The 44,456-nt window shown below is 38.1% G+C and carries 38 protein-coding genes and 3 pseudogenes; 22 read left to right on the top strand and 19 right to left on the bottom strand.

All coding sequences use genetic code 11. From position 1 onward, the window contains the following. The 7 genes and pseudogenes from ABN236_RS03825 to ABN236_RS03795 all read left to right on the top strand — a co-directional run. Positions 1-851: pseudogene (locus ABN236_RS03825) on the top strand (electron transport complex subunit RsxC); the annotation flags it as partial. Between the two features lie 6 nt (positions 852-857). Continuing rightward, positions 858-1,934 carry an electron transport complex subunit RsxD gene (gene rsxD, locus ABN236_RS03820; RefSeq protein WP_165124009.1) on the top strand — a complete coding sequence of 359 codons (1,077 nt, stop codon included), beginning with the start codon at positions 858-860 and terminating at the stop codon, positions 1,932-1,934. 16 nt (positions 1,935-1,950) lie between these two features. After that, on the top strand, positions 1,951-2,577 hold the full coding sequence (rsxG, locus tag ABN236_RS03815) for an electron transport complex subunit RsxG (RefSeq protein ID WP_088495678.1): 627 nt from the start codon (positions 1,951-1,953) through the stop codon (positions 2,575-2,577). Between the two features lies 1 nt (position 2,578). After that, positions 2,579-3,283: an electron transport complex subunit E gene (locus ABN236_RS03810; RefSeq protein ID WP_023582263.1), complete on the top strand. Its 705-nt coding sequence runs from the start codon at positions 2,579-2,581 to the stop codon at positions 3,281-3,283. Between the two features lie 12 nt (positions 3,284-3,295). Further along, the gene (nth, locus tag ABN236_RS03805; protein ID WP_075672064.1) at positions 3,296-3,934 is read left to right on the top strand and encodes an endonuclease III; all 639 of its coding nucleotides are present in this window, start codon (positions 3,296-3,298) and stop codon (positions 3,932-3,934) included. A gap of 114 nt (positions 3,935-4,048) precedes the next feature. Continuing rightward, positions 4,049-5,995 (top strand): exoribonuclease II, encoded by a 1,947-nt coding sequence (locus tag ABN236_RS03800; RefSeq protein WP_349473402.1) that lies wholly within the window; start codon positions 4,049-4,051, stop codon positions 5,993-5,995. Positions 5,996-6,180: 185 nt separating this feature from the next. Continuing rightward, positions 6,181-6,729 (top strand): RNA 2'-phosphotransferase, encoded by a 549-nt coding sequence (locus ABN236_RS03795; protein ID WP_349473401.1) that lies wholly within the window; start codon positions 6,181-6,183, stop codon positions 6,727-6,729. Positions 6,730-6,801: 72 nt separating this feature from the next. Here the strand turns inward: ABN236_RS03795 and ABN236_RS03790 are convergent, their stop codons facing one another. The 6 genes from ABN236_RS03790 to pgpB all read right to left on the bottom strand — a co-directional run bounded on the left by ABN236_RS03790 (position 6,802) and on the right by pgpB (position 10,834). Next, on the bottom strand, positions 6,802-7,224 hold the full coding sequence (locus tag ABN236_RS03790; protein ID WP_194952410.1) for a hypothetical protein: 423 nt from the start codon (positions 7,222-7,224) through the stop codon (positions 6,802-6,804). Between the two features lie 121 nt (positions 7,225-7,345). Beyond that, complete coding sequence (gene yciH, locus ABN236_RS03785) at positions 7,346-7,669, bottom strand: stress response translation initiation inhibitor YciH (protein WP_088495683.1); 324 nt, start codon at positions 7,667-7,669, stop codon at positions 7,346-7,348. A 6-nt stretch (positions 7,670-7,675) separates the two neighbouring features. Further along, complete coding sequence (gene pyrF, locus ABN236_RS03780; RefSeq protein WP_088495684.1) at positions 7,676-8,410, bottom strand: orotidine-5'-phosphate decarboxylase; 735 nt, start codon at positions 8,408-8,410, stop codon at positions 7,676-7,678. Positions 8,411-8,455: 45 nt separating this feature from the next. Continuing rightward, complete coding sequence (gene lapB, locus ABN236_RS03775; RefSeq protein WP_088495685.1) at positions 8,456-9,625, bottom strand: lipopolysaccharide assembly protein LapB; 1,170 nt, start codon at positions 9,623-9,625, stop codon at positions 8,456-8,458. Positions 9,626-9,637: 12 nt separating this feature from the next. Then, a complete protein-coding gene (locus tag ABN236_RS03770) occupies positions 9,638-9,955 on the bottom strand; it encodes a LapA family protein (protein WP_088495686.1) in 318 nt (105 codons plus the stop codon). A 159-nt stretch (positions 9,956-10,114) separates the two neighbouring features. Further along, a complete protein-coding gene (pgpB, locus tag ABN236_RS03765) occupies positions 10,115-10,834 on the bottom strand; it encodes a phosphatidylglycerophosphatase B (RefSeq protein WP_194952409.1) in 720 nt (239 codons plus the stop codon). A gap of 266 nt (positions 10,835-11,100) precedes the next feature. Between pgpB and ribA the strand changes: the two genes are divergently transcribed. From ribA to ABN236_RS03750, 3 genes are all read left to right on the top strand, one after another. After that, a complete protein-coding gene (gene ribA, locus ABN236_RS03760) occupies positions 11,101-11,700 on the top strand; it encodes a GTP cyclohydrolase II (protein ID WP_088495688.1) in 600 nt (199 codons plus the stop codon). A 249-nt stretch (positions 11,701-11,949) separates the two neighbouring features. Beyond that, entirely contained in the window at positions 11,950-12,765 is an 816-nt protein-coding gene (locus ABN236_RS03755; RefSeq protein WP_349473400.1) for a MetQ/NlpA family lipoprotein, read from the top strand. A 176-nt stretch (positions 12,766-12,941) separates the two neighbouring features. Further along, positions 12,942-13,745, top strand: coding sequence for a sce7726 family protein (locus tag ABN236_RS03750; RefSeq protein WP_349473399.1), 804 nt, complete (start codon positions 12,942-12,944; stop codon positions 13,743-13,745). A gap of 11 nt (positions 13,746-13,756) precedes the next feature. Here ABN236_RS03750 and ABN236_RS03745 read toward each other — a convergent pair whose 3' ends face one another. From ABN236_RS03745 to acnA, 3 genes are all read right to left on the bottom strand, one after another. Continuing rightward, entirely contained in the window at positions 13,757-14,824 is a 1,068-nt protein-coding gene (locus tag ABN236_RS03745) for a beta family protein (protein ID WP_349473398.1), read from the bottom strand. Positions 14,825-14,845: 21 nt separating this feature from the next. After that, a complete protein-coding gene (locus tag ABN236_RS03740; RefSeq protein ID WP_318621668.1) occupies positions 14,846-15,181 on the bottom strand; it encodes a hypothetical protein in 336 nt (111 codons plus the stop codon). Between the two features lie 235 nt (positions 15,182-15,416). Continuing rightward, positions 15,417-18,089: an aconitate hydratase AcnA gene (gene acnA / locus ABN236_RS03735; RefSeq protein ID WP_349473397.1), complete on the bottom strand. Its 2,673-nt coding sequence runs from the start codon at positions 18,087-18,089 to the stop codon at positions 15,417-15,419. Between the two features lie 219 nt (positions 18,090-18,308). On the opposite strand from acnA, the gene ABN236_RS03730 reads away from it, so the two are divergent. Beyond that, on the top strand, positions 18,309-19,139 hold the full coding sequence (locus ABN236_RS03730) for an Evf family palmitoylated virulence factor (protein ID WP_088495694.1): 831 nt from the start codon (positions 18,309-18,311) through the stop codon (positions 19,137-19,139). Positions 19,140-19,200: 61 nt separating this feature from the next. Here the strand turns inward: ABN236_RS03730 and cysB are convergent, their stop codons facing one another. The 3 genes from cysB to topA all read right to left on the bottom strand — a co-directional run bounded on the left by cysB (position 19,201) and on the right by topA (position 23,690). Beyond that, positions 19,201-20,175 (bottom strand): HTH-type transcriptional regulator CysB, encoded by a 975-nt coding sequence (gene cysB, locus ABN236_RS03725; protein ID WP_075672088.1) that lies wholly within the window; start codon positions 20,173-20,175, stop codon positions 19,201-19,203. A 237-nt stretch (positions 20,176-20,412) separates the two neighbouring features. Continuing rightward, positions 20,413-20,937, bottom strand: a complete 525-nt coding sequence (gene sodC / locus ABN236_RS03720) for a superoxide dismutase family protein (protein WP_088495695.1) — start codon at positions 20,935-20,937, stop codon at positions 20,413-20,415. A 155-nt stretch (positions 20,938-21,092) separates the two neighbouring features. Then, positions 21,093-23,690 (bottom strand): type I DNA topoisomerase, encoded by a 2,598-nt coding sequence (gene topA, locus ABN236_RS03715; RefSeq protein WP_194952407.1) that lies wholly within the window; start codon positions 23,688-23,690, stop codon positions 21,093-21,095. A 307-nt stretch (positions 23,691-23,997) separates the two neighbouring features. Between topA and ABN236_RS03710 the strand changes: the two genes are divergently transcribed. Further along, complete coding sequence (locus ABN236_RS03710; RefSeq protein WP_088495697.1) at positions 23,998-24,246, top strand: YciN family protein; 249 nt, start codon at positions 23,998-24,000, stop codon at positions 24,244-24,246. A 491-nt stretch (positions 24,247-24,737) separates the two neighbouring features. On the opposite strand, the gene sohB is transcribed toward ABN236_RS03710, so the two are convergent. Next, a complete protein-coding gene (gene sohB / locus ABN236_RS03705) occupies positions 24,738-25,784 on the bottom strand; it encodes a protease SohB (RefSeq protein WP_349473396.1) in 1,047 nt (348 codons plus the stop codon). A gap of 213 nt (positions 25,785-25,997) precedes the next feature. Between sohB and ABN236_RS03700 the strand changes: the two genes are divergently transcribed. Beyond that, a complete protein-coding gene (locus tag ABN236_RS03700; protein WP_171455364.1) occupies positions 25,998-26,759 on the top strand; it encodes a YciK family oxidoreductase in 762 nt (253 codons plus the stop codon). Between the two features lie 25 nt (positions 26,760-26,784). Beyond that, on the top strand, positions 26,785-27,375 hold the full coding sequence (gene cobO / locus ABN236_RS03695; protein ID WP_098943002.1) for a cob(I)yrinic acid a,c-diamide adenosyltransferase: 591 nt from the start codon (positions 26,785-26,787) through the stop codon (positions 27,373-27,375). 44 nt (positions 27,376-27,419) lie between these two features. On the opposite strand, the gene ABN236_RS03690 is transcribed toward cobO, so the two are convergent. The 4 genes from ABN236_RS03690 to rnm form a co-directional block, all read right to left on the bottom strand. After that, positions 27,420-28,367: a hypothetical protein gene (locus tag ABN236_RS03690; RefSeq protein ID WP_349473395.1), complete on the bottom strand. Its 948-nt coding sequence runs from the start codon at positions 28,365-28,367 to the stop codon at positions 27,420-27,422. Positions 28,368-28,566: 199 nt separating this feature from the next. Continuing rightward, on the bottom strand, positions 28,567-29,490 hold the full coding sequence (rluB, locus tag ABN236_RS03685; protein WP_088495702.1) for a 23S rRNA pseudouridine(2605) synthase RluB: 924 nt from the start codon (positions 29,488-29,490) through the stop codon (positions 28,567-28,569). 420 nt (positions 29,491-29,910) lie between these two features. After that, positions 29,911-30,531: an L-threonylcarbamoyladenylate synthase gene (locus ABN236_RS03680; protein ID WP_023582284.1), complete on the bottom strand. Its 621-nt coding sequence runs from the start codon at positions 30,529-30,531 to the stop codon at positions 29,911-29,913. 24 nt (positions 30,532-30,555) lie between these two features. Further along, positions 30,556-31,416, bottom strand: coding sequence for an RNase RNM (gene rnm / locus ABN236_RS03675; protein ID WP_349473394.1), 861 nt, complete (start codon positions 31,414-31,416; stop codon positions 30,556-30,558). Between the two features lie 306 nt (positions 31,417-31,722). On the opposite strand from rnm, the gene ABN236_RS03670 reads away from it, so the two are divergent. The 6 genes and pseudogenes from ABN236_RS03670 (at position 31,723) to ABN236_RS03640 (ending at position 38,880) form a co-directional block, all read left to right on the top strand. After that, positions 31,723-33,300, top strand: a complete 1,578-nt coding sequence (locus tag ABN236_RS03670) for an anthranilate synthase component 1 (protein WP_349473393.1) — start codon at positions 31,723-31,725, stop codon at positions 33,298-33,300. Beyond that, a pseudogene (trpD, locus tag ABN236_RS19330) lies at positions 33,300-34,893 on the top strand (bifunctional anthranilate synthase glutamate amidotransferase component TrpG/anthranilate phosphoribosyltransferase TrpD). The gene ABN236_RS03670 and the pseudogene trpD overlap by 1 nt, the downstream one beginning before the upstream one ends. A gap of 4 nt (positions 34,894-34,897) precedes the next feature. Further along, entirely contained in the window at positions 34,898-36,253 is a 1,356-nt protein-coding gene (trpCF, locus tag ABN236_RS03655) for a bifunctional indole-3-glycerol-phosphate synthase TrpC/phosphoribosylanthranilate isomerase TrpF (RefSeq protein WP_349473392.1), read from the top strand. A gap of 39 nt (positions 36,254-36,292) precedes the next feature. Continuing rightward, on the top strand, positions 36,293-37,483 hold the full coding sequence (gene trpB / locus ABN236_RS03650; protein ID WP_036937130.1) for a tryptophan synthase subunit beta: 1,191 nt from the start codon (positions 36,293-36,295) through the stop codon (positions 37,481-37,483). After that, complete coding sequence (gene trpA, locus ABN236_RS03645; protein ID WP_194952400.1) at positions 37,483-38,289, top strand: tryptophan synthase subunit alpha; 807 nt, start codon at positions 37,483-37,485, stop codon at positions 38,287-38,289. Before trpB ends, trpA begins: the two co-directional genes overlap by 1 nt. A gap of 276 nt (positions 38,290-38,565) precedes the next feature. Further along, positions 38,566-38,880, top strand: coding sequence for a BON domain-containing protein (locus tag ABN236_RS03640; RefSeq protein WP_088495709.1), 315 nt, complete (start codon positions 38,566-38,568; stop codon positions 38,878-38,880). Between the two features lie 677 nt (positions 38,881-39,557). Here the strand turns inward: ABN236_RS03640 and ompW are convergent. Continuing rightward, positions 39,558-40,205 carry an outer membrane protein OmpW gene (gene ompW, locus ABN236_RS03635; RefSeq protein WP_349473391.1) on the bottom strand — a complete coding sequence of 216 codons (648 nt, stop codon included), beginning with the start codon at positions 40,203-40,205 and terminating at the stop codon, positions 39,558-39,560. 433 nt (positions 40,206-40,638) lie between these two features. On the opposite strand from ompW, the gene ABN236_RS03630 reads away from it, so the two are divergent. Beyond that, positions 40,639-41,412: a YciC family protein gene (locus ABN236_RS03630; protein WP_349473390.1), complete on the top strand. Its 774-nt coding sequence runs from the start codon at positions 40,639-40,641 to the stop codon at positions 41,410-41,412. 120 nt (positions 41,413-41,532) lie between these two features. On the opposite strand, the gene ABN236_RS03625 is transcribed toward ABN236_RS03630, so the two are convergent. Continuing rightward, entirely contained in the window at positions 41,533-43,353 is a 1,821-nt protein-coding gene (locus ABN236_RS03625; protein ID WP_088495712.1) for a SulP family inorganic anion transporter, read from the bottom strand. A 309-nt stretch (positions 43,354-43,662) separates the two neighbouring features. Between ABN236_RS03625 and ABN236_RS03620 the strand changes: the two are divergent. Then, a pseudogene (locus ABN236_RS03620) lies at positions 43,663-44,211 on the top strand (septation protein A); the annotation flags it as partial. Positions 44,212-44,456: the final 245 nt, after the last annotated feature.

Raw genomic sequence — 44,456 nt, 5'->3', positions numbered from 1 at the left:
AAGTCGATCCACGCAAAGCTGCCGTTGCAGCTGCATTAGCACGTGTTAAAGCTAAAAAAGCACAGCAAGCTTCTGAAACATCTTCAACTGTAGAAACGCCGGCTCAAAACGCTGAAGCAGAAGAAGTCGATCCACGCAAAGCTGCCGTTGCAGCTGCATTAGCACGTGTTAAAGCTAAAAAAGCACAGCAAGCTTCTGAAGCATCATCAACTGTAGAAACGCCGGCTCAAAATGCTGAAGCAGAAGATGTCGATCCACGCAAAGCTGCCGTTGCCGCCGCATTAGCACGTGTTAAAGCTAAAAAAGCACAGCAAGCTTCTGAAACATCATCAACTGTAGAAGCGCCTGTTCAAAATACTGAAGCGGAAGAAGTCGATCTGCGCAAAGCTGCCGTTGCTGCTGCCATTGCCAGAGTAAAAGCAAAGAAAGAGGCTCAACAAGCTCCAGCAGAAACAACCATCGATGAAGCTCCTACTCAAAACGCTGAAGTGGAAGAAGTCGATCCGCGCAAAGCTGCCGTTGCTGCTGCCATTGCCAGAGTAAAAGCAAAGAAAGAGGCTCAACAAGCTCAAGCAGAAACAACAATCGATGAAGCCCCTACTCAAAATGATGAAGCGGAAGAAGTCGATCCACGCAAGGCTGCTGTCGCTGCTGCTATTGCCAGAGTAAAAGCGAAAAAAGAAGCTCAACAAGCTCAAGCAGAAACAACGACTGATGAAGTGCCTGCTCAAAACGCTGAAGCGGAAGAAGTCGATCCACGCAAAGCTGCCGTTGCAGCTGCCATTGCTAGAGTAAAAGCCAAAAAAGAAGCCGAACAACGTCGAGCTAAAGAAGAAGTTACCTTGGATTAATCACAGATGAAATTCAGACCAATACAAAATAACAATAGTAAATTAAAAATTGCGAGTTCACCTTTTACGCATAATCAACAGTCCACCAGCCAAGTTATGCTATGGGTAACATTAGCAGCACTGCCGGGGATCTTAAGCCAGATCTATTTTTTTGGCCTAGGAACTATTTACCAAATTGTGTTAGCTATTATCGTAGCACTTGTCACTGAAACACTCTGCGTAAAACTCAAAAAAGAAGATCCTTTACTGTATCTGAAAGACAACTCTGCACTGCTGACTGGCGTATTACTCGCTATTAGTATTCCACCTCTAGCGCCGTGGTGGATCATTGTGTTAGGTACTTTTGTAGCCATTGTTATCGCAAAACATATTTATGGCGGCTTAGGACAAAATCCATTTAATCCAGCAATGGTAGGTTATGTGGTTTTACTGATCTCATTCCCAGTACAAATGACATCATGGATGCCCCCTGTTGAATTACAAGCTGTCTCTTACAATGTAATGGATAGTTTAAGTATCTTCTTTACGGGACATACATCATCTGGCTTAACGCTTGAAGATTTAAGACGCTCTGTTGATGGCATTACACAAGCAACACCTCTTGATAGTTTTAAAACGGGCTTACTCACTCACTCTATTGATGAAGTGTTAGCGACACCTATTTTGCAAGGTGAATTTGCAGGTATTGGCTGGCAATGGGTGAATGTAGCTTATTTAGTGGGTGGATTAATTCTGCTTTATAAACGCATTATTAGTTGGCATATTCCTGTTGCGATGATTTCTGTATTAGCACTATGCTCGGTTATTAGCTGGGGCATTGATCCTACACGTTACTCACAACCGCTATTACAAATTTTCTCTGGAGCAACCATGTTAGGGGCATTTTTTATTGCCACTGATCCAGTTAGCGCCTCAACAACGCCTAAAGGTCGTTTAATTTATGCAGGGATGATTGGTTTATTAGTTTGGGTTATCCGTGTTTATGGCGGATATCCAGATGCCGTTGCTTTCTCTGTATTACTTGCCAATATCGCTGTACCTCTTATTGATAGCTATACACGCCCTCGTGTTTACGGACATTAATGCAAAGGAGAAAATGATGATCGAAATCTTAAAACGCCATGGACTCACATTAGCTATCTTTGCTGCTTGTACTACGGGCTTAACCGCCGTGGTCTATCACCTCACAGCAGATACTATTGCAGAGCAAGTTGCCTTAGAGAAACAAAAATTATTGGATCAAGTGATCCCTAAAGCAATGTATAACAATTCGCTTTCTAAAGATTGCTATCTTCTTACCGCACCAGAGTTAGGTAATACCAAGCCTCATAAACTTTATGTTGCCCGTTTAGACGGTAAACCCGTCGCTGCTGCATTGGAATCTACGGCACCCGATGGATATTCAGGTGCCATTGAACTTCTTGTGGGTGCCGACTTTAAAGGAAATGTCCTTGGTGTGCGTGTTACTGCTCATAATGAAACACCGGGGCTGGGTGATAAAATTGAAACACGTATTTCGGATTGGATCACGACACTGAGTAATAGATTCATTTCCAGTGAAAACGATCCGCACTGGGCAGTAAAAAAAGATGGCGGAGATTTTGATCAATTTACGGGTGCGACGATCACCCCTCGTGCTGTCGTCAACTCATCAAAGCGTACTGCATGGTTAATACAATCTTTACCAGAGAAACTGGATACACTCTCTGTCTGTGAGGCAAATTAATATGAACTCAATTAAAGAGCTCTTTTCTCAAGGGTTATGGAAAAACAACTCGGCTTTAGTGCAATTACTTGGGTTGTGCCCTTTACTTGCGGTTTCCTCAACCGCAACAAATGCCTTGGGTCTCGGTATTGCGACAACATTAGTCCTATTTTGCACAAATGTTGCCGTTTCTAGCTTACGTCGTTGGGTTCCCTCTGAAATTCGTATCCCAATTTATGTTATGATAATTGCGTCAGTCGTCAGTGCTGTGCAATTACTGATCAACGCATACGCCTATGGCTTATACCAATCTTTAGGGATCTTCATTCCATTGATCGTCACTAACTGTATTGTTATTGGTCGTGCTGAAGCTTTTGCGGCTAAGAATGAAGTTTTTCCTTCTGCTATTGATGGTCTAGCGATGGGATTAGGTGCAACTGCGGCGCTCTTTGTTTTAGGTGCTATACGTGAAGTATTAGGTAACGGTACATTATTTGACGGGGCTGATTTACTATTAGGTGAATGGGCACAAGTATTAAGAGTTGAGATAGTACATTTAGACTCACCCTTCTTACTTGCTATTTTGCCACCGGGTGCTTTTATCGGCTTAGGCTTTATGTTAGCAGCAAAATACCTAATTGATGAAAGACAGAAAAAGCGCAGCGCTTCGACAACTAAAACTTACGAAAAAGAACAAGGCTGTGGTAGTCATATCGTTAAAAATTAATTTGTGAGCATAATGAATCAAGCAAAACGTATTGAAATTCTAACTCGGTTGCGCGATGACAATCCGCAACCAACGACAGAGCTAAAATTTGACTCTCCGTTTGAACTATTGATCTCCGTATTACTCTCTGCACAAGCCACTGATGTGAGTGTTAATAAGGCAACAGCTAAGCTTTACCCTGTTGCCAATACGCCACAGGCGATACTAACTTTAGGTGTCGATGGTCTTAAGAAATACATTAAAACCATTGGTCTATATAATACTAAAGCTGAAAATGTGATTAAGACGTGTCAAATCTTAGTCGATAAACATAACAGCGAAGTTCCTGAAAACAGAGAAGCCCTAGAAGCCTTACCTGGCGTCGGTCGCAAAACAGCAAATGTCGTGTTAAACACCGCATTTGGCTGGCCAACAATCGCTGTCGATACGCATATCTTTAGAGTGAGTAATCGCACAGGTTTCGCCCCAGGTAAAAATGTCAATGAAGTTGAACAGAAACTATTAAAGGTTGTTCCGGCAGAATTTAAAGTTGATTGTCACCATTGGCTTATTCTTCATGGTCGTTATACCTGTATTGCACGAAAACCACGGTGTGGCTCTTGTATTATTGAAGATCTTTGTGAATTTAAAGAAAAAACAGATCCTGAATAATTTTTTGCCGATTTGTCTGTTTTTATGATGCAATATTGCTTGCGTCACTACACACAATCGAATAAAACTATTGCCCACTTTTTATTATTAAAACTGCCGACTTTCCGGAAAAATATGTTTCAAGACAATCCGCTGCTTGCACAGCTAAAACAGCAACTCCATGCCCAGACACCGCGCGTGGAAGGCCTTGTAAAGGGAACAGATAAAGGCTTTGGCTTCCTTGAAGTTGATGGTCAGAAAAGCTATTTTATCCCCCCTCCGCAAATGAAAAAAGTGATGCACGGCGACCGAGTTATTGCTGCCGTTCATACAAACGGCGATAAAGAGTCGGTTGAACCCGAAGAATTAGTCGAACCTTTCTTAACACGTTTTGTCGGGCGTATTCAGAAAAAAGATGGTGATAACCGTCTGTGGATAATTCCAGACCATCCTCTTTTAAAAGACGCTATTCCTTGCCGTCCTGCTCAAGGCTTAACACATAGCTTTGTTGATCAAGATTGGGCTGTTGCTGTAATGCGTCGTCACCCACTTAATAAAGGTGATAAAGGTTTTCAGGCAGAAATAACCGATTATATTACTGATAAAGATGATCACTTTGCGCCTTGGTGGGTGACCTTAATGCGTCATCAGCTTGAGCGTGATGCGCCTGAAATGGGTAACGAAGCGCTGACATTACATGATACTTTGCCTCGTGAAGATCTGACTTCTCTATCCTTTGTCACTATTGATAGTGCATCAACAGAAGATATGGATGACGCGCTCTTTATTCGTAAAGAAGAGAACGGTCAATTGACGCTGTTTATCGCAATCGCCGATCCAACGGCTTATATTCTGCCAAATAGTGAATTAGATAAAATTGCGGCACAACGCGCGCTGACTAATTATCTACCGGGCTTCAATATCCCAATGTTGCCTCGTGAGCTGTCAGATAACATCTGTTCATTACGTCCTAATGAAAAACGCCCTGCATTAGTTTGCCAAGTCAGCATCACTGAAGATGGCGCTCTGCTTGAAGATATTCACTTCTACTCTGCATGGGTAGAATCAAAAGCTAAGCTGGTTTATGACAACATTTCAGATTGGTTAGAAGGTGAAAACTCACAATGGCAACCTGAAAATGAAATGGTTCATGAGCAAGTAATGTTATTAAAAGAGATGAGTGAAAAACGTCATGAATGGCGTGAAAAACATGCTCTGGTCTTTAAAGAACGCCCTGATTATCGTTTTATTCTTGATGAAGGCGGTAATGTTTTAGATATCGTGGCAGAAAAACGCCGTATCGCAAACCGTATTGTTGAAGAAGCGATGATCACTGCCAATATCTGTGCAGCAAAAGTGCTGGCGAAAAACTTAGGTTTTGGCGTTTACAACGTTCATACAGGCTTTGATCCACTTTATATCGATCAAGTTGTACAAACTTTAAAAGATAACGGTATTGAAACAACATCTGAAAGTTTGTTAACCCTTGAAGGTTTCTGCCAATTACGTCGCGAACTTGATAACCAGCCAAATCAATTCCTTGATAGCCGTATTCGTCGCTTCCAGAACTTTGCTGAAATCAAAGCCGAGCCAGGTCCTCACTTTGGCTTAGGGTTAGAAGCTTACGCGACATGGACTTCACCAATTCGTAAATACAGTGATATTTTAAATCACCGTTTGCTAAAAGCGATTATTAGCAAAGAAAGCGCTGAAAAACCGCAAGAAGAAGATGGCATTCGTATTGCTGAGCGTCGCCGTGCTAACCGTATGGCTGAACGTGACGTGGGTGATTGGTTATATGCACGTTTCTTAAAACCTTTTGCTGGTACTGAAACACCATTTAATGCAGAAATTATCGATATTACCCGTGGTGGTGTTCGTGTTCGTCTAGTTGAAAATGGTGCTGTTGCCTTTATTCCTGCACCATTCTTACATGCTGTACGTGACGAAATCCAATGTAGCCAAGAGACAGGCACTGTTATTGTGAAAGGCGAAACCGCGTATAAACTCAATGATGTTATTCCTGTTCGTATTGAAGATGTAAAACTGGAAACTCGTAATATCGTCGCTCGTCCTATCTAATAGGACTTAAATCGGTATACAATAAGGCTGATAGTTCATTTTGAGCTATCAGCTTTTTTTATGTCTTTAATTTCTAGTCAAACTAGTGATAAAAATGAACATTAAAAAGAAAGGAAATGTTTTTATGTTGCATAGGTATTTTCTCTTGCATCATAAATTTAATAATTAATAAATGGATTAAATCAATGAAAGACAAAGTACAAGTTAGTCGTTTTTTAAGTTATATCTTACGTCACGCCCCTGAAAGTATCGGTTTAACGTTAGATGACCAAGGATGGGGAGAAATATCAAAATTGATCCCATTAGCACAGAAAAATGGAACAGTGCTAACTCTTGAATTAATTAAAGACGTTGTAGAAACCAATGATAAAAAGCGTTTTGCTATCTCAGAAGACGGACTTTTTATTCGTGCAGTTCAAGGTCACTCGCTTAAAACCACAATTGATTACCAAGCAATTACTCCCCCTAAAATACTTTTTCACGGTACAGCAACTCGCTTTATCGACAGTATTTTTAAGCAAGGTTTAATTCCTAATGGTCGTCAATATGTTCATCTTTCACAAGATCATAAAACAGCCGTGAATGTCGGTGATCGTCATGGAAAAGCCATTGTTTTAACGGTGGATAGTGAAAAAATGTTTAGTGAAGGCTTTGAGTTTTATCAGGCTGATAATGGTGTTTGGCTAACACTTTCAGTACCAGTGAAATATCTAAAAATAGATGAGAAAGAATAGAATGAAATGCAAAAAAATAGGTGACATTGTCACCTATCATCTTACTTATGAACTTCGCTGTTTTACTAACAATTAATCGGGATGTCCCGTGATCGTGATTTTAGTGCCTTTCTTATCTTCTTCTAATAAAAATTCCGTAAAGCCACCTGAAAACTGTTGTTCTATCATCAATTTCTTTGGACTTTCCCATTTATAATCAACAGAAACATCATCTTTCGTATACTCTTTTTGGATGTTATTGTTCACCTTAATGGTTTTTACAAGATAATCTTCATCATGTTCACTGACATATTTTTTATAAGCATCTGCAATTGAAAGACCTGAATAAACACAATAGGTTAGTGCCCCACTTTCAAAGACCTCATCCATTGTTTGCTCTGGCGAAGAGCAGTATTTATCATGAACAACCATGTTCTCAGTCTTATTTTCTGCCTTAGTTTCTGCAAAAAGCGCAGAAGAATATAACAGTGCAACAACCATCCAATACGCTTTCATAAAATACCTTTAAAAAGACATCTCTTATGTGAAAATAAAAAATGTGACAATAAAAAATGCGCTAATCTCAATGGAAAATCAGCGCACTATGATTAATTTTGTTGCTATCTAGCTAAATAAATCAGCCACCAGCGAGTTTAACTTTCATTCCTTTGGCTTCTAACAGCGATTTAATTAAATCACGTTTATCACCTTGGATCTCAATTAAGCCGTCTTTTACACTACCACCACAACCACATTTTTTCTTCAATTCAGCCGCCAGTTTGGCTAACTCTGCATCATCCAGATCGATACCTGAAACAACGCAAACACCTTTGCCTTTGCGTCCACTAGTTTGGCGCTGAATACGCACAATACCATCACCGGCAGGACGCACAGGCTTTTGTTCTTCTTCTTTAATGCGACCCGCATCTGTGGAATAAACCAAGCGAGAGTTATTATCCATGTTAAATTACATACCTTGTATAGAACGATTAATTTGTTGCAGTGTTTCTAGAGGATTATCACTACGTGTGATAGGACGACCAATCACCATATAATCAACACCTGCGGTAATGGCTTGCTCTGGTGTCATTACGCGACGCTGATCGCCAACATCACTTCCTGCCGGGCGAATACCCGGAGTGACTAATAGGAAATCATCACCACAAACTTGTTTAAAACGCGTTGCTTCATGTGCAGAGCAGACAACACCATCAAGACCACAAGATTTTGTCAGTAACGCTAAACGTTCAGCTTGTTCTGCTGGTGTCAATGTTATTCCCAATTCAATTAAATCGGATTGATCCATACTGGTAAGTACAGTCACTGCCGTTAAAAGTGGCGCATCTTTACCAAAGGCTGTAAGGCTCTCTTTGGCAGCACGCATCATGCGACTTCCGCCACTTGCATGTACATTAACCATCCATACACCTAAATCAGCGGCAGCGGCAACAGCTCTTGCAACAGTATTGGGAATATCATGGAATTTCAAATCTAAGAAAATATCAAACCCTTCTTTTTGTAACTGAGTGACAAATTGAGGTCCAAAACGGGTAAACATCTCTTTACCAATTTTTAAACGACAAGATGAGGGATCGATACGCTGTGCAAAATCTAATGCACTTTTTTGGTCTTCATAGTCTAGTGCCACAATAACGGGCGCGCAGGTAAGCTCGGGCGATTTTTTATCACAATGAAATGACATTTTAGGGCCTTTATTTATAAAGAGACTATTAAAAAAGTGACATCGTCACTGACCATCTAAACCGCGAATAGGTTTAACGGTATCCCATGAACGACAGGATGGACAATGCCAATATAATGCATGAGAGGTAAAACCACATTTATGGCAACGATAATCTGGTTTTGTGCGAATTTGTTCACCAACCATATAGCGCAATAAGATAAGGCTCTCTTTGGCACGTCCTTCTTCCGCTTCTGCTAAATGGTAACGCATTAAACGATAGAACAAACGCATGGTTGGATGACGCTCTAATTGACGATTAATGTATAACTGCGCCGCTTCAATACCTTCTTTCGTTTCAATAATGTCAGCAAGGTAAAGCTCAGCAATTGCACCACAATTACTATCCACACATTGACGTAAATAAGTTTCCCAACGAGAAGTATCACCTTGAGATTGGAAACACTCAAAAAGCATAGGTAAGGTTTCACTGACCATCTCTTTATCTTGCTCAATCACTTTCATTAAAACATCAATGGCTTTTTGTTTATCATCACGAGCAATATAAATACGACCATACATAATTGAAACACGGGCACAGAGAGGGTCCATTTGCCCTGCTTTTTGTAACAAATTCAGCGCACTATCAAGGTTATCACTGCTCATTTCTTGGAGAGCTAATTCACAATAAAAATGTGAAATTTGTTCTTTTAATTCATGCTGACCTAATTTCACCAATTTTTCAGCCGTTTCTATGGCTTTTCCCCAATCACTGGTTAACTGGTAAATAGCAAGCAAAGATTGTAGCGCACTTTGGCGAAATTCTTGTTCATCAATAAGTTGCTGAAACATATTTTCAGCACGATCGTAAACACCTGCCGCCACATAGTCACGACCTAGCTGTTGAACAGCAAGTAGGCGTTGATCAAAAGAAAGTGCAGCACTCTCCATTAACGATTGGTGGATACGAATAGCTCGTTCGACTTCGCCACGAGAGCGGAAAAGATTACCTAAAGTAAGATGGGCTTCAAAAGCAGAGCTATCTTCTTTAAGCATTTCGAGGAAAAGATCAACCGCTTTATCTTGTTGATCAGAAAGTAAGAAGTTAACACCCGCCACATACTCACGTGACAGGCGATCGGCGTTCTGCTGTTTGTCCTGTTGAGCGCCACGACGCCCCATATACCAGCCGTAAGCCGCAGCGACAGGTAATAACAGAAACAGCAATTCTAGCATCAGCTATCGTCCTTATTTCGTAGCAGAAGCAACCGTTGGGCGACTTTCTTGGTTTTCTTGTTTTGTTTGGGCGCTTTCAAGACGTTTAATCTTACGTTTTGCTCGACCTAGTGATAAGCGTGCACGTAGATAAAAAACACCACTTACAATCCAGCCAAGTACAAAGCCCACACCAAACAGAGCCGCTAACAAGGTAGAAATACGATATTCACCTTGAGCAATAAGGTAATTAAATGTGACTACCTGATCGTTATTTGTGCCTAAAGTCATGGCTATCACCACGATGGCAAGAACAAGAATAACCAAAATAAAAAGTAGGACTTTTTTCACATTATTTCCTTTTTTATTCTCTTTTCTTTAGTAGACAGATAAAGGTAGCATTTTCACTGCGCACAAAGAAAGTCATTTCTTAGAATCATCTGATTTTCGTATATTTTTTCACATAAATATCGAAAAAGACATTCTGTATCTCAAAAATAAGGGCTATCGTCAGGATTTGAGCAATAAACGTCGCTCAATCACCTTAAATGCACACCAAACCAGCACTGTGCTGATAAGAATACCGACAATCACATCAGATGCCCAGTGCATTCCTAATACAATACGCCCTACCGTGACATCAATTCCCCATAATAACCCGAATGACGCTAAAAAATAATGACGACGCAACATAAAAAGGACAAAAACAAATAATGCGAGTGTGGCAGAGAATAAGCTATGACCCGATGGAAAAGCATAACCCGTTTCTGCTTTCCAATGTTTAAGTTGCCATTCAGGGATCACTGGTGAGTTGGCTAATCCATTTTGAAGTAATTGTTCTCGCTCTGGTCTTGAAACTTGATAAAAAGCTTCAGAGCTAATGTGCAGATTTTTACTAACCCAAACAACATAAGGACGAGGCTCTTTTACTGTGTTTTTAACCGCGACCTTAATTAATTGCCCAATAGATAATGTAGCAATAATTATCACTGCTAATTGAATAAAATGGTTACGCTTCAATTTTAAAACCATAAAGAGCAATGCTAACAAAACAATAATCGTCACAGCGCCCCAAGGTTTTGCTGCACTATCTGCTATCCATAATGTACTTATACCGCCTAAAGGGTGGTCGGTAGGTTGCCATTTCCAACCCAATATCAACACAACACTCGGTATGATTAAGAGCAACACACAGCCCAATAGAATCAACTTTGTTATTTGCTTATTCAATATATTGCCTCTTCTTTAATACGAATGTTGTCTTTCGTTCATGCTTAAAGGTAATTAGTATAATCGATGATAGTTTAGCAATAAATCATTATGCAATAAGGCTTAAAATCTGATAATTTGTAGTGGTGTGAATTTATAAGTGTGTGTTACCCAATTTCCTTGCCTATCAGACATGGAAATATTTCAGTGTTTTATTTCTCTTTGTTCTCGTTATAAAGTGTATAATCTTGAACGAGAGTTTCACCTGAAATTATGAGTCAAAAATAATGAAATTAAGACGTATCGCAGAAGCAAAACTACCAACTCCTTTTGGTGAGTTTTTAATGGTTGGTTTTGAAGAAATCGCAACAGGAAAAGATCATGTCGCCCTTGTCTATGGCGATATTTCAGGCTCAGAGCCCGTATTATCTCGTATTCATTCAGAATGCTTAACGGGTGATGCTTTATTTAGTTTGCGTTGTGATTGTGGTTTCCAACTTGAAGCTGCGCTTTCACAAATCAGCAAAGCCGGTCGTGGCGTATTACTTTATCATCGCCAAGAAGGCCGCAATATTGGATTACTAAATAAAATACGCGCTTATGCATTACAAGATAAAGGATTAGATACCGTTGAAGCGAACCTCGAGTTAGGTTTTAAAGCAGACGAACGTGATTTTACCCTTTGTGCTGATATGTATAACTTATTAGGTGTTCATGAAGTTCGATTATTAACCAATAATCCGAAAAAAATTGAAATCATGAAAGCCGCAGGCATTAATGTTCTCGAGCGAGTGCCATTGATCGTCGGACGTAATCCAAGCAATGCGCATTATCTTGATACTAAAGCCGATAAAATGGGCCATCTTTTATTTAAGAAAGCGCAATAATAAGTAACAGCACAGCATTAATTATTTTCAAATCCGAGCCTAAGTTGCTCGGATTTTTTATTTATGGTTTTTACTCTATTACCTTGTAAATTCATTCTTTATCTATTTTCTTTGTTTATATCTTGTTCTTTTTTATCGCTCTTTCATCATTCAATTATATCATGTGAAAATTTGTCATATGCGATTTCATTGACTATCCATCTGATTCTAAGTTATTTATTAATAAATAAATTTTGATAGGAATGCATTATGCCATTACATTTTTCTGGTAGGATTTTCAGCGCGCTATTATTAGCAGGAACGTTATTAACTGGCTGTGATAATAGCGATAAAAACAGCTATTCAATCAAGGTTGGTGTGATTAATGGTGCTGAACAAGATGTGGCTGAAGTTGCCAAAAAAGTCGCCAAAGAAAAATATGGCTTAGAGGTTGAATTGGTAAGTTTCAGTGGTTCTTTATTACCTAACGATCCCACTGCAAATAAAGAACTTGATGCCAATGTTTTTCAACATCGCCCTTTTCTCGCCCAAGATAATCAATCTCGTGGTTACAATTTAGTGGCTGTTGGTAATACCTTTGTTTTTCCTATGGCGGGCTATTCAACAAAAATTAAGCATCCTTCGGAGTTAAAATTAGGCGATACCATCGCAGTTCCTAACGATCCCACCAATTTAGGTCGAGCATTACTGTTATTAGATAAAGAAAAGCTGATTACGTTAAAACCAAACAGTGGTTTATTGCCTACAGCTATCGACATTATTGATAATCCACTTAAGCTTAAAATTATGGAGCTAGAAGGCGCACAATTACCACGGGTTTTAAACGATCCTAAAGTGACTGTCGCTATTATCAGTACAACTTATATCCAGCAAATTAATTTATCTCCTACCAAGGACAGTATTTTTATTGAAGATAAAAACTCTCCTTACACCAATATTATTGTGACAAGAGAAGATAACAAAAACGCTGATAATGTGCAGGATTTTATTAAGGCTTACCAATCACCAGAAGTTGCAACAGCCGCCGAAACCATTTTTAATGGTGGTGCAATTCAGGGCTGGTGATAGAAGTTCTAATTTTTAAAGAGGGGTGTTTTTAATAACCTCTCTTTTTTAATACTTAACTTACTATTATTAATTAAAAAATAATTTTTTGTAGAAAATACATTTATAAAATAATAAGTTACACCTTTATCTTAAATTGTTATAATACTTAAAATTTACGTTTTTATGAGTTTCAAATGTCTATTCCATTGAGAGAACAAGAAGTTAAGATAGCCCTCATTAATTGGTTATATATAAATGGGCACCTAAACGATGCAACCATTATCAATGAGATGGTTGTTGCTAACTGGACAAGACGCGCTGATTTAGCCGTCGCCAATGGAAATTTACATGCCTTTGAAATAAAGAGTGACTTTGACTCATTAAAAAGACTTGAAGGACAGTTATCAACTTTTTCTTCCCGCTTTGAAAAAGTCACGGTGGTATGTTCACCTCGTTTCACAATAGAAATCCAAGAAATGGAAAACTCTGATATTGAAATCATAGAGTTTATATCTACTGAACAACATATTGATTTTAAAATTATTCAAAAAGGTAACCAACGAATAATTCAAGATAAATTAGTCTATTGTGATTTCTTATTAAAAGAAGAAATAAAAAATTTATTAAAAGAACACGATATTGCTATTCCACCAGCATGTTCTCGTCAACAATTAGAAATTATTATTGAAACACTTCCACTTAATATTATTAGAAGTCATGCTATCAATTCCGTAAAAAAACGTTATTTATCAACATCAAATAAATATTTAGCTTTACTCAATAAAGACAAAAAAATAACAACAAAACATTTAGATTTATTAAGTAGAAAAAAACAAAATCAACCTAAAAAAAACAAACTCGCTTTAAAGCAAGTTGATACGGAACCAACCATTGATTTTCATTTTATAGATACAAAAAAAATATCAGAAAAATTTGGCTGTTCGAAAAAAGATATTCCATCTAAGGTAATAAAAAGATATGTTATAAAGGAGGACTAGTCCTCCTTTCTTTAAATTATATCAAGATCATAAGCATCATAATTATCCATTTCACAACGCTCTATCTGTTTAGATAAATGTAGATTTACTCTTACCGCAATCCATTTAGCAGGACTTCCCATTCCAGTTACATTACCACTTGCAGCATTTCGTATCATTTCAGCACCCCAAGATGGATCACTTTCATACGAAGGGTACTCTTTTAATATAGATTTTGCAGCATCTATATAGCCATTCGCATCTTTAGCATCAGGTCTTCTTTCAAAATACCAAGCATCATCTAAAGCGATATCTATACGAGGAATATAGCGCCCCATTACATCATCATAAACAACAGAATGAATCGAGCCATGATCACCATAAATAGCAACAGACTGTCCTCCAATGGATTGATGAAAGTCGCGTTCCATTACATCTATAAAACCACTTTGCTTATTTTCATGACAAAAACGTATAACTGAACTTGGAAAACTAGTTGTCAAAATACTAATAATCGCCTCAGGTATTTCAGTTCTAATTTGATTAATCGCATTGATAGTCGCTATAACAGCCGCAGGAAAACTTTCTCTGATATAGCCTAAATCAATAAATATTATTGCATTTTGAGGCTTATCTAATGCGACAAGCGAACTAATCACACGGTTAACATCCATATGTATATTCTTGATCCTAAAAGCGATATAACCATATTGTGATTCTAGGATCTTTGCTTGCATTACAATATCACGAAGTTTGGCTAACTCGGTTATTTGAACTGTTGGAATGATTTTTTCATATTGAGAACAAAAATCTATCCATTTCTTAAAGTTTTGCTGATGAGATAATAAATCTAGACTTGATTCACAATGATGTTTTACTTCTTGTGTTACATCAACAATAAATTGATTACCATTAACTGATTCTATTGTTTTATTCATTGATGTTTTAATATCATCAGAACGAGGCCATTTCCCTAATGTTATTATTGGTAATATTTTCTTCTTATTTTCATCACTTAACTTTTCCAAACCTAATATTTCGGCTCCTCTTGTTCTTAGTGTAGGGTAATAATTGTAGTTTTCGAATTGTATTTTAGACAAGATTGACTCCTAAATTTATTATTAATTATCTCGAGGTATTGCTGTGGTTCGCATAGGATTATTTTGTGATGCTAAATATGTAGCAATACTTTCTATATTTTTCCTTTGATACTCAACATTAGTTAATTCATTTGATATTGTATTATTTTTTTCAATAAGATTAGTGAGTTGTAAGCTTAACCTTTTAAAAAAAATATAATTAAAATATCCAACAAACAATGCAGCCAACCATCCAGAACAAACAAAAATCCATTGAGCAAGCTCTTTGTCTTGCATAAAGCTTGTTATTAATGCAACTAAAGTACCACAAATACCGACAATTCCATATATATGATTAAACATAGTTAAATATTCCATTTCTAATTATTCTATATTTAAAGTTAAGTTCAAAATAAATAATAACAATAAAATAAAAGCAAAGTCATTTTATTTAAAATTTATTTTCAATTAGCTATAAATTAAATAATAGAAATATTAAATTATTTTCACATTGAATTATAAAAATAAATTCATTCAACCTGATAAATAATATTCCATAAAAACAAAAACGCCCCATTTTTATAATGAGGCGTTTGATTACAGCTAAACCTAATTAAAGCATATTACGAATAACATAATGCAATATGCCACCGTGTTGAAAATAGGCTAATTCAGTTTGAGTATCAATACGACAACGCGCCATAATAGTTTCAGTGTGATTATCTGCGAAAGTAATATTAACTGCGACATCTTGGCTCGGTGTTAATGCATTAAGCCCTGTGATCTCAATTTTCTCATCACCTTTTAAGCCTAATGTTTGACGAGTTACTCCTTTAGGAAACTCTAAAGGTAAAACCCCCATACCAATCAAATTAGAACGGTGAATACGCTCAAAAGAGCCTGCAATAACGACTCGCACACCTAATAAACGTGTTCCTTTTGCCGCCCAATCTCGGCTAGAGCCTGAACCATATTCACTACCAGCAATAATCGCCAATGGCGTATTTTCTTGTTGGTAACGCATTGAGGCATCGTAAATAGCCAGTGTTTCTCCCGTTGGAATATGCTTGGTAAAACCACCTTCTACTCCCTGCACCATTTCGTTACGAATACGAATATTGGCAAATGTGCCTCGCATCATAACTTCATGATTACCGCGTCTTGAGCCATAAGAGTTAAAATCTTTCGGCTCAACACCGTGCTCACGCAAATAACGCCCCGCTGGACTATCCGCCTTAATATTACCCGCAGGCGAGATATGATCAGTTGTCACTGAATCACCTAAAATAGCCAAAATGCTGGCTTGATGAATATCTTTAATTGGAGCAGGCGTTTTTGACATTCCTTCAAAGAAAGGCGGATGTCGAATATAGGTAGAATCTGGTTGCCAATCATAGACAGGTGTATCTTGTGTTTTCAGTGATTTCCATGTCGCATCACCTTCAAACACAGCGGAGTACTCTTTATGGAACATTTCTGTTTTAACTTTCTCAACAGCATCAGCAATCGCTTTACTATCAGGCCAAATATCTTTTAAATAGACGGGATTGCCCTGTTTATCTTTACCTAATGGCTCTTTAGTGAGATCGATATTCATATTGCCTGATAAAGCATAAGCAACCACTAAAGGCGGTGATGCTAACCAGTTGGTTTTCACTAAGGGGTGTATTCGACCTTCAAAGTTACGGTTACCGGATAACACAGCCGCAATAGTTAAGTCATTATCCTTAATTGCACTTTCAATCGGTGCTAATAAAGGCCCAGAGTTACCAATACATGTTGTGCAACCATATCCCACAAGATTAAACCCTAACTCATCAAGATAAGGGGTTAATCCTGCTAGATTAAGATAATCTGTGACCACTTTAGAGCCCGGAGCCAAAGAAGACTTAACCCAAGGTTTACGTTGTAATCCTTTTTCTACCGCATTTTTAGCCAATAATCCGGCTGCCATTAAAACATTAGGGTTTGATGTGTTGGTACATGATGTGATCGCCGCAATAACGACAGCACCATCAGTTAATTCAAACGCAGGATAATCATCAATTTTTACTTGAGGGAAGTGTGACAGTGGTTTCTTATTAGTTTCAAGCTCTACTGCTGCTTTAAATGCTTTTGGTACACTCGGTAGATTAACTCTATCTTGAGGACGTTTAGGCCCAGCGAGGCTTGCTTCAACGGTTCCCATATCTAACGATAAAGTTGACGTAAAGATAGGCTCATCACCTGTATGTCGCCATAAACCTTGCTCTTTGCTGTAAGCTTCAACTAGTGCTATTTCCTGCTCTTCACGTCCTGTTAAACGCAAATAATCAAGAGTGATATCATCTATTGGGAAGAATCCACAGGTCGCACCATACTCTGGTGACATATTGGCTATTGTTGCACGATCAGCTAAAGGTAATGACGCTAAACCATCTCCGTAGAATTCTACAAATTTACCCACCACACCGTGAGCGCGTAACATCTGTGTGACGGTTAAAACTAGATCAGTTGCGGTGATCCCTTCGCGTAATTTTCCTGTCAGTTTAAAGCCAACAACATCAGGAATTAACATGGAGATAGGTTGACCTAACATTGCGGCTTCTGCTTCAATGCCTCCTACACCCCAACCTAGAACACCAAGACCGTTAATCATTGTGGTATGAGAATCTGTGCCAACTAAAGTGTCAGGATAAGCCACATGACGCCCATTTTGCACTTCAGACCAAATAGCTTTGCCTAAGTACTCAAGGTTTACCTGATGGCAAATTCCGGTACCCGGCGGCACGACACGAAAGCGTTCAAAGGATTGCTGCCCCCAGCGTAAGAAAAGGTAGCGTTCATAGTTACGCTCCATTTCAATTTCCACGTTTTCAGCAAACGCATTTTTACTGGCATATTCATCAACCATAACAGAGTGGTCAATAACTAAATCAACAGGTGATAGTGGATTGACTTTATCCACCTTCCCACCCAAAGATTTCACTGCTTCACGCATAGCGGCTAAATCAACGACCGCAGGCACACCGGTAAAATCTTGCATAAGCACCCTTGCAGGTCGATAAGCAATTTCACGTGATGCATGTGCTGTTTTTTGCCACTCAACTAACGCCTTAATATCCTCTTCAACAACAGTTTCATTGTCGAGATAACGCACTAAGTTTTCTAGTAACACCTTCAGGGACTTAGGAAGACGGGTAATATCGCCTAATTGGCGGGCAATTTCTGAAAGACGGTAGTACTCATATTCTTGAGATCCGACTAAGAGCGTGGAATGGCTCTCTTTTTTCAAACGTAACGACATAGCTTCTCCTTCTTATTTTTATACTGACAGCATGTTTAAACTATCAAAATAGGTAAGGTTATTTATTAAACATATCATATAACGTTGAATTTCGCTTAAAGACCACACAATTTGTTAACACAATGTTATGGTTGTCATGATGTTAATAAATTTTAGTCTCTGAATTTTCACTTAATTAGACTTTAATGGGAGAGGTATAACTGTGTAAGGATAATATTTATGAATAACAAACAATCTGATTTACTAAAAAATATTATGAATGCTGATCGCTATTTTGCGGAGCCTGTTACACCGCCTTTTCCGCAAACCTTATCGATGAATGCATTACATTCTCAAAATATAAAAGATGCCGAAGGTTTAGTACAATTTATCATCGCATCACCAAAACCTTTTGAGCCTTCCGAAATAGAAAGAATGTCACAACTTAAAAATATTCAAATTGGACTTATTTCTATTATGGCAAACCATCTTGCTGCATTAAAAAAAGAGGATAATGAAGCCTATTATCGCCCCGAACATTGGTTAGATACCCTCAACCATTTACCCCTTCTAGGGCACAATAAAATCGAAACAAAAAAGCTTCATAAGCAAACCTTTGATTTTTCCGTTGCTCAAGCATTTATTCAGTTATTACTAGGCGCTGCAATCAATGCCACATCCCCCGCACTTGGAGAATTTATTGATTTTTTACGTACCCAAGGACAAAAAATAGAAGTCGGTTTACGAAAATCATTAGATAGCTATCAAACGATAACTATTGCGGGGATCACGGAGATACTCAATCATAATAATCATCTTATTTTTGTTCCAAAGCTGAAAATTTTGAGTCTACGTTTTTCTTATCAATCAGCGAAAATGCTACTCGCTAGTTGTATAGGTCGTAAATTTACCCTCTCTTTAGAGTACACCACTATTACCTCTGTATTTGATGCTAGCGCACTTGATGATCCGCTAATTAATCAGCAATTTTATGATTTTTTAAATAAGTATCGTCAGTTAAGTATTGCCAAATCAGATGCTTTTTTTAGTGGAGATTTTTATTTGAAATGAGTAATAGCAGAAATTAGGTTTATGAACACGCTTGAAGGCGGGGATCACCCGCCTTTCAGTATTACACTAAAGGTAATTCGATATCTTTAAATAACTCTTCAATTTCTTCGTTAGTTCGCAATGCAACCGCTTGTTCAATCAAATTACGTGTAAGATGAGGAGCAAAACGCCACATAAAATCATACATATAACCACGTAAGAAACCACTACGACGGAATGCAATTTTAGTGGTGCTATAACTAAATTTATCACGCATATCAATCGCGACTAAATCGCTATCAAGTACAGGATCAAATGCCATACTGGCAATCACACCAATACCTAAATGCAGCCTCACATAAGTTTTAATGACATCCGCATCGGTTGCAGTGAAAACAATTTTAGGTTTTAGCCCTACTTTACCGAAAGCATCATCAAGATCAGAACGCCCAGTAAAACCTTGGGTATAGGTGACGATATCGTAGCCCGCAAGCTCTTTTAACGTTACTTCTCGTTTTTGTGCCAGTGGATGATCTTTTGAAACCACTACAATACGGTTCCAACGATAGCAAGGTAACATCACTAAATCGTTATAGAGATGCAGTGATTCTGTCGCGATAGCAAAATCACTTTTACCTCTGCATACATCTTCAGCAATTTGTGTTGGCGATCCTTGGTTCATATGCAGTGAAACATCAGGATAGCGCTCAATAAAACCTTTTATTACTGGGGGTAATACATAACGAGCTTGCGTATGAGTTGTTGCAATCGATAATGAGCCTCTATCTGGATAAGTGTGTTCACCGGCAGCAGATCGAATAGCTTCTGTTTTTGATAAGATTTCTCTAGACAGCCTTACAATTTCTTCACCCGCAGGTGTCACATGCGTTAGATGCTTACCACTGCGAGAAAATATTTGTATACCTAGCTCATCTTCTAACATGCGAATTTGTTTACTTATTCCCGGTTGAGATGTATACAAACGCTCTGCCGTGGTTGAAACATTTAAATCGTTATTCACCACTTCAACGATATAACGCAACTGTTGTAATTTCATGGAGAGGCTATCCCTTCAACAAAAGACTTATTATTCCGTTATTCTATTTATATTCATATAACTAAAAAGAATAATAAAGATGTAATATATAACCACTATATCACTTATTTCATTTCGGTCTAACGTAATTAATAGCGTTATTTAGATTTTGTTATATCGAATAGTTATAAGCTATAAACAAGCATAAAAAAAGCCGACGTTATTTGTCAGCTTTTATTTCATAATATTGGCACTAAATTATTTAATCACACCACATGCCATTCTTGCACCACCACCGCCAAGAGCAGCAGGATCATCAGAATAGTTGTCGCCACCCACATGCACCATAATTGCTTTGTCTTTCACTTGCTCAAGCTTAGTGAGTTTTGGCGCTAATACTGCGTAATCAGCAACACCTTTATCATTGACAACTAATCCTGGTAAATCACCTAAATGCCCATCTTTATTATAAGGCCCCAAGTGAACACCAACTTTTTCAGGATCTAAATGACCACCTGCTTTTAAAGCAGGTACAGGTTTGCCATCTTTCATATCCGGCTCACAAGAACCATTAGCATGAATATGAAAACCATGAATACCCGGAGTTAATCCAGTGAGTTTTGGCGTAAATAACAGCCCATAATCAGTTTCAGTGATAGTGACAACACCAATATCGTTGCCATCACCTGTCGGTAAAGCTTCTTTTAACGTGACATCTAACGTTGCAGCACTTGCCACAGAAGTAAAGAGTAAGCCAGATAGTAACAAAGGCATCAGTTTCATAGTATCTCCGTCTTATTATTAGCAAGGTAAAATATCAGACAAATAGAAATTAACCATTAATACTGTTTCAGTGTATTTAATTAGCATACCTTCTTAATACAAAAAAGCGACTAACTCTCATTAGTCGCTTTTTTATGTATCACGCAATGCCAATGTTATTTGGTTTTTTCAACCCACTTTCCATCGACATAAAACGCAGACCAACCTGTTGCCTTACCGTCTTTCTCTGAAGAAACATATTGCTGTTTTGTTTTACGACTAAAACGCACAATCGTTGGGTTTCCTTCAGGATCAGCCACCGGAGCTTCTGCTAAATAGCGCATTTTCTCTGCTAAACGGTCTTTAAAGCGAACTAGCTCTTCTACTTTTGGTGCCCGCGTTTCTCTTGATTTAGGGAACGTGTTTGCAGCCAAGAAGACACCCGCAGCACCGTCTCGTAAGACAAAGTAAGCGTCTGATTTTTCACATAGCAATTCAGGAAGTGGAACGGGATCTTCCTTCGGTGGTGCAATTTCACCGCTTTTTAAGATCTTACGGGTGTTTTTACAATCATCATTTGTACAACCCATGTATTTACCAAAACGCCCCATTTTCAGGTGCATTTCAGATCCACATTTATCGCACTCAATAACTGGACCTTCATAACCTTTTAAGCGGAATTCACCTTCTTCAACTTCATAACCATCACATGCAGGGTTATTACCACAAACATGTAATTTGCGATGAGTATCAATCAGGTAACTGTCCATTGCAGTACCACATTTCGGGCAACGACGACGAGCACGTAATGCGTTAGTTTCTGCATCTTCCCCTTCAAGAATATTTAATAATTCATCTTCAGGGATAAGGTTAATGGTTTGCTTACAACGCTCTTTAGGCGGTAATGCATAGCCTGAACATCCTAAGAATACGCCTGTTGTCGCCGTTCTAATTCCCATATGTCGAGAACAAGTTGGACACTCAATTGACGTAATAACCATTGGATTTGGTCGCATTCCGCCCTCTTCAGGATCTTTTTCAGCAACATCTAATTGCTGACTAAAATCGGTGAAGAATGCATCTAATACCGCTTTCCAATTTTCTTCATTATTAGCAACATGGTCGAGGTGATCTTCCATTTGCGCAGTAAAATCGTAATTCATTAAATCGCTAAAATTCTCTTCTAAGCGATCAGTTACAATTTCACCCATTTTTTCTGCATAAAAACGACGGTTTTCAACTTTCACATAACCACGATCTTGAATAGTGGAGATGATAGATGCATATGTTGAAGGACGACCGATACCGCGTTTTTCTAATTCTTTAACTAAAGTCGCTTCGCTAAAACGTGCTGGTGGCTTAGTAAAGTGTTGAGTGGGTTCTAACTCAGCTAAAGCCAGTTTTGCCCCTACATCAACGGCTGGTAAGGTTTTATCTTCATCTTTATTACGCATCGCTGGCATGACTTTCGTCCAACCTGCAAAACGTAAAGTACGACCTTTAGCACGTAGTTTATAATCACCTGATTCGACTGTTAATGTGGTCGAATCGTATTTTGCTGGTGTCATTTGACAAGCAACAAATTGATTCCAAATCAGTTGATATAAACGTTTGGCATCGTTATCCATATCTTTTAAAGATTCTGCGATAACGTTGATGTCAGAAGGACGGATAGCTTCGTGCGCTTCTTGAGAGTTTTCTTTGCTCGAATAAACGTTTGGCTCTTTCGGCAAATACTTAGCACCAAAATTCTCATTGATATAATCACGCGCCATTTGAATTGCATCCTGACTTAAGTTAGTCGAGTCAGTACGCATATAGGTTATATAACCTGCTTCATAAAGGCGTTGAGCTAGCATCATTGTCTTTTTCACACCAAAGCTTAAACGCGTACTTGCCGCTTGCTGTAAGGTTGATGTGATAAGCGGTGCGCTTGGCTTGCTGGATGTTGGTCTATCTTCACGATCTTTTACCGTGAAGGTCGCATTCTGTAATGCTTTAACCGCAACCTGAGTCTCATCAGATGAAACAGGGTTGAAGGCTTTGTCATTATAATGCGTGACTTCCATACGCAATGGCTGTTCATCAGGCGTTAACAGCGATGCGTGTAATTGCCAATATTCTTCAGGAACAAAGGCTTTAATTTCACGCTCACGTTCAACTAAAAGACGCACAGCAACTGATTGCACTCGACCCGCAGATAATCCGCGAGCAACTTTTTTCCAAAGTAAAGGCGAAACCATATAGCCCACAACACGATCCATAAAGCGACGTGCTTGTTGCGCGTTAACGCGATCTATATTTAACTCACCCGGAGTTTGGAAAGCTTGTGTAATGGCATTTTTAGTGATTTCGTTAAAAACCACTCGACTAAACCGTTCATCATCACCGCCGATAACTTCGCGTAAATGCCACGCGATAGCTTCTCCTTCGCGGTCAAGGTCCGTTGCGAGATAGACATGATCAGCTTTCTCAGCCAATGCTTTTAGTTCAGCCACGACTTTTTCTTTGCCGGGTAGAATTTGATAATTCGCATTCCATCCATTATAGGGATCAACTCCCATACGGCTGACTAAGGCTGATTTCTCATCCTTTTTAACTTTTTTCACGCCTTTCGTGGCGGATGAGTTTTCGCTCTTCTGGCTGCCAGAACCACTCTTTGGCAAATCACGAATGTGACCCACGCTAGATTTAACTACGTAGTCATTGCCAAGATATTTATTGATCGTTTTGGCTTTAGCCGGGGACTCCACGATAACAAGAGCTTTACCCATAATTACCTTTACCTAATTAAACTTTGTTATGACGGTATCGTTTAATACCCTCAACTAAAAAAATGTTTAAAATCTCTTTTTTATATTGCGTTAGTTTTGCAATATATCAACCTGTTTTTATTCAAAGCTTTTGTTCGAGCTCAAAACTCGTGACTTTTTTTGAGGTATTTTAATCACCTCATCGCTTTGATCGGGTACAGGCAAATCATTGTTTGCTACATATAGAGTAGCTAAGCTTTTAAAAATGCCACACTCTACCTGATAAAAAGTGAGGCGCAACAAATTATTTTTCTAAGGAGCACATATTATGTCAACACAAACTACACCGATTACAACAGAGATGCTACTTGAAAAAGCGAATAAAATCATATGTGAACATGAAGATTATATACATGGTATGCGTGCTGATTCGGTTGAACAGAAAGGTAATGTCCTCGTATTTAAAGGCGAATTTTTTTTAGATGAACAAGGCTTACCTACTGCAAAAAGCACAGCGGCATTCAATATGTTTAAGCATTTAGCTCATGTGTTATCTGACAAATACCATTTAGAATAAATCATATTCGTGATTATTTTTGTTTAATCACTAAAGTAAATTGATTTACTCTTTAATCGATAACAAAAAAGAGACTTTACTTGCCAGTTATTGCATTCATTCAGATGCCAATAACTGGCATAATTAAACAAAAATAAAGAATAAAAATTCAACTTGAACGTAATGCGTATTTTCTATCACATCTCAACTCACAATTACACTTACCTATCAATACAATCAGTAATATCAATTATTTTTATTTTCTATTTACGGCTATATTGAAGTCTCCTAGAAAGAGGAAATATTTACCCTGTTGTTGTTATAAGCAATATCAATTATTTCTTTGATTGCCAGTGAATTTTTCACTGGCTTTTTTTTTCTTATCGAAATAAAAGCTTTTAAAATAAAAGATTAGAATATTTATTGGAAAGAGTTGGGAATAGTGATAGGTCAGGAAAGATGATATCAGCAATAATCCTATTGCTGATATCATTTATGGCGTACTTATTGGATTATAGTAGCGGTTTTTTACTTCTCTGTACCCAACGCATCATTAGTTTATCAATGCTTTCCATTGCACCGCCTGTAACACGTTCAACCATTTTCTTCTTGGTAACATATTGGACTGAGAGGACTTCAAAGTCATTAATATGATTGATTAACCAATCATCACTCACACCAACTTCATCAATTAAGCTTCTGTTTAGTGCTTCTGAGCCGTACCAATACTCACCAGTTGCAACACTATCAATATCAAGTTGAGGGCGATATTTATGCACAAATGATTTAAATAACAGATGTGTTTCATTTAAATCTTGCTTAAATTTCTCACGTCCTTCTTCGGTATTTTCGCCTAATAAGGTCAATGTGCGTTTATATTCGCCAGCAGTATGTAACTCAACATCAATATCATTTTTCTTGAGTAAACGGTGAATATTAGGGATTTGAGCCACAACACCAATCGAGCCAATAATCGCAAATGGTGCAGCAACAATTTTATCTGCTACACATGCCATCATATATCCTCCGCTGGCAGCCACTTTATCGACAACCGCAGTCAGTTTAATGCCCTTTTCTTTTAAACGTGTTAACTGAGCTGCTGCTAATCCATAACCATGAACCATGCCACCCGGACTTTCTAAACGCAGTAATACTTCATCACCCGATTGTGCAACAGAAAGAATGGCACTGATTTCTTCACGTAATGCCCCCACTTCGTGGGCATCCATACTACCGTTAAAATCAAGCACATATAAACAAGGTTTCACAACGCCTTTTTTACCTTCTTTTGCATTGTTTTTACTCTGTTTATTCTCTTTTTTCTGCTGTTTCTTAAACGCTTTATACCAGACTTTTAATTCAGCATCGTCCATTTTCGCTTGTTGCATAACGCGCTGTTTTTCTTCATAGGCTTCAGCAAGATCAGTAACTTTTAATGTTCCTTTACGATTTTGCTTTTTATTTCCAATCACGACGAAAAACAACACGATAGCGATAATCGCCACAACAACAGTGACAATTTCTGCTAAAAACAGCCCATATTGCAAAATATACTCCACAAAGACCTCTTTTTAAGGTTAATAACACTGACTCAAACCAATACGCCTAGTTTAACGAAATTCTGCTTTAGCGCCAGCAACAAAGGCGTGATTATGTTTAATACCATAAAGAAAACAGCCATAAATTGTAAACAAAAAGTCAGACTAAACTGGTCGCTAGACAAATAAGACGTTACACTTTATTTACTTTTTACTAGACAGGATATCAATATGTTGCAATATCAACCCGATCATAGCGTGCTAAAAGATAAAATTATTCTAGTAACGGGTGCCGGTGATGGCATAGGAAAAGAAGCCGCACTAACTTATGCGCAATACGGCGCAACACTTATCTTATTAGGCCGTACTCTATCAAAACTTGAGGATGTTCAAGAAGAGATCATCACTTCAGGTGGTCAACAACCTATGTTATATCCACTTGATCTACTTACAGCGACAGAGAACGATTTTCAGCAATTTGCGGATACTCTCGTTAAACGCTTCCCTCATCTTGATGGCGTACTACAAAATGCCGGCTTATTAGGTGTTGTTGAGCCTATCATTAATCAACCAAGCAACCTTTGGCATGACGTTATGCAAGTCAACGTTAATGCGACATTTATGCTCACAAAAGCTCTGTTGCCATTGATGCTTAAAGCGCCTCATGCGAGTCTTATCCTCACGACATCCAGTGTGGGTCGCCAAGGTCGTTATGGTTGGGGAGCTTACTCTGTATCTAAATTCGCAACAGAAGGCTTTATGCAGGTACTGAATGAAGAATATAACGAAAGTACTTTACGTATTAACTGCATCAATCCTGGTGGTACTCGTACAGCAATGAGAGCGAGTGCATTCCCTGATGAAAATTCACAAAAACTAAAAACACCTAAAGATTTGATGCCGTTATATCTCTATTTGATGAGTGATGACAGCATTGATGTGAAAGGACAATCTTTAGATGCACAACCTGGTCGCAAAGCAGGTCCTGCTGAATAACATAATCTAAGTTCGAGGTAGTCCAATGAATGATGCACAACACCAAAAACGTCAACAACGTTTAAAAGAAAAAGTAGATACCCGAATTGAGCAAGCTCAACGAGAACAAGGTATTGTGATGATTTTTACTGGTAATGGTAAAGGAAAAACAACCGCAGCTATGGGTACAGCGACCCGTGCGGTGGGTCATCAAAAAAAGGTCGGTGTTGTGCAATTTATTAAAGGAACTTGGGAAAACGGTGAACGAAACCTACTGGAACAATTTGGCGTACCTTTCTATGTGATGGAAACGGGATTCACTTGGGAAACGCAAGATAAAAGTGCAGATACAGCCGCTTGTTTAAATACTTGGCAATATGCACTCAAACTGCTTAATAATCCAGAATATGACCTCGTTATTCTCGATGAGATTACCTATATGATTAGCTTTAACTATTTGCCATTAGATGAGGTTATTTCAGCTATTAGCTCTCGCCCTTCTCATCAAAATGTCATTATCACTGGAAGAGGCTGCCATAGAAAATTAATCGAGTTAGCAGATACTGTGACAGAAATGCGTCCTATTAAACATGCTTTTGATAGCGGAATAAAAGCACAAAAAGGCATAGATTGGTAATAATCCCTTATCACCTTTTCAATTATATAAAAATGAATAATTATTTATATTAAAGCGGGCTCGCTTAATATACCAGCACCAAATATACGCCCTGTTTCATTTATCAGTTTAAAGTAAGCGTCTTTATCATCGAATATATCATTCTGTATTTGCTGGCTATAAACTACAGCCATTGCCATTATATGGAAATGATATTCATTATAGTAATTTTGCTTTTCATTCGGATCACGTGAAGCTAAATAGGAATTGGTTACTTTATAAATACTTTTAGCTTCTTTCAGCATTTCACCATTATTAAACTCAATATGACTCAATGTCGGAATAAAATCATCTGTTCGCGTATTTTCATCATTTATCCAATTGTATTTATCTTTTTCTTTATGAGCTTCTAATAAATTACGTCCTGAATAAACATGAATACCATATGGCTTTCTTGATATAAAATCTTGAAATTCAGATTGGGAAAAACACTTAGTTAATACATTTACCACGCCCTTATTACTCCAATCAGGTAAATAAGTTGGGATAGGTTCATTTAATGGGATTTCACAGCGGAAAACATTATTATCAATAAACATAGCATCAGAGCTATTAATAGCACCATGTACAAGCTGGCCATCAATCCAAACGGAACGCATTGTTAAGTACAAATGCTCACTGTCTTCTTTAGGAGAAAAAATAGAAGTAAAACTATAGTAGATTTCCCTAGATGGATTAATTATCCCGCCATGATTACCGGGATAAATCATAAAGGTTTTCTTCTCTCCATCAGCATCAACTAATACATGCTTCCCATTCTCTAATTTTATTTCTTTCACTTCACCGGTATTAAGCCAAAAAGAGTTATTATCAATTTGAAAGACTAACGGTGTTGTTTTATTGTTACTAATATAAAACACGCCAGACTGTGAGTTTGAATTAATCGTTGGCTCACAACCCGTAGTAAGAGTAGTCGCACATAACATTGTTGTTAAATAAAAAGAACGATGCATATATCGCGTATACCTTATCGTAAAATATACAAATAAAATATTATTTTAATAAAAATGACTTCTCATCTCATTAATCTGTGCATCATAGTTTCATTTATAGAAAAAAGAAAGCTATCAAAAAAAGAAGCACCCTATTCAATGGGTGCTTCTTTATGAAAAATGATATTTTAATTTAAAATAATAAATAATTATTCGCTAATTACTTTTTGTTTCCTGCCGACTGGCGACGACTTGACGCTCTTTTAGCAGGTGATGTTGAAGTACGTGCTGAAACCTTAGTATGACGCTTAACAGCACGACGGATCTGATTCGCCTTGATGCGACGCTGATCTTTTTCTACTGCAACTTTTGTTACTGTTTCGTCGTTTAATTCAACTAACTGACGTAAATAGTTGATTTGATCTAATCCAAGTTCAACCCAACCACCACGTGGTAAGCCTTTTGGTAAATCAATATCACCATAACGAACACGAATAAGGCGGCTAACTTGTACACCAACCGCTTCCCACATACGACGAACTTCACGGTTACGTCCTTCGGTAAGAGAAACGTTATACCATTGGTTAATCCCTTCACCACCACGATAAGAAACAGAGCGGAATGAAGCAGGACCATCTTCTAATTGTACACCACGTGTTAACTGACGAATTTTGGCATCATCAATTTCACCAAAAACACGTACTGCGTATTCACGCTCAACTTCACGGCTAGGGTGCATTAAACGGTTAGCTAATTCACCATCTGTTGTAAATAACAGTAATCCACTGGTATTTACATCAAGACGACCCACTGCAATCCAGCGAGCACTGTTAAGGCGAGGAAGGCGTTGGAAAACAGTCGGGCGGCCTTGTGGATCACTACGAGTACACAGTTCACCTTCAGGCTTGTAATAAGCAAGCACACGACAAACATCTTTTTGTGCTTCACGAATATTTAGAATGCGGCCATCTAAGCGGATTTTTGCTGTAGTGGTGACATCAATACGATCACCTAATTTCGCTTTTGTACCATCAATGCTGATACGTCCTTCTTGAAGATAACCTTCAATTTCACGGCGAGAACCGTGACCAGAACGAGCAAGGATTTTTTGTAATTTTTCAGTGCGTTGCGATTTATCGCTCATGAAACAACCTCATGTGTCGCCTTCACAGGCGTCATAAAAATAGAATTATTTTTTAAAAATCAATTAAATAAAAATAACCCATGTTTATTAAAATAAGAAATAAACACAGGCTTATTGATTCAATAGTGAACAATGTTGATGATTTTTCACATCAACATTGTGATAAATAGTGCCGATAAAACGATGTTAGCAAAACTATAATGACAGCTTAACCATTTGTCTGCTTATCAAGTTACTGTGCTTAGCGCTTAAAATGCGCGTTGGTATAACCGATTTCAAAAACAGACACCGTGATTTTTATCGCAATGTATAAATTTAACACAAGCGATAGATCCCTTCACCTTTTATCTCTTTATCTCGTGATAAATTTCTTCACTATCGAGTCATTTACTCTCAATTTAGTTTAATCAACCAAATCACTTACTGAAATGGCGTAATATCACCCGTACCTTCACGCACGATAACTGGGGTATCTTCCGTTAAATCAATGACCGTTGTCGGTTTTTGCCCTAAGTAACCACCGTGGATCACCAAATCAACTTGTTTACTTAATAAATCTTCGATTTCTTCCGGATCAGATTCTGCAAAATCATTGCCTGGTAAAATTAGGCTTGTTGACATTAATGGCTCACCAATATTTTCTAACAATGCCAGCGCAATTGGGTTAGAAGGAACACGCAAACCTATAGTTTTACGTTTATCATTCATCAAGCGCTTTGGTACATCTTTAGTTGCTTTTAAGATAAAGGTGTAATTACCTGGGGTATTATTTTTTATTAAGCGAAATACCACATTATCAACATAAGCGTAGTTAGCGATTTCGGACAAATCACGGCACATCAGTGTGAAATTGTGGTTTTTATCTAATTGGCGAATACGACAAATTCGCGTCATTGCATCTTTATTTTCTAAACAACAGCCAATAGCATAGCCAGAGTCTGTTGGATAAATCACCACACCGCCTTTGCGTAAAATATCAGCACTTTGTTCAATTAAACGAGCCTGCGGATTATCAGGGTGAATATAAAAAAGTTGGCTCATACATCCCTCAACGAATTTCTAATGTTACTCTTGCCATAGCGACCAAACGGGTTCGACGCCACTGGGTAACCATAAATTACGCCCCAATTCTATCCACGAGCAAGGGCGATGAAAATCAGAACCTAACGAAGCTTTTAACCCATAAAGTTGCGCTAATGCCGCGTGTTGTTCCCGTTCTTGTGGTGGTTGTTGGCATTGTGCCACTTCGATTGCGTCACCACCGAGTTGTTTAAAATAAAGCGTTAATCGTTTTAACCATTTAGAGGATAGACCATATCGTCCCGGATGCGCTAATACTGCGACCCCACCAGCTTCATGAATTGCCGTGACAGCGTCACCTATTGAACACCACTGTGGTGGTACATAGCCAGTTTTACCTTTCGCTAAATAACGTTTAAACACTTTATTAACCGAGGCTACATGCCCTTCATTCACGAGAAAACGGGCAAAATGACCTCGTGTCACTTGTCCACCATGCGCTAAGGCTTTTGCCCCTTCAAATGCATTTGCAATACCTGCTTTTTCTAATCGCTCACCTATCATTATCGCACGTGTTTCACGACATTGGCTTTGTGACGAAAGGAGCACTTTCATTGCGTTATGGTTGATATCAATATTCAATCCAACAATATGGATTTCTATATTCTCCCACAAAGTCGATATTTCGACACCTGATATCAGGGTAAGAGGCAGATTTTTTTCTGCAATATAATCATTAGCAGGAGTAATCGCCGCCGTTGTATCGTGATCGGTAATCGCTAAGACATTAATCTGACGCTCTATCGCTCTATCAACCAATTCTTCTGGTGAAAGCTCGCCATCTGACGCGGTAGTGTGGCTGTGCAAATCATAAATCACTCTTAAATCAGATAGCACTTCGGTCATCGCTTCTCCCTTTTCATCTTAGCAAGATAATAATTTTTAAAGAGTATGCCATAAAGTACTTGACGAACCTAACGCAATCCAGTTTACTAGTACACAGCACGAGCTAGTCTATTAACTTATTATCTGTCGTTAGCTGTAAGGAGATCTTATGAATATCAATCAACATCTTATCGCTCTTTGGTGGCGCAATACTCTTTTATGGGCGGTTTGATCTCCGGCTTTACGTCAGTGATATCTAAAACCCGCCTACGCGGGTTTTTTTATGCATTAAAAACGGTTAGTAAAAAATAATATAGAGCGATAATAATGAATACATCACTTGCATTCTCATTTAACACCAAGGCAACGCCACTGCCTTACCACAGCGAACCCGCTTTACTTTTCAATACATTATGTGAAAACAAGCATCACACATTATTGTTAGAATCTGCACAAGTTGACACCAAAGCAAACTTAAAAAGCTTGTTAATTGTTGATAGCGCATTGCGTATCAGTGCAGTAAAAAATCAAGTCACTATTGATGCATTAAGCGTTAATGGACAAGCTTTATTACCTGCATTAAAAATCGCACTAAAAGAAAAAGCTTTCTTAACACAAGAGAGCGATAAACAGTGTGTTTTTACTTTTTCATCACCTGCACAAGATATTGATGAAGAAAGTAAATTAAAATCAGCCAGCGTATTTGATGCGTTACGTTTCTTTCTTGCTAATAAAGACACTAAAGATGCTAATGCTATTTTTGTTGGCGGTTTATTTGCTTACGATTTAGTCAGTGGATTTGAACCTATTCCTGAGTTAGACACTGTTTTTTCATGTCCTGACTACTGCTTTTATTTGGCAGAACAATTAATCGTGATCGACCACCAAAATAAAGATAGTCAGTTAATTTCCATTGCGTTTACTGACGATAAAGCTGAGTGCCACCGCCTCACTTCGCGACAAGCCGAGTTAATCTCGCTGGCAAAACAACCATTAAAACACCCTATTCGCCGCGCTTTAACAGCAGCAGAATCAACAATACAAGGCAATATGGATGATAAAGGTTATGGCGATATTGTTGAGGCAATGAAAACCTATATTCGTCGTGGTGATATTTTCCAAGTTGTTCCATCCCGTCGCTTTCAAGTTGCTTGCCCTTCACCACTTGCCGCTTATCAAGTGTTGAAAGAGAAAAATCCAAGCCCTTATTTGTTCTATATGCAAGATGCCTTATTCACAGTATTTGGTGCATCACCAGAAAGCGCATTGAAATATCAAACAAGCGATCGACAAATTGAAATCTACCCAATTGCAGGAACTCGCCCAAGAGGACGTAATGCAGATGGTTCGATTAATGCAGATTTAGACAGTCGAATTGAACTTGAAATGCGCACTGATACGAAAGAACTTTCTGAACATTTAATGTTAGTCGATCTGGCGCGTAATGATTTGGCACGTATTTGCCAAGCAGGCAGCCGTTATGTTGCAGAATTAACAAAAGTTGACCGTTACGCTTTTGTAATGCACTTAGTTTCAAGAGTCGTAGGCAAACTACGTGATGACTTAGATATTTTCCATGCTTATCAAGCCTGTATGAATATGGGAACGTTATCGGGCGCACCTAAAGTCAGTGCAATGCAACTAATTGCTCGTTATGAAAAAACAAAACGAGGTAGTTACGGTGGTGCCATCGGCTATTTTACTGGTGCCGGTGATTTTGATACTTGCATAGTTATTCGCTCTGCTTATGTTGAAAATAATATTGCCACTATTCAAGTCGGTGCTGGGATTGTGCTTGATTCAGATCCTCAAATGGAAGCTGAAGAAACACGCAATAAATCACAAGCAGTAATCAACGCTATTTTACAAGCTCATACAGATACACAACTGCAGGAGGCTTGCTAATGGCGACTATCTTACTGCTCGATAATATCGACTCATTTACTTATAACCTTGTTGATCAACTGCGTAGCCTTGGCAATAACGTTGTGATTTATCGCAATAGCGTCACTGCCGATTTTATTGAACAAAAACTACGAGAACTCGATAACCCGATTTTACTGTTATCTCCGGGACCAGGGGCACCTTCGCAAGCAGGTTGTATGCCTGAATTGCTAAAACGTGTATTAGGCACATTACCTGTGATTGGTATTTGCTTAGGTCATCAAGCCATTATTGAGGCCTACGGCGGCAAAGTTTCTTCATGTGGAGAGATCTTACACGGCAAAGCGACATTAGCTGAGCACGATAATAGCGAAATGTTTGTGAATTTGCCTAACCCTTTACCCGTTGCTCGTTATCATTCGCTTTCAGGAGAACAAGTTCCAGAACAACTCATTATTAATGCTTGGTGCGATAACACTGTTATGGCGGTGCGTCACCGTCAACATAAAACTTGTGGTTTTCAGTTTCACCCAGAATCAATTTTAACCACAAAAGGCGCACAACTTTTAGAACAAACAATCGCATGGGCATTAACTCCTAAAGGAGACGCATAAAATGGAAACTATCTTCAATAAATTATTTAGCGCACAACAGTTAACATTAGAAGAAAGCCAAACACTGTTTAGCGCCATTATTCGCGGCGAGTTAACGGAATCACAATTAGCGGCAGTTTTGATCAGCATGAAAATGCGTGGTGAACATCCTCAAGAAATCGCTGGCGCAGCGCGTGCATTACTTGAAAATGCACAACCTTTTCCTCGCCCTGATTACACTTTTTGCGATATTGTCGGCACTGGGGGAGATGGTGCCAACAGCATTAATATTTCAACAGCAAGCGCATTTGTTGCGGCTGAAGTCGGTATCAAAGTGGCGAAACACGGTAATCGTAGCGTATCTAGTCGCTCGGGATCTTCCGACTTATTGGCGGCATTTGGTATCCCTTTAGACAGAAGTGCTGATGATGCACGCCAATTACTGGATGAAGTGGGTTTATGCTTTTTATTTGCACCTCAATATCATAGCGGTTTTCGTTTTGCCGCCCCTGTTCGCCAACAACTAAAAACACGCACATTATTTAATGTGTTAGGTCCTCTGATTAACCCTGCTCGCCCGCCATTAGCGTTAATTGGTGTATATAGCCCAGAGTTATTGATGCCTATCGCAGATACATTAAAAGTTTTAGGTTATGAGCGTGCTGCCGTTGTTCACAGTGGCGGAATGGATGAAGTTTCACTACATGCGCCTACCCAAGTCGCTGAATTACGTAATGGTGAAATTACACGTTATGAACTCACACCAAGTGATTTTGGTCTTCGCCCTTGTGCCATTACTGATCTAGAAGGTGGTACACCTGAAGTAAACCGTCAATTATTGGCAGACTTACTACAAGGAGAAGGAAAAAGAGCACATACCGAATCTGTCGCCGCTAATGTCGCTTTATTAATGCGTTTACATGGGCAAGAAGATTTAAAAATGAATACTGAAGTTGCTATGCACGCCATTTATAGCGGTAAAGCAATAAATCGAGTAACTGCATTAGCAGCAAGAGGATAAGAGCATGACTGTATTAAACGCCATTGTAAAAGATAAAGCTGAATATCTGATTGCACGTAAAACAAACCAACTATTATCAGAATTTGTGCAACAAATAGTGCCATCAACACGTTCGTTTTATCAGGCATTAACTCAGCCTAATACTGTTTTTATTTTAGAGTGTAAAAAAGCATCCCCCTCAAAAGGTTTAATTCGTGCTGATTTTGATCCTGCGACGATCGCAAAAATTTATCAGCCTTATGCGGCTGCTATTTCTGTATTAACTGATGAAAAATATTTCCAAGGGAGCTTTGATTATTTACGTCAAGTCAGCCAAGCGGTTCATCAACCCGTTTTGTGTAAAGACTTTATTATTGATGAATACCAAATCTATTTAGCGCGTTTTTATCAAGCAGATGCCATTTTATTAATGCTTTCTGTCTTAGATGATGAGCAATATCGTGCGCTATCAGCCGTTGCTCATCAATTAAATATGGGTGTATTAACCGAAGTAAGCACAGAAGAAGAGCGTCAGCGTGCCATCAATCTTAATGCCAAAGTCATCGGTATTAATAATCGTGATTTGCGTGATCTCTCTATCGATTTAGCTCGTACCCAGCAGTTAAGCCAAGGATTGCCCAAAGATGCAATCGTGATCAGTGAGTCAGGTATTCATACCCACCAGCAAGTGCAAGAGCTAAGCCAATATGCTAATGGTTTTCTGGTAGGCAGTGCTTTAATGTCACAAGACAATATCGACCAAGCAGTGAGAGCACTAGTTTTGGGAAAGCATAAAGTGTGCGGGTTAACTCGTACACAAGATGTAAAAGCGGTTTATCAAGCAGGTGCTTATTATGCAGGGTTGATTTTCGCAGAAAAATCTCCGCGTAAGGTGACATTGTCACAAGCAAAAGAGTTAATAGCACAAGCTCCCTTAGCGTTTGTGGGCGTGTTTCAAAATCAACCTATTGAGCTTATTTGTGACTATGCCGAAAAACTTAATTTATCTGCCATTCAATTACATGGACAAGAAGATGCGCAATTTATTGAGCAACTTCACCAGAAAATCCAACCTAATTGTGAAATTTGGCAAGCGATAAATATGGCAAACCATACTGATATTCACCCCGTTGCACTCGTTAATAAATATGTACTTGATAACGGAACGGGTGGCACAGGAACAACGTTTAATTGGCAAAAAATTCCTAATACATTACGTGAAAAAGCATTACTTGCAGGTGGTCTTAACAGTGAAAACTGTTTAGATGCGGTTAAAACAGGCTGTATCGGGCTTGATTTTAACTCTGGAGTAGAATCGGCTCCTGGCATAAAAGATACGCAACGTCTGAACCAAGTATTTGCACAATTACAGCTAAACTAAATTTCACAAAGATAAAATTTTAAACAGGATGACATCACAATGAGAAAACTTAACCCCTACTTTGGCGAATTTGGTGGCCAATATGTACCTGAAATCTTAATTCCTGCATTGGATCAACTCGAACAAGCTTTTATTGATGCACAAAACGATCCGTCATTTCAGCAAGAATTCCAAGATTTATTAAAAAATTATGCGGGCAGACCAACGGCATTAACACTTTGCCGTAATTTAACAGAAGGCACTCGAACTCGTTTATATCTAAAACGTGAAGATTTACTACATGGTGGCGCTCATAAAACTAACCAAGTATTAGGTCAAGCCTTACTAGCAAAACGTATGGGTAAAACAGAAATTATTGCAGAAACAGGTGCGGGTCAACACGGGGTTGCAACTGCTTTAGCCTGCGCACTGCTTAATATGAAATGTCGTATCTATATGGGTGCAAAAGACGTCGAACGTCAATCACCTAACGTATTTCGTATGCGCTTAATGGGTGCAGAGGTTATTCCTGTTCATAGTGGTTCATCTACCTTAAAAGATGCCTGTAATGAGGCATTACGTGACTGGTCTGGTTGTTACGACCGCGCGCACTACTTGTTAGGAACAGCGGCGGGTCCTCACCCTTATCCAACAATTGTTCGTGAATTTCAACGTATGATTGGTGATGAAGCCAAAGCACAAATTCTAGAGCGTGAAGGTCGTCTACCTGATGCTGCTATCGCTTGTATTGGCGGTGGCTCTAATGCTATCGGTTTATTTGCTTCCTTTATTCCAGAAACTTCAGTGCAATTGATTGGTGTTGAACCTGCGGGTAAAGGTATTGAAACCGGTGAACATGGTGCCCCACTGAAACATGGTAAATTAGGGATCTATTTTGGTATGAAATCCCCAATTATGCAGACAGATGAAGGACAAATTGAAGAGTCATATTCAATTTCAGCAGGTCTTGATTTCCCATCTGTCGGACCTCAGCACGCACATTTAAATAGCATTGGTCGTGCTGATTATGTTTCTGTTACCGATGATGAAGCCATTGAAGCATTTAAAGCACTTTCTCGCCGTGAAGGGATTATTCCGGCTTTAGAATCTTCTCATGCATTGGCTTATGCACTGAAATTAATTGCACAAAATCCTGACAAAGAACAGTTATTAATCGTGAACTTATCCGGTCGTGGCGATAAAGATATTTTTACTGTAAACGATATTTTAGCAGCAAGAGGAGAAATCTAATGAGCCGTTATCAAGTATGCTTTGAAGCATTAGCACAAAAACAGCAAGGCGCATTCGTTCCTTTTGTCACATTAGGTGATCCTTCTCCTGAGCTGTCATTACAAATAATTGATGCGTTAATTGAAGGTGGCGCAGATGCATTAGAGATTGGTATTCCATTTTCCGATCCACTTGCTGATGGTCCTACCATTCAAGGTGCTAATTTACGAGCACTGAATGTAGGTGTAACCCCTACTGATTGCTTTGCACTTTTAGCAAGCGTACGTAAAAAACATCCTAATATTCCTATTGGTCTATTGGTTTATGCCAACCTTGTTTTTAGTAATGGCATTGATAATTTTTATGGTAAATGCGAACAAGCCGGTGTGGATTCCGTCTTAATTGGTGATGTACCTCTGCGTGAATCAAAAGAGTTCCGTGAAGCAGCGCAACGCGCCAATATCAGTCCTATTTTTATTTGCCCACCTAATGCTGATGATGAGCTTTTACAAGAATTAGCGGCATCAGGTAAAGGTTATACCTATTTATTATCAAGAGCGGGTGTAACGGGTACAGATAAACGTGCAGAACAATCACTGACACATCTTACTGACAAACTAAAAACCTATAATGCTCCTCCAGCATTACAAGGGTTTGGAATTTCAGAACCTAAACAAGTGAAAGAAGCAATTGCAAATGGCGCGGCTGGCGCAATTTCAGGCTCAGCGGTTGTTCAAATTATTGAGAAGAACCTACACCAGCCAGATATCATGCTTAAAGCGCTCACTCAATTTGTTAAAGAAATGAAAGCGGCAACCACTGCCTAACCTTCCTATTTGATCCGCTTTAGAAGGATAGCTTGCTATTTTTCTAAGCGGATTACTCTGAAATCCACACTAATTAACTCACGCTTTTTATTACCTATTTTACTGCTTAACCCGCATAAAATGGTGCAATGTTCCCTATTCACTTATTTCAAGAGACTTGAACTGTACTGATAAAAATTTGGCAAAATTTTGTTTTTTTGCACATACTTTATAAAGCGCTTTATATTTTTCTTTCAGAAATTCTCAATCAATAATGTGATTAAAAGGAGTTTGATGATGAAACTATGGGCAAAAATATCCGCTGTTATGGCAGCGTTACTTATGGCGTTTACCTTATCTGCATGTTCACCTACTGCAACATCAGAAGGTACAGGGGGTTATTTTGATGACTCCGTGATCACCACCAAAGTTAAGACCGCACTAATAGGTGAAAAAAATCTTAATTCAACACAAATTAGCGTCGAGACATTTAAGGGCAAAGTTCAACTAAGTGGTTTTGTCTCTTCTCAAGCGGATGCTAATCGAGCCATTGAAGCAACACGCAAAGTTACTGGTGTAAAAGGCGTTATCAACTCAATGGTTATTCGCTGATCCCCTCTTTATTCTAGTCTTCCTTTAGCCTTACTTTTTAGACCACCATTTCGGTGGTCTTTTTTTTGCCAAGTATTTCACTCTTGGCATTCACTTTTATCATAAAGCAGATCAATTTTTATAAAAAACGCCAATAGATTAAAAAAAGGTTATTTTTACCTAGCCTTAATAACCGTTCATAAAAAGAGCAATGCAAAAGAATAATTAATCATTTACTGATTGAAATTTAATCTTCATGTTTTTATAAATATGCCCTATCTTAAACCCTTTTTATTCTTCTTTTATTTCTTTCTATCTCTTGATAGATAAAGCACTTTTACTAAAATCAAATTAAAGGTGCATTTTAAATACACCTATTTAATACTCTCCTTTCTTTATTAAAAGCTCGTTAGTTTTTAATAAAGAAAAATACTCTTTCTTATCTTATTAAGATGGTGTAAATAAAAGATATATATAAAATACACCTTTCTTATTATTTTAATATTAAATGTTTTATTTAAAATGCATCTTTTTCTATTTATCTCTATTTTTAATTACCCATAAATAGTGTATTCAACAATAAACTAGAGACTTTATATAATCTAAAAGTGAAAGGCTTTATTCGAATTTAAAAAACAAAAAAAAGCGAAGATAATCTTCGCTTTTCATTATGAGATATTCTTTTAAAGAAAGAATAATTAGAAACGGTAACCCACACCAAACATAAATACAAATGGGTCTAGGCGTGTTTTAACGTCAAAGTCTTTATTAGCAACTTCACTATTGAATCTTGCTTTTGTTTCGATGTTCATCCACCAAACAGACGCATTCAGCATCCAGTTTTTATCGAGGTTATAATCTAAACCTGCTTGTGCTGCAAAACCCCATGAATCCTTAAGATCAAGGCTATTTAGTTTATACGCATCGACAGCAGCACTGTTATTGAATTTCTCATCAAAGAACGTAGTAAAGTTAAGACCCGCACCTAAATAAGGGCGCAGTTTATCTTCTGCATTACCGAAATAGTATTGTGCCATTAATGTTGGTGGTAAGTGTTTAACAGTTGCAATTTCACCTGCGCCAGTTAATGTGATTTTATGTTCAAAAGGTGTTGCTGCTAATAATTCAACACCAATATTATCGGTGATCATATACCCAAAGGTTAAACCTAATTGAGTATTATTATTTACTTCAAAATGGTCGCCACCTAATATTGCATCAGAACCTGCATTTGGACGAACAGTTGCAGTACCCGCACGGAATAAAAAATCACCCGCTTGGTGAGCGAAAGAAATAGAAGGCGCAAGAGTTGCAGCCGCTAAAATAAGCGCAGAAAGTTTTTTCATTATTTAACCCATTCCTGTAATAAGTAAAATCTCCGCTAAAAATATAACCATTTATCAATAATTATGATCTAATACCGATCACAACTTTGGAATTATTTTTGCAGAAAGTGTTATTTCTCTTTTTATTATTTATCAATGCGATTATTTATAATTGATCCACATCAAATTACTCATTAATACAATTTTTTCTTATAATTAAATTTATTCTTAGTAATATTTTTTGAATAAAAAACATCCTAAAAAGATATATTTAAAAATAAAGTTATTTTTATGTTAATATGATGTTTGTTTTATTTTAAATACTGAGGGATATTTTGATTATTACCGTCAAGAAAAAACTAAATAAGAGAAGTAAGAGAAAATATCCCTTTTTGCTGTTGTAGAAGGTACAATAGCGCGCATTGACACAGTCTATTTTTATAGGAGCAGTTTCATGCCTACCACGGCACGCACAATCTACCGAGACAGTCTGAATTTTTATAAGAATGAACGACGTAGCATTGTTACTCTTTCCGCTATCCTTGCTGTTGTTTTAGCGATAGTTCATGTCTTAATTGGCCCTAATCCTCAAGAATACCAATTGATGATTGAATTTGTGGCTAATTTTAAAAATACACAGCTTTCTTCTACTTCTCCTGCTGAATTAGAAGCAATGTCAAACAGTGTCGTGGGTATCGCCAAAAAAGTGTTATCACTGTATGCATTTGAAACACTACAGCAAAGCATCTTAGTTCTAACCTTATTGATGTTCACTATGGCGATCTCTACAGGTCACAATGTCACCCTAGGTCAAACATTTAACGCCTGTTTACCTCGCTTACCAAAAATGTTTTTACTGATTGTTCTGTGCTCTATTTTAATTAGCGCAGGTTTTATGGTGATGATTATTCCTGGCATCATTTTGCTAATCGGTTTTGCATTAGCGCCCGTTGTCTTAGTGCGCCAACAAAATATGGGAAGTGCAATACGTTTAGGTTGGAAGGTTGGGTTTAGTGAGTCTGGCTCCCTTATTCCTGCTTTAGGTATTTGGATCTTATTGCAGTTTGGTATTGGCTTTGTGAGTAATCTTACAATTCAACTACCTGATCTTGTCCATAACTTCTTATTCTATTTTCTGAAAAATATGGCTTCAGCTTGGCTGATTATCTACCTATTTCGTTTGTTTATGTTGGTTGAAAACAAATACACAACACAACAAACACGCTAGTTTATTCAACACATAGCGATCTACAAAATTGACCAATAAAAAATCCCGTGTATAAGCTAACGACTTATCACGGGATTTTGCTTTTTATTCATCACTACTCGTAAAACTTAACCAAAATACTTAAGGTGTTGATGTATGGCTCTCTATTGGTACGTCTAATATCGCGTCTTCGTTATTCTCGGTTTCTTGGCTTTCAGCTTCTTGCTTTAGTGCCTCTTTTCGTGCTTCTTTCTGTTTTTCTTTGATTTGCTGTCGGCTTTGATAAAGTCGGATCACAAAATAGAGATCAGGGGCGATAATTAAGTCATCTTCATTTAGTGAAATTCTGTTACGTTCAATCCAGCGATTTAATTCTGTTCTGCGCCCTGCTAAAACCAATTTCACGCCTTTTATTCGCAGTTCCCGTATTAATTCATCAATAGCAGCAAACACGCTGACATCGTCATAGGTAAAGCTTACAGCCGCATCCACGGCTAACCATGCTGGTCGTTGAGGCGCACTATCAACAAGTTGAAGTACCCGCTTTTTAAAATAACCCACATTAAAATAAGTTAGCGGTGAATTAAAACGATACATCATTAAACCATCGATAGGCTCAATACCATTATCCTTATTCATTGAATGAACCATGCCCTGTTCATCAACACCCAATAGTTGATCACTTGGTCGAAAAACAATGCGCAAGAATTGTAATAAACCTAATAAAACCGCAAAGCCAATACCGTTAATCAGCCCTGCTAATAACACGGCTAATAAGGTGAATGATGCCAATGTAAATGCTTGTTTATTACGTTTACGATAAGACCAAATATGACGAATGCTCAGCAATGACCATGAAGATACGATCAACACAATTCCTAGTGAAGATAATGGAATATAGGCAAGAAAATCGGTCATAAATAACAGAACGAGTAAAATAACCAGAGCTGCAATAATAGAAACTAATTGTGTTTTACCACCAACAGAATCATTAACTGCGGTACGACTACTTGCTGCACTTACAGCAAATCCTTGAGAAAGCGCTGCCGCAATATTAGCAATACCTAATGCTTTTAATTCCTGGTCTGCATCGACATCATAACCATTTTTGCTGGCAAAACTGCGGGCGGTCATCATAAAACTCACGAAGCTAATAACTGCCAAGTTTATAGATGGAACTAATAATTCTCTCAAGACACCCGGATGAAATCCTGTCATGGATACAACAGGTAAAAACAAATCAACATTTCCTGCATCTTTATCTACGATAGCAATACCAAAGCTTGCTAAATCAAATTGCCAGCTAAGATAAGTCATCACAACCATGGCGATTAATGGTGCTGGCCATCGGCTACGAAAATAACGAATACCCAATAATAAGGCGAGTGTTATCCCTGACATCAATACAGTAGGTAGATGTGCATCCATTAAGCGAAACGGGACTTCAATTAATTTTTCAATTAAATGATCAGGGGAAGTGTCAAAACCAAATACTTTACTAATTTGTCCCACCATAATGGTGATCGCAACACCATTTAATAGTCCTTGAAGGATCGGACGAGACAGAAAATCAGTAAAAGCCCCCAATCGAAAGTGGCTGGCTAAAATACACCAAAAACCCGTCATTGCCGTCATGATAATTGCAAGTTGCCATCGTGTATTTTCATCCCCCGCAGATAATGGAATAACAACCGCAGCAATAACGGCGCACGTTGCAGCATCAGGCCCCGTAATTAATTGGCGAGAAGTACCAAATAATGCATAAATGATCATGGGGAAAATACAGGCATATAATCCAACAATCGGATTAATCCCTAACAATTCGGTATAAGCAATTGCGACTGGCAATGCAACGGCAGCAACAGAAAGCCCTGCTTTTAAGTCATAGCCAAAATAATCACGCTTATAATTAAACAATAAGCCTAATCCTGGCATCCATTTTATTATTCTTTTTCCGTTCATTGATTTCCTCTTATCAGAAATACTTTTTTATTTATGCATTCATCAAAAAGTGGCGGGTGATAATGATGAGTTAATGAATCATATACTAGAGCAATATTTAAATCCTCTTTCATAACTCAAGCTTGCGTTTTAATTTTACATAAATGCAATTACGTTGATTTTTCATTGAGTTATTTCAGATAAAAATAACGTTTTTTGTATAAATTAACACTATGTCGTTAAAGATATGCAATTGTTTACCCATTTTCTGTCGCTTTGCATTAGAATAGCCAAGTTTATGAATTTAATTACCATAGGTTCCTATCTGTTATGAAAAATGGCTGGCTTAAGCAATTACTTGATTTTGCTCCACTATTAGTGTTTTTTATCTTCTATAAATGGCAAGATATTTTCTATGCTTCAGGTGCATTAATTATCGCGACGTGGATCTCAGTTGGCTTGACATGGCTTATTTTCCATAAAGTTGAGAAAGCGCCGCTCATTACCGCCATTGTGGTCACTATTTTTGGCTCATTAACTATCTTCTTCCATTCTGCCGATTTTATTAAATGGAAAGTGACGGCTATTTATGCCATTTTCGCCATCGTTTTAATTGGAATGCAGTTATTTACGCCAAAAACGCTAATGGAAAGAATGTTAGGTAAAGAGCTTGCAATGCCACCTGCAAATTGGAAGAAACTCAATATTGCATGGGTGATTTTCTTTTTTGCTTGTGCTCTTGGTAATATTTATGTGGCATTTTCTTTGGCGGAAGAGACTTGGGTTAATTTTAAAGTCTTTGGCTTAACTATTTTGACCTTTGTCTTTACTATCGCCAGTGTGGTTTATATCTGGAATAACCGTTTACCAGAAGAACAAACTGAAGACGAAGCCACAGAAAATAGTGAACACGAATTATCAGATGATATGACAAAACAAGCATCTAAACCGACATCACACGATGCTCATTCAAAATCTGAATAATCATTTTTATTTTATTGGGAGATGTGTGCTCTAAATACCTCAAGTGCAACTATTAGAGTATAACCAGTAGATACTCTTATTTGAGTATAACCAGTAGATACTCTTATTTGAGTATAACCAGTAGATACTCTTATTTGAGT

The sequence above is a fragment of the Proteus sp. fly-1013 genome (assembly GCF_040140245.1).
Lineage (GTDB): Bacteria > Pseudomonadota > Gammaproteobacteria > Enterobacterales > Enterobacteriaceae > Proteus > Proteus mirabilis_B.
Note: the sequence above shows the minus strand (reverse complement) of the source record. Positions and strands in the feature narration are given on the sequence as shown.

Bases quoted from the DNA above. Each gene is read 5' to 3' on its own strand.
- rsxD (WP_165124009.1), top strand. From the start codon at position 858: ATGAAATTCAGACCAATACAAAATAACAATAGTAAATTAAAAATTGCG.
- rsxG (WP_088495678.1), top strand. From the start codon at position 1,951: ATGATCGAAATCTTAAAACGCCATGGACTCACATTAGCTATCTTTGCT.
- ABN236_RS03810 (WP_023582263.1), top strand. From the start codon at position 2,579: ATGAACTCAATTAAAGAGCTCTTTTCTCAAGGGTTATGGAAAAACAAC.
- nth (WP_075672064.1), top strand. From the start codon at position 3,296: ATGAATCAAGCAAAACGTATTGAAATTCTAACTCGGTTGCGCGATGAC.
- ABN236_RS03800 (WP_349473402.1), top strand. From the start codon at position 4,049: ATGTTTCAAGACAATCCGCTGCTTGCACAGCTAAAACAGCAACTCCAT.
- ABN236_RS03795 (WP_349473401.1), top strand. From the start codon at position 6,181: ATGAAAGACAAAGTACAAGTTAGTCGTTTTTTAAGTTATATCTTACGT.
- ABN236_RS03790 (WP_194952410.1), bottom strand. From the start codon at position 7,224: ATGAAAGCGTATTGGATGGTTGTTGCACTGTTATATTCTTCTGCGCTT.
- yciH (WP_088495683.1), bottom strand. From the start codon at position 7,669: ATGGATAATAACTCTCGCTTGGTTTATTCCACAGATGCGGGTCGCATT.
- pyrF (WP_088495684.1), bottom strand. From the start codon at position 8,410: ATGTCATTTCATTGTGATAAAAAATCGCCCGAGCTTACCTGCGCGCCC.
- lapB (WP_088495685.1), bottom strand. From the start codon at position 9,625: ATGCTAGAATTGCTGTTTCTGTTATTACCTGTCGCTGCGGCTTACGGC.
- ribA (WP_088495688.1), top strand. From the start codon at position 11,101: ATGAAATTAAGACGTATCGCAGAAGCAAAACTACCAACTCCTTTTGGT.
- ABN236_RS03755 (WP_349473400.1), top strand. From the start codon at position 11,950: ATGCCATTACATTTTTCTGGTAGGATTTTCAGCGCGCTATTATTAGCA.
- ABN236_RS03750 (WP_349473399.1), top strand. From the start codon at position 12,942: ATGTCTATTCCATTGAGAGAACAAGAAGTTAAGATAGCCCTCATTAAT.
- ABN236_RS03740 (WP_318621668.1), bottom strand. From the start codon at position 15,181: ATGGAATATTTAACTATGTTTAATCATATATATGGAATTGTCGGTATT.
- acnA (WP_349473397.1), bottom strand. From the start codon at position 18,089: ATGTCGTTACGTTTGAAAAAAGAGAGCCATTCCACGCTCTTAGTCGGA.
- ABN236_RS03730 (WP_088495694.1), top strand. From the start codon at position 18,309: ATGAATAACAAACAATCTGATTTACTAAAAAATATTATGAATGCTGAT.
- cysB (WP_075672088.1), bottom strand. From the start codon at position 20,175: ATGAAATTACAACAGTTGCGTTATATCGTTGAAGTGGTGAATAACGAT.
- sodC (WP_088495695.1), bottom strand. From the start codon at position 20,937: ATGAAACTGATGCCTTTGTTACTATCTGGCTTACTCTTTACTTCTGTG.
- topA (WP_194952407.1), bottom strand. From the start codon at position 23,690: ATGGGTAAAGCTCTTGTTATCGTGGAGTCCCCGGCTAAAGCCAAAACG.
- ABN236_RS03710 (WP_088495697.1), top strand. From the start codon at position 23,998: ATGTCAACACAAACTACACCGATTACAACAGAGATGCTACTTGAAAAA.
- cobO (WP_098943002.1), top strand. From the start codon at position 26,785: ATGAATGATGCACAACACCAAAAACGTCAACAACGTTTAAAAGAAAAA.
- ABN236_RS03690 (WP_349473395.1), bottom strand. From the start codon at position 28,367: ATGCATCGTTCTTTTTATTTAACAACAATGTTATGTGCGACTACTCTT.
- rluB (WP_088495702.1), bottom strand. From the start codon at position 29,490: ATGAGCGATAAATCGCAACGCACTGAAAAATTACAAAAAATCCTTGCT.
- ABN236_RS03680 (WP_023582284.1), bottom strand. From the start codon at position 30,531: ATGAGCCAACTTTTTTATATTCACCCTGATAATCCGCAGGCTCGTTTA.
- rnm (WP_349473394.1), bottom strand. From the start codon at position 31,416: ATGACCGAAGTGCTATCTGATTTAAGAGTGATTTATGATTTGCACAGC.
- ABN236_RS03670 (WP_349473393.1), top strand. From the start codon at position 31,723: ATGAATACATCACTTGCATTCTCATTTAACACCAAGGCAACGCCACTG.
- trpCF (WP_349473392.1), top strand. From the start codon at position 34,898: ATGACTGTATTAAACGCCATTGTAAAAGATAAAGCTGAATATCTGATT.
- trpB (WP_036937130.1), top strand. From the start codon at position 36,293: ATGAGAAAACTTAACCCCTACTTTGGCGAATTTGGTGGCCAATATGTA.
- trpA (WP_194952400.1), top strand. From the start codon at position 37,483: ATGAGCCGTTATCAAGTATGCTTTGAAGCATTAGCACAAAAACAGCAA.
- ABN236_RS03640 (WP_088495709.1), top strand. From the start codon at position 38,566: ATGAAACTATGGGCAAAAATATCCGCTGTTATGGCAGCGTTACTTATG.
- ompW (WP_349473391.1), bottom strand. From the start codon at position 40,205: ATGAAAAAACTTTCTGCGCTTATTTTAGCGGCTGCAACTCTTGCGCCT.
- ABN236_RS03630 (WP_349473390.1), top strand. From the start codon at position 40,639: ATGCCTACCACGGCACGCACAATCTACCGAGACAGTCTGAATTTTTAT.
- ABN236_RS03625 (WP_088495712.1), bottom strand. From the start codon at position 43,353: ATGAACGGAAAAAGAATAATAAAATGGATGCCAGGATTAGGCTTATTG.